We start from the raw sequence: 57671 nt of genomic DNA, 5'->3' as shown, positions 1-57671 counted from the left end.
CGACCCGGAAACAGGAATCAGCTTCTACCTCGAGTTCGGTCTCCTGCAGGAGCTCTTCGCCGACCCGCGCCTGATCAACCGGCGCCGCTACCGCGAAACCCTGACCTCTTACCTGCGGGGCGACGACATCTCCCCCGCGGCCATCCGGCTCCTGGCCGACCCCGCCCCGGACAATGCCGGCGTGGTCTTCGGCAAGCTTCTCAAGAAGAAGGGCTTCTCCTGGCCCGAGCACGGGGAGTCACTGCTGCGCCGGTACAAGTCCCGCTACTTCGACGAGCCCCAACTGCCCACCACTGTCCCGGTCAGCGAGACGATGGCCAAGCATCTGCGGAGCGCCTTGGCTGACGAGTCGTCGGAGCGGTGATCTATGCGCGTAGCCGTCAACCGCCGGCAGATCTTCCGGTCGCCCTCGGTCGTACGGCAGGCTCCTGGCCGCTGAGCTGCATAGACAACACCTCAGCTACCGGGAGCCCGCTCCTGCTTACGGGTCAACTACCCACTCATGACCACAGCACGGCGCGCTACTTACTCGAGCCCGGACACCAAATCCCTTTGTCAGCAGGCTCAGAGACCGTCACCGGCGAACGCCATTGCTCGAAGCGCCGCGACCTGGACAGGTCGGCCGATTCCTGCTCCTACAGAGCGTGCCAGCAGAAGTCGGCGTAGTCGTCGTCGCAGAACGCGGCGGCCGGCGACGTGCGCAGGCCCAGCCGGGACTGTCTAGATAACGGCTCTGGGCCCGTAATCGGTGGTGGCGCTGGGTGATCCCTGCCAGGCTGTGCCGTGCTGAAGATCGACGATCTTACGGGTGTCGTGTTCGCGGGGCTGTCTGCCCTGGTCATCGAGGGCGTAGAGGACGAGGCCAACCACATCCAGGTGATGGCCCGTACGCGCGACGAACCGATGCCGTGCCCGGCGTGTGGGTGCCGACCGGTCGAGTGCACAGCTACGCCGGTCGGACGGTCAGGGATGTGCCGGTCGACGGGCGGCCGGTGATGGTGTCGCTACAGGCTCGGCGTCTGGTCTGCCCAGCGCGGGGATGCCCTCGGCAGACGTTCCGTGAGCAGGTTCCTGGGCTGCTTGAGCGCTACCAGCGTCGGACGAACAGGCTCACCGGCCAGTTGGGTGCGGTAGTCCAGGAGCTGGCCGGCCGGGCCAGTGCTCGGCTGTCCTGGCGGTCACGATCTCCAGGTCCACCGGGCTGCGCCTGCTGATGCGGCTGCCGCTGCCACCGCTGCGGGTCCCGCGCGTGCTGGGTGTCGATGACTTCGCTCTCAAGCGACGGCATCGGTATGCCACCGTCCTCACTGACGCCGAGACCGGTGAGCGGATCGATGTCCTGCCCGGCCGCGGTGCCGATCTGCTGGAGGCATGGCTGCGATCGCACCCTGGCGTCGAGATCGTCTGCCGGGACGGTTCGGGTGCCTACGGGGAGGCGATTCGACGTGCTCTGCCGGATGCGGTGCAGGTCGGCGACCGGTGGCATCTGTGGGCGAATTTCTGCGACAAGACCCTCGCCGAGGTTCGCTCCCACAGCGCCTGCTGGGCCACGGTCAACCCGCCCCGCGCCGCTGGCGTCCACGAACGGACTACCCGCGAGCGCTGGGAGCAGATCCACCAGCTGCTGGGCAAGGGTGTCGGCCTGCTGGAATGCGCCCGCCGCCTGAACCTGTCGCTCAACACCGTCAAGCGCTACGCCCGCACCCACAAGCCCGAGGCTTTACGTCGCGCACCGCGCTACCGTCCCACGCTCGTCGACCCCTACCGCGATCACCTGCGCGACCGACGCGCCACCGACCCAGCCGTGCCCGTGCAGGAGTTGTTCCGGGAGATCAAGGAACTCGGCTACACCGGCAGCCTCAACCTGCTCTACCGCTACATCACCCAAAGCCGAGCCGAAGGGGAACGGCCCGTCACCACCCCGCGCCGCCTGGCACGTCTGCTGCTCACTCACCCCGACCGACTCCGCGATAGCGACACCCGGCTGGTGCAAGAGCTCACCGCTGCCTGTCCCGAGCTGACCGAACTCGCCTACCATGTCCGCGACTCACCCTCCCGCATCACAACGGCCGCACCGAGGGCGTCAACACCCGCACAAAGAGGATCATGCGCCAGATGCACGGCCGCGCCGGGTTCGATCTGTTGCGCCACCGCATCCTGCTGCCATGACGGTCACTTACCGCCACCACCGATTACGGGCCAGAGCCGTTGTTTTACAGTCCCTCTCAGGGTTCGCGTCACTCTGGTTGCCGCTCCTGTTCGAGGGTGACGGAGCGGTCGGTTGTGTGGGATACAGCTCGTTTCCGCCTGGGCTGGCCGCCTTGTGGTCTGATCTTGAGTGGATGTGGCTCGATCTCAGTCAGACTCTCCGTCTCATGGAGACCGGGCCGTTCTACGCCTGGAACCTGTGGCGGATGGGACGGCAAGGTCCCGTGGCTGCTCTGGCGGCTGCTTCCGATGCTCTGCTATGTGACAGCGGTGGGCTTGCTGATCGCGGCGGTTCGGGCGCAGCGGAGTACGGCCGGTCGGACTGATCCTCAGGAAACGATCGTTGGATGAAGGTTGTGCGGTGCCAACACTCGTCCATAGCATTTGGCCTGGCCTTCTATCCTCGGCACTCGTGTTTCTACGCCTGCTGTATCTGCTGATGGTCCGGTTGTTGGGCTGGTTGACGCTTCCCACACGGAGCGACACCTCCAGGACGTGGAGACCTTGGTGCTGCGCCATGAGGTCGCCGCCCCGCGTCGTCAGGTCTCCCGGCCACGACCAGACTGGGCCGGCCGAGCGCTGTTGACCGCACTGGCGCGACTAGCGCCCACGCAGTTACCGTCGAAGGACCATCACAGGATTGATCAACGAGTACCACAGAGCAGCCTGATCGTCCCACAAACGCCCAGCTCAGCAGCAGTGTCCGCGTCTTGGTGCCGCACCGGTAGATCGCTCCAGCAGCTTGTGGACGGCACGCTGGATCTTTCCCGGCCCACGGCTCATCAGCACAGCACAAGGGTGAGGCGTTTCGGCGCGCATCAACATTTACCGCCCTCGGCACACTTGCCTAACGTGCCTTAACGCTGACCGGGGCCGCTGACCTGGGTGGTCGCTTGAGAACCCAAGACAAGGATGGCCGTGAGACCGAACCTGCCTCGGAACCTGACCGGGTCACGGCCTGCTGGGGCTTGGACCAGAGCCCGGCCGGAAACGGCGGTCCGGGCCGTCAACCAGACGCCCCGGACCGGGCATCAGGCTCTGACAGCGCGCCCGGGCAGGGCGGTCGGCAACAGATGCTCGTCGCGGACCACGAACCGGCCGCCGACAAGGACGTGAACGAACCCGGAGGAATGCCTGACCGTATCGGTGTAGGTGGCACGGTCGCTGACGGTCTCGGGGGCGAAAACGGTCAGGTCGGCGTCGCAGCCCGCCTGGACACGGCCCTTGCGCCGCATCGCCGGAACACCCGAGCCCACCACGTCGGCGGGGATGAGCGTGCACCGGCGCACAGCCTCGGGCAGCGACAGGACACCGTTCTCCCGGACGAGCCTGCGCAGCGTCCGGCCGTAGGTGCCGGCCGTACGAGGATGGGTGACGGCGTCGGGCCCAAGCGGCCACGAGAGCGGGTCGGGCGCCCCCGAGCGCCACAGGAGGGGGACGGCGTCGGTGGCGACAGCGGCGTCGGTGAAGGTGAGGGCCCGCTGGATGTAGTCGAACTGGGCGGGGTCGTCCTCGTCGAGCAGGTGGACGAAAGCCGCCGAGCCGGGTTCACTCTCGCGGATTCGACGCAGGGTGTCGGCGTCGGGGATACGGCCCTCGGCGCCGAGCAGGCCGATGGAGTGCGGGGTCAGCCCGCGCCGGTGAAGGAGCTCCGGGGCGAGGAAGGCCGCGCCGACGCCGGTCATGCCCGCGCCGTAGGGGTAGGCCTCGGTGGTGACGCGCGAGCCTTCGGCGCGAACCTTCTCCACCAGGCCGAGCACGCGGTCGACATGGCGGATGGAGGTGCTGTTGACGTGGCAGTAGTGCATGTGCGCGCCGGTCTCGGCGGCGGCGCGGACGACCTCCTCGGCGCCGTCGACGGGAGTGGTGGGGTCCATCTCGACAAGTTCACGGGCGTGGGTGTAGGTGGGCAGCCCGGCGCGGGCGGCGATGGCGGCCACGGCGAGGTACTCGGCGGGATCGACGCGGGGCGCGTAGCCGACCAGGATGCCGATGCCGAGCGCGCCATCGCCGAGGTCGCGCTCCAGCATGCCGACGATACGGTCGACGACATTCCGCGGAGCGGCGCGCTGCCATTCCTCGCGGCCGATGTTGGCCAGGAAGTCGCCACTCAGGTCGCCGCTGGTGTCGAGGCCGAGGAGGACGGACATGCGGGCCACGGCCCAGGAGGTGGCGAAGCCGTAGTTGAGCGGCCTGCCCTCGATCTCGGCCCTGCGGTAGGCGGCGGCGACCGGGTAGGCGCCGGCTTCGAGTTCCAGGACGGTGGTGACGCCGTCGAGTGCCTGCAGGCGGTGGCCGGCGACGTCCGTGCTGTGGCTGTGCAGGTCGATGAAGCCTGGGCTGACGACCAGGCCGGTCGCGTCGACGGTGGTGACGCCGTCGAGCGGCTGGTCGGAGACGGCCTGGATGACCCCGCCGTTGACGCCGACGTCGCGTACGGCGTCCAGACCGGTCTCGGGGTCGATGACCCGGCCGCGGGTGAGGACCAGATCGTATGTCGTCACGCGAGCTCCTTCGTTCCTAGGCTGAACTGCTCAGGGCGCTGGGGCACGATCAACGCGATCAGCGCGCCAAGGACGGTGGTGGCGATGAGCAGGCCGAAAGCGGCGTTGTAGGAGAACTTGTCGACCAGGAAGCCCATGAGGACGGGGGCGAGGACGCCGGCGATCTGGCCGCCGACGTTGACGACGCCCATGCCGGATCCGATGATGGCGGGCGGCAGGGCGCGCACGGGCATGCCGAGGATGCCCATCGTGGAAAGGCCCGCCACGCCCATGGCGAGGGTCTGGTAGACGGTGAACCCGACAGCGGAGTCGGCCATCAGCATGAGCGCCAGGAGCACGGCGGTGACCAGGAGCAGGGGAATGACGTAGAGCCGGGCCCTGTCGTGGAAGAAGCGGTCGAACAGCCAGCCGCCGAGGAAGGCGGTCGCGCACGCGACCAGGCCGGGGATGGCGGACATGACACCGGTGTTGATGAGGGAGATGCCGCGCTCCTCCAGCAGGTAGCTGGGCACCCAGGTGATCAAGCCGTAGCCGAGCATGTTGGTGGTGCAGAAGAGGGCGGCGAACTTCCAGACCGATGGCGAGCGCATGACGGCGCCGAGGCTGGTCCCCTCGTCCTGAACGACGTCGGAGCCGTTGAGGTGGGCGGGCAACGCCTTGGGCAGCAGCTTCCAGAGCAGAACGCCGATGGCGACGCCGGCGGCGGCGGTGACCCAGAAGGTGTGGCGCCAGCCGAGGGCGAGGATGAGCGGCGCGACGAGGAGCGGGGCGACGCCGGCACCAAGCTGGTTGGAGGCGAGCATGGCGCCGGCGGCGGTGGCGCGGATGGCGGGGGTGGTGCGTTCCGCGATTGCCTTGAAGGACGCGCCGGGAAAGAGGCCCTGGCCGACGCCGAAGAGAGCACGGATGACGAGGAGGGAGGCCAGGCCCCAGGCAATACCGGTGAGGGCGGTGAAGACCGACCAGAGCAACAGAGAGACCATGAGTTGGCGGCGGGCGCCGAACTTGTCGGCGAGGATGCCACCCGGCACCTGGCACAGCAGATAGACCAGGGAGAAGGCGGTGATCAGCCAGCCTTGCTCGGTCTTGGTGAGCGCGAACTCCTGGCCGATGAACGGCAACGCGACGGCCATCATCACCCGATCGACATAGTCGATCACCCAGACGCCCATGAGCAGACCGACAGTGACGGTAGCCGTTTTACGTACTTGCGCGGGCGCCAAGGTGTGGGTGCCTTCGGCGAGTCCCATTCACAGGCCTCCGGAGCTAGATCAACGTTCCAGCAACCCTCCATCACCTCACCCGGGAGTGCTTCGTGCAGGAACATGAAGTCGGAGCCGTCGGCGGTGCGATTGCACCAAGATCTATCCACCGGTGGTGAACGCCCTCGATGGCGCTCCACCCGGGTCCAGGCGATGAGCCCCCAGACCGTCCCAGGAGCCTAGTGCCGGCTCGGCGCTCACGTCCGCGCCTTCGGCGCGTTCTGTTCATCGTGATCGCGCAGCATGCGCAAGACGGTGGCGGGTGAGGGGCGCGACCCTTATCGGAGAAGATTCCCATCCGCGCCACGAGGCGGCCCGAACTCGAGCGGGGCCATCGCCATCGTGGCCCGTACCGTCTGGGGGTCTGGGCGCGTGCTCGATGAGGACAAGCCCGGAAAGCGGCTGGGGAGTGCCGTCCTAATGGCCGATCATCTGCACGCGCTCGGGGTCAGCCGGATCGGTCATGGTGCTCGAAGCACAGTGAAGGGCCCACAGCGCGGCTCCCGGCGTCCGACCAACTCCCGGCCTCGACCGGACCATAGAGAAACGACGTCGGCGGGCAACCCCACCGATTTTCGGCCCGGAACGGTCCTCCCGTCAGGGGGTTCAGGGACTAACCCGTCTGTTCGTCGCCCTCGGTTGCCACCCGGGCGGTGACCAGCCCAGACTCGTAGGCCACGATGACCGCCTGGGCGCGGTCGCGGACGGAGAGCTTGTCGAAGATGCTGGTGATGTAGTTCTTGACGGTGGACAGGCTGAGGTCGAGGACGCGGGCGATCTCGGTGTTGTCCAGGCCGGTGGCCATCAGGCGCCATACCTCGACCTCGCGGGGCGTGAGTTCGCCGAGGCCCGTGGGGTTCGGCCGGGTGCCGTAGGGCGCCCGCACGTACGTGGAGATCAGCCGGGTGAGCAGGCGCGGCGCGACGGCGGCGTCGCCGGCGTGGACGGTGCGGATCGCCGCGCTCAGTTCCTCCGGGGAGCTGTCTTTGGGCAGGAACCCGTAGGCTCCGGCTCGCAGGGCGCCCACGAGGTACTCGTCCATGTCGAAGGTGCTGAGCGCCAGGACCCGGCTGCCGGGCACGGTGGCGGCGAGTTCCCTGGTCGCGGCGACGCCGTCGAGGACGGGCATCCGGATGTCCATCACCACGACGTCGGGGCGCAGTTGGCGGGCGAGGGTGACGGCCTGCGCGCCGTTCTCGGCCTCTCCCACCACCTCGAAGGACGGGTCGGGAGAGAGAATCAGCGACAGTCCACGACGTACCAGCGGCTGGTCGTCCACGATCAGCACTCTGATCCTCGGCGGCGTCGGCCCGGTCCCGGTCATCGGCGCGCCCCCTCGTGCTGGACGGCCGCCTCGGCGGCCTCGTCCGTGGTCAGCGGCAGGTCGGCCACCACAGCGAACCCACCGTCGGCCTGCGGGCCGACGGTGAGGGTGCCGTCGTGAAGGGCGACGCGCTCGCGCATGCCGATCAGGCCGTAACCGCCCGAGCCCACCGACGAGGGCCCCTCCCGCGGCAGTGTGCCCCCGCCGTCGTCTCGCACCTCGATGGTGACCCGGTTCTGACGGTACGTCAGCCGCACGGACGCGCGCGCCCGCCCCGCGTGCCTGCGGGCGTTGGTGAGAGCCTCCTGGGCGATCCTGAACACCGTGAGGCCGACGGTCGGCGGCAACGGCCGCCGCTGCCCGTGGACGCCGAAGTCCGTCGGCAGTCCGGCCAGGCGGGATTCCTCGACCAGGCGGCCGAGGTCGTCGGCGCCGGGCTGGGGCTGGGCTGGCGTGGTCTCCGGCTCGTCGCCGTCCCGCAGCACGTCGAGGAGCTGGCGCATCTCGCGCAGCGCGAGCCGTCCGGAGGACTCCAGGGTGACCAGGGCCTCACTGACCACCTCCGGTTCCGCGACGTTGGCGCGGGCGCCGCCGGCCATCAGCTGCATGGTGGTGATGTGGTGGGCCACGATGTCGTGCAACTCCCGTGCGATACGGCGCCGCTCGTCGGCCACCGCGCGGTCGGCGAGGAGTCTGCGGTTGGCCGCCACCTCTGCCTGCCAGCGGTTGACCGCCATGGCGGTGCCGACGACGATCAGGGTGGTGAGGGGCGGGACGACGGCGTCCTGCCAGGGCGGGACGTGGCCGATGTTCTGGCTCAGCAGGGTCAGCGATACGGTCGCGGCGGCGGCGATCGCCGTGACCACGCCGGGGCGGGCCCTGGCTACCGCGTACAGGGCGACCACCAGGACGGCGCCGAAATGCCTGGGCAGCGGCACGATCAGGGTGGCCGCGGTATCGAGCACCAGGACGACGGCGAGCGCCGCCACCGGATGGCGGCGCCGGGCGAGCAATGGCAGGGCCGCCAGCGCGACGAAGAGAAACCCCGCCACGCTCACGGCGTGCCGGCCGTCGGGGGCGTTGAAGAATGCGTAGCTGAGCAGGTTCATCACGCACGCCCCGCCGGCGACGAGCGCGTCGCTGTGGGCCCACGGCAGCTCCCGGGCGTTGCTCAACAATGCTGTTCCCCCGTATCCGGCCTTACGGCCCCCGGAACAGGGTTACACAGCGGCGGCGATGGCCAGGCCGGGACCAGGACCACGGTCCTGGTCCCCGAGAGGCGGAAGGACCCAGGGCCTCGGTGCGAATCATCCGCTACCAGGAGGTTTACCGCTTCTGCGGCTGATGGTCTGGATATCGGCCGGGAGCTCCCGGCAGACGCCGTCCGCCGGAGGAGATCGTGATCCGTGCCCTGACCGGGTACTCCACCAGACACCCATGGAAGGTCATCGCCCTCTGGGCGGTGCTGGGTGTCGTACTGAGCGCCTTGACCCCGATGCTGTTCGACCGTGTCACCCAGAACCAGGCCGGCGATTTCCTGCCCCGGAGCTACGACTCGGCCGCCGCGCTGCGCATCGCCGAGGAGCGGTTCGGGGTGAACCCCGACGCCACCACGGTGACGGTGCTGGTCGCCCGGTCCGACGGCAGGGCCCTCAGCGCCGCCGACCGCCAGCGCGTCGAGGCCGAGGCCGCAAAGCTGGCCAAGCGCCGGGTGATCATGCCCAGGGAGGACGACGGCCCCCAGCGGTTCCTGATCCCGGACCGCTCCCAGACGCCCCGGATCGCCCCGGCGATGACGGCGCCCGACCGGAGCTTCCAACTGCTCTCCGTCGAGCTGATCGGCAACCGCGGGGACAAGGGCGTCCAGGGCGTCTACCGGACCTTCCGGGACTCAGCCAGGACTCAGTTCTCCGAGGCGGGGATGCGTACCGGCTTCACCGGAGCGCTCGCCGAAGCCGTTGACACCGTCGACTCCCGCAAGACCGTCACGACGGTCGGGAGCGGGCTCATCGTGGGCCTCATCGTCCTGATCAACGTGCTGGTGTTCCGTAGCGTGCTGGCGGCCCTGCTGCCGCTGCTGGCGGTCGCCATGATCGGCTTCGTGGCGGCGGGAGCCGTAGCGGGCGCCGCGATGCTCACCGGGCTCAAGCTCGACGCGGGCACCCCGGGCCTCATCAACGTGGTCCTGCTCGGCATCGGCATCGACTACCTGTTGTTCCTGCTGTTCCGCTACCGCGAGCAGTTGCGTACCAGGCCCGAGCAGTCCGCCCGTGAGGTGGCCGCGCAGGTCTCCGGCCGGGTCGGCACCGCGATCACCTCGGCGGCGTTGACCATCGTGGCCGCGTTCGCCACCCTCGGTCTCGCGACCTTCGGGCAGTTCCGCTCGATGGGCCCCGCGATCGCCGTCGCGGTCGTGGTGATGATGATCGGCAGCCTCACGCTCCTGCCGGCGCTGCTCGCCGCTGCCGGGCGCAAGATGTTCTGGCCCTCCCGTACGGCTCTGCGCCCCGAGACCGGTGAGGGCTGGGCCGCCCGCCTGGGTGCGCTGGTCACGCGCCGGCCGCTGATGATGCTGACCGCCTCCATCGGCCTGCTCGCCGCACTGGCTGCCGGGCTGATCGGCATCCGCATGGACTATGGCCAGGGCGGCTCCGGTGCCCAGACCCCCGCGGCGGCCACCGCGGCCGAGATCTCCCGTACGCTGCCGGCCGGCGTGTCCGACCCGACGAGCGTCTTCATCACCGCCAAGGACGGCGGCACCCTCACTGCCGACCGGCTCGACGGCCTCTCCCGAGCGCTCACCCGGGTCAAGGGCGTAGGCCAGATCGCACCGACCGTCCTGAACAAGGACCACCGTGCCGCCCGCATCGACCTCTACCCGACCGCGGACCCGCGGAGCCGGCAGGCCCGCGACCTGGCCGTCGGACCGATTCGGGCCACGGTCGCCCAGCACACGCCTGCCGGGATCACGGCCCACGTGGGCGGGACGCCCGCCATCGTCGCCGACATCTCGACCGCGGTCGACCACGACCTGAAGATCGTGTTCCCGGTCGCGGCCGCGCTGATCGCGCTGATCCTCCTGCTGCTCCTGCGCAGCCTGCTCGCTCCGGTGATCCTGCTGCTCTCCGTCGGGCTCGGCTTCGCCGCGACTCTCGGCGCAACCGGGCTGCTGTTCCAGCACGTCATCGGCGAGCCTGGCGTCGGCTTCACGCTTCCGCTCGTGCTGTTCCTGTTCGTCGTGGCACTGGGGACCGACTACAACATCCTGATCGCCGACCGCATCCGGGAGGAGATGCGGCGATCGGGTACGGCTCGCGCCGCCGTGGCCCGCGCCGTACGGCACACCGCGCCTGCCATCGCCACGGCCGGCCTGGTGCTGGCCGCCTCCTTCGCCGGCCTCGTCACGTCCCCGGGCAACGAGCAGATCGCCTTCGCGATGACGCTGGGCATCCTGCTCTCCGCGCTCGTCGTGTCCCTGGTCCTGGTGCCCGCCCTGGCCGCGCTGCTCGGCCGGGCCATCTGGTGGCCGCTGAGCCCACGACCCGCCGCAGGCGGCCATCGCACCGGACCTTTCGGGTCCCACCCGACTGCTTTCGAGTCCCACCCGACTGCTTCGGCGGTCGCATCTGCCGGGAGGCAAGAATGATGAAGAGGAATCCGATCAACCACCGCATCCACGCGATCGGGGCGTCGGCGGTCACGGCCGCGACGGTCGTCACACTCGCGGCGGGTCCGGCCCACGCCACGTCCGGCTACGACCGGGCGGCCCTGCAGCGGGATCTGGCCGCGATCCGCGACGCCGGCACGCTGGGGGTGCAGGCACGGGTGGTCTCTCCCGCCGGTGACCTGTCCGCGGCAGCCGGTACGGCGGTGCGTGGCCGTACCGTGCCGATCCCGCTCGACGGGCACTTCCGGATGGGCAGCAACACGAAGACCTTCGTGGCCACCGTGATCTTGCAGCTGGAGGCGGAGGGCCGCCTGTCCCTCGGCGACAGCGTCGAACGGTGGCTGCCCGGACTGGTGCGCGGCAACGGCAACGACGGGCGCGCCATCACCGTCAGGCACCTGCTCCAGCACACCAGCGGCCTGCACGACTCCGTAGGCGACATCGAGATGAAGATGCGCACTGAGCAGGGATACCGCGCCTACCGGTTCCTCCGCATGTCCCCGCGCAAACTGGTCGCTCTCAGCGTGGGTCGGCGCCCGCTCTTCTCCCCCGGCACCCGCTGGAGCTACTCCAACATCAACTACCTCCTGGCCGGGATGATCGTCGAGAAGGCCACTGGTAACTCCTGGCGCGATGAGGTGACCCACCGGATCGTCACGCCGCTGCGGCTACGCGAGACGACGCTGCCCGGTGACGCCTCGCGGCTGCCCAAGCCGCACCCGCAGAGCTACACCGAGGACGCCGAGACCGGCCGGCCCTTCCGCGCCACGGTGCTCAGCCTCGGCTGGGCCGGCCCGGCGGGCGAGGCCGTCACCACCACCGGCGACCTGGGCAGGTTCTGGCGAGCGTTGCTGGGCGGCCGGCTCCTGACACCACGTCAGCTCAAGAAGATGACCACCACGGTCCCCGTCGGCGCGCCCGGCAGGGAATTCGGCCTGGGCATGGCCAAGCAGCGGCTGAGCTGCGGGATCACGGCATGGTCGCATCCCGGTGGCACACCCGGGTTCATCACCGACAACGCCGTCACCGAGGATGGCCGCACCAGCGTGATCGTCTCCCGCACCACCTACCCCGGTACCCCAGCCCAAGGCCAGGCCACGGCCCGCCTGATCGACAACGCGCTCTGCGCCAACCGCTGATCACTCCGGTGCGGCGGCCACGGGCGGCCGCCGCACCCGATGGGGCTCTCCGCCCGGGTCCGTGCGACGAGCCCCAAGGTGGAGCCTTGCCGTAGGTTACAGTGGGTGACGGCTGAGATGCCCGACCGCGAGTTTCGGTCCAGGCGTTGGGGGATGAGTCCGGCGCTCGCCACCGCGATAACGACGGCAGGGACGTTGCCGCAGGTCGCGTCGCTCGCAAACGGGCTTTATGTCAACAACGTCGCACGATCTCGATGACTCGGCGCTACCTTGCGGCTGGTGGCACCTCCCCGAGCAGAGGGGCCATCGCCTCCGCCAACGCGTGGGCTGCACACGTAACGGTCCCCACCTTTTGTGAGGGCCGTTCGCTACCCCCCAGCCGCGGCCATCTCTGCCGAGAGTGATTTCAGCGTCTACCTGCGGCTGAGGAGATCTTCGGGAGCGGAGGGCTGGGGTTTTCGGCAGCCGCAGAACCGATCATCTCGGCGGCCGACATGGGAGGGGGTGGCCGTGCGTCACCATGCTGCGGTCACGGTCGACCGCCATGGAGACCGTCACTGGCGAATGCCCTTGCCCGAAGCGCCGCGACCTGGACAGGTCGACCGCTTCCTGCTCCTCCAAAGTGTGCCGGTAGAAGTCGCCGTAGTCGTCGTCGCCGAACGTGGCGGCCGGCGACGTGCGCAGGCCCGGCCAGTTCGTCGCGGTGGTCGCCCGTCTGCGTAGCCGCCAGTGTTCGGGCACCTATCCTTGCTCACATGGGTGACGTACTGAAGGGGCGAGGTTGCGCGTGGGAGTTCGAGGACGGTGGGCTGCGCATTACGCCTGAGCCGGGTAAGGCGTCGAAACTGAGCATGGAGCTCGGAGAGCGGTTCGTGCCGTACGACGCGCTGGCCGATGTCATGCTGGAGCCTGGTGCACGCGGCAGGGTGGCGTTGCGGGCGGTTCCCCGAGAGGGAGCCGATCCGGTCATGTCCGCGGCAACGGGGCAGCTCCAGGAGTCGCTCGATCCGTACCGGCTGGTGCTGCCCGCCGCCACGAAGACGCTGGCCGACCAGTATGCCAACGAGGTGCGCGCGGCCCTGTCCCAGCGCGGTCCGGCTGAGCGGTTCCTGATCGCCGGTCCTTCGGTGCCGCGTAGTTTCAAGGCATGGGACGGTGAGGCCGCCTTCGACGGGCAGGCTGTCACCTTCACCTGGTTCGCGTCCGGAGCTTCCCCGGCCAAGTACACGGCAGGTGACCGGCGTTACCCGATCACCGAGATCGAGGGCGTCGAGTGGCGTGCACTGGAGGAGGCTCGCGGGTCATTGCGGCTGCGCATCCGTGGGCAACAGGCCCTCTCCAACCCCAACAACGATCCCGCCTCCGTGGTGTTCGGCATTGGCTGGGGAGCCACGCATCACTCCCTGCCCTTCGCCGCCGCCGTGCTGGCCGCCGTACAAGCTCCCATGATCGAACAGGTCACGGCGGAAGGCTGAACTGCTGTCCCGTATGTGAACCTGTGAGGTGCCAAAACCTCGTCCGTGGCATCTGATCTGGCCTTCTATCCTCGGCACTCGTGTTTCTACGCCTGCTGTATCTGCTGATGGTCCCGCTGTTCGGCTGGTTGACGCTACTCTCGCGGGGCGACACCTCCAAGGACGTGGAGATCTTGGTGCTATGTCATGAGGTCGCCGTCCTGCGTCGTCAGGTCTCCCGGCCACGACCAGACTGAGCCGACCAGGCGCTGCTGGCCGCACTGGCGCGACGGCTGCCCACGCGGCTTCGCCTTCATCGGATCGTGACGCCGGGCATCTTGTTGTCCTGGCACCGTCGCCTGGTCAGCCAACGCTGGACCTACCCGAACGCGTGTGCGGTGCCATAAACTCGTCCATGGCATCTGACCTGGCCTTCTATGCTCAGCGCTCGTGTTCCTACGCCTCCTGTATCTACTGATGGTCCGGTTGTTCGGCTGGCTGACGCTCCTCACGCGGGGCGACACCTCCAAGGAGGTGGAGATCCTGGTGCTGCGTCATGAGGTCGCCGTGCTGCGTCGTCAGGTCGCCCGGCCGCGACCGGACTGGGCCGACCGGGCGCTGCTGGCCGCACTGGCGCGACGGCTGCCCACGCGGCTTCGGCTCCATCGGATCGTGACGCCGGGCACTTTGCTGTCCTGGCACCGTCGGCTGGTCAATCAACGCTGGACTTACCGGAACCCAGTCGGGCGTCCGCCGGTCCCGGATGAGCTGCGGGATCTGGTGGTCCGGTTGGCCAGAGAGAATCCCCGATGGGGGCGCCGGCGGATCAGGGGTGAACTGCTCGGCCTCGGCCATCGCGTCGGGGAAGGCACCATCCGCCGGATCCTTGCCGCGGCCGGCCTGGGCCCAGCGCCACGGCGGGCGTCACCGACCTGGCGGCAGTTCCTGACCTCCCAAGCCGCCGGTATCTTGGCGTGCGACTTCGTGCACGTCGACACTGTCTTCCTCAAGCGCCTATACGTCTTGTTCGTCATGGAGATCGAGACACGCCGCGTGCACCTGCTGGGCGTCACCTCCCCCCAACGGGCGCATGGACTACCCAGCAAGCCCGGAACCTGCTGATGGACCTGGGTGAACGCGCCGGCGCCTTCAGGTTTCTCATCCGGGACCGTGACGGCAAGTTCTCCCGCTCGTTCGATGAGGTGTTCGCCACCGCCGGCGTGCGGGTCATCAAGACACCCGTCCGGTCACCACGAGCAAACGCGTTCGCCGAGCGGTTCGTGGGAACGCTACGCCGTGAATGCCTCGATCACCTGCTCATCCATGGCAAGCGGCACCTGCGTACAGTTCTGGCCGAGTACGAACACCATTTCAACCATCATCGCCCGCATCAGGGGCGTTCACTCCGCCCGCCGTTGCACGACCCCAGCAAGGCCATCGACATGGCCTCTAGGATCCACCGTCGAACGACCGTCACAGGCCTGATCAACGAGTACAGCAGAGCCGCGTAATCGCCCTGCAAACGCCCCAGCTCAGCAACAGTATCCACGTTTGGCACCGCACACCCGATGCTGATGCTCCTGATCAACGGCACCAAAGACCCGATCAACCCGTACAACGGCGGAAACGTCATGGTGGGCAGCGCCTCCTACGGCAAGATCCTGTCGGCACCCGACACCGCGGCCTACTTCGCCAAGCTCAACGACAACACCGCCGCGCCTCAGATCTCGAAGCTTCCGCACCAGGCAGACTCCGGATCTGACGTCGGTCAACGTCAGGAGCTATGAAGAGGCCGGAAAGCCGCCCGTCATCGAGTACACCGTCAACAACGGCGGTCACGTCGTGCCCAACAAGGTCTACAGTGCGCCGAGCATGCTGGGCGTCACGACACACGACCTCGACGCGCCGCCGGTCATCTGGGACTTCTTCATGAAGCACAGCAACTGACCACACGGCCCCGTCAGCGGCCTCCGCTCGCTCAGCTCAGTACGGCTGCGCAAGTGCCCCAGGCATGACCAACATGCCTTACTACCCCCAGATATCGGTCCGGCAAGTACGCCCAGCACTACATGCCGAACATGACTAACCGTTGAGCGCACCCAAAATCTTGGAGCCACGGTGGCCGACGTGCTCGGCTTCGACGGCGATACCGGATAGAGTTCCCGTTCCGCCGGGTCTTCCGCTCAGCAGCGGGGAGCTGCTGACCAGGCTCGATGCGATCGGATGTGTCCGGTAGCAGCTTCGTTGACGGCAGGCCGATTCAGCGGATCCGCCTGGCCGCCCTACCGCCCAGGTGCAGGAACGCGACCTCACCCGCGTCGTCTCGCAGGAAGCGGCCGACGGCACGCTGCGGGTCGGCGGCGATCGTCACGTCGTCACAGCCCTCGACCAGCGCGAGCGGCATGTCGGGCATGCCCTCCACACCCGCGGCCACCAGTTCGGGTCGCAGCACGAATCGCGCCGTCAGACCCTCGTCGACCTCGAAGGTCCACTGCCCCGCGTCGTAGCTGCCCGCGTACTCCGGCGCGGGTTCGCGCAGCGCCAGCCGTACGGCCTGCGGCTTGGCGTCGAGCAGATGCTCCAGGCACCAGTCGGTCACCAGCTTGCCCAGCACCTTGCCGGGCGCGGAGTTGGTGAGCGTGGTGACGGCGAAGCCGCGCTCGGGCACCAGCACGAACGTGGACAGCTGCAGGTTGCCGATGTTGCCGCCGTGCGTGACCAGTCGCACGCCCGCCTGCTCATCCAGCAGCCACGGCAGCCCGATGCCGGTCCACGGCACGCCGACCCGGACGTGCTCCGCCTGCATCAGCTCCCTGGTGGCGGCTCCGACCGGCTCCTCGCCGCTCGCCCCCAGGTGGAAGGCGGCGTAGCGGAGCTGGTCGCGCACCGACGACACCAGCCCGCCCTCGGGCATGCCTTCGCGGAACAGCCCCCACGTGTGCGCGACCTGCGGGCCGTCCTCTCCTACGGCGTGCCCGACGGCGTGCGACCGCGTCGCGGCCTCCCAGGGGAAGAAGAAGCTGGAGCTCATGCCCAGGGGTTCGAGCACGATCCGACGGACCGCGCTCTCGTACGGCTCGCCGCACACGACCTCGATGACCCTGCCGAGCAGCCTGAACCCGGCGTTGTTGTAGGAGGCGAGCGCGTCGGGCGGGAAGAGCTGGGGCAGCTGGTCGTAGGTGCCGATCGAGGCGGCCAGCGCGCCGGTGTCCCAGCTCTCGCCGTCGTCGATATCGCCGAGGAATCCGCCGGTGTGGGTGAGCAGGTGCCGGATGGTCAGCTCGTCGGCGGCCCGCTCGTCGGCGAGCCGGAAGCCGGGCAGATACTGGCGCACGCGCCCGTCCAGGTCGAGCCGACCTCGCTCGACGAGGTGCATGATCGCTGTCGCCGTGATCGTCTTGGTGGTCGACCCGATCTGGAACAGCGTGTCGCCCGTCACGGGGGCCGGCGCGTCGACGCTGGTGACGCCGGTGGTGAGGACGTGGTCTGCGCCATCGAAAAGCACGCCGACGGCGGCACCGGGGACATGGAGGGATTTCGCCTTGCTGTCGAGCAGGCTCTGCAGATGGTTAAGGTCGGCCATCCGTTCATCCTGCCGACAGCGAGAGCGGTGGGCTTCGTCCGCCCGCACCATTTCCGTCGCGCTGTTCGTCCAGGAGTCAGGGACGTCACCGCTGGCCCGCCGTCTCCGGTCATGCATCCTGGGGTGCCGTTAAGAACCGCGCCACCAACCCCAAGCGGCCGCATCTTCCCAGGCCGGGCGGGATGTCCTCCGGAGAGGCGTCGACTCGCCAGGGCCGCCGCAGCTCTCACGTGTAGGCCATTGACCTGCATATTCTCGCTCGTTTGGGCTGGTGGCGCGGTTCTTAACGGCGCCCCATCATGCATGGTGACTGCATTCCCAAAGGTGAGACCGGCACTCCACCGCGCCCGCTTTTGCCCTGGTCAGAGCCTTGATCACAAAAGGTCAGACACTACAATCAGAACTCTGTACGGTTACCAGCGGATACCCACGTGGGCGTTCAGGCGGCGGTGATGCCAGCGGCCGCGCTCACTCTGGCCATCGTCCGCTGCACGTCGGCCAGCGCGGCGGCCAGCCACTCGCGCTCGGCGTCGTCCAGGTCATGCTCGGCGAGCTGGTGGGCGAGCAGCTCCAGGTGCGTGGCGAAGCGTGCGCTGGCGTCGGTAACGACGTCGACCGGATCGGGCGACGGCTCGACGTCGGCGTGCGGGCGAGCGGACAGGCTGGTCACAGCCTTGACGGTACGCGCACGCGCACAGGCACGTGGGCGGCTCCCGGAACTCCCCGGACACCATTACCCGGCCTTCCGGCCTGGTGCGCGTGAAGGGTTTCAATACTCTGTTCACGGTCGTAAGCTGCGGGCTTGTCTCGGCTTCCTGGCCGAAGCAGTGGCCTGGGTCAGGCATGCTCGAGGCTCGTGACGCTCCGTCTCTTCTATCTGATCTTCTGCCGCATCATGGGCTGGCTGACGCTGCTGCCCCCGTAGCGACGCGTCCAAGGACATGGAGATCCTCGTCCTGCGGCACGAGGTCGCCGTGCTGCGCCGTCAGGTTCGCCGTCCAAGGCTGTCATGGGCGGATCGAGCGGTGCTGTCCGCGCTGGCCCAGAGACTGCCGAAGGCGCTGCGCGCCCACCGACTGGTGACACCAGGCACACTGCTGCGCTGGCACCGGCGTCTGGTCGCGCGTCACTGGACCTACCCACACCGAAGGATGGGACGGCCTGCGACCGATTCGGCGGTCGTGGCGTTGATCCAGCAATTGGCGCGGGAGAACCCTCGCTGGGGCTACGAGCGCATCCGTGGCGAACTCCGGCATTTGGGCCATCAGGTGAGCGGTGCGACGATCCGTCGGGTCCTGAAGCGGGGGCGCTTGGGTCCGGCGCCGCGACGGGCCGATGACCGCTGGTGTGATTTCGTCCGCGCCCACGCCACGAGCACGCCGGCGTGTGACTTCTTCACGGTGGATACCGTCACGCTGCGCCGGTTGTACGTCTTCTTCATGGTGGAGGTCGGTACCCGGTTCGTGCACGTGCTCGGCGTGACCGCGCACCCTGATGGCGCTTGGGCGGCCCAGCAAGCCCGTAATCTTCTCGCCGATCTGAAGGACCAGGCCAGGACGTTCCGGTTCCTGATTCGGGATCGGGACACGAAGTTCACCAGCAGCTTCGATGATGTCTTCGCTGGTGACGGCATTCAGGTGCTGAAGATCCCGCCGCGGTCGCCTCGCGCGAACGCATATGCCGAGCGATGGGTCCGCACCGCCCGCACGGAATGCACCGACCAGCTGCTGCTCTTCAGCGAACGGCACCTTCGCACGGTACTGGACGAATACGTCGATCATTACAATCGCCATCGGCCGCACCGCTCCCTGGCCCTCCGAGCTCCCACCGAAGATGACTCCGACGTGATCCCGCTGCCGCTGGGCCGGATCGAGCGTCGTCACGTTCTCGGCGGGCTGATCAACAAGTACCAGCGCGCTGGCTGACCAACGGATGCAGTCATGGAAAAGCAGGCCAGGGCCTTGGGCCGAGTTTTGACACCCTTCACGGTAACGGCGCTCTCAGAGCGGTGACAGTTACCTCACCACCACGGCGGACAGCCGGCCTCCCCTGCCAACAGCCAGCGCCAAGAGGAGGACCGGTTTCGAGGTTGCCCGTGTCGGACGTCAGCCGCCACGCTCTCGAGCGCCAGTGCCGAGCTGGCGGCTCCTTGTCCACCCTCGGCATTGTGTTCGAGTCCGGGGTTCCCGCGTGGGGAAGCGTCGCGAACCCCGACCTCGCGTCAGGCCGAACGCCACGCCAGCGACAGCCGCGCCGCCACGTCGAACCCTGGCCCGTCGACGGGCTTGACCACGACGTGATCAACGAGCAGGGACAACAGCTCCCGCTGCGTATCGGGGTCCACGCTGGCCCACCAGCTCTCCACGCTCGCTGTGTCCGGCGGCACGAGCTCGGCGCCGCGGCGACGTTGACGCTGTCGGCCAGTTCGCTCGCGCCGCTCCTTTCCGCGATTGGATATTCCCAAGGGCAGTACTGGCGACCCTCGCGCACGTCGAGTACACCGGCCTCAGGACGGCGATTGCAGGAGAAATGAACGCCTGAGGCGATGGCCTCGGTTGTAACCGTCAGTCTCCATCCTGGATGCTGTGCCAGAAGTGGAGGGCCTCGTTTGCGGGGGAGGAGGGCGGCGGCCCCGCGATAGCGGATGGAACTTCTGCGGAATTGGTCGGGTCGGTTACCGATGGGCGGATACTATCGTTCTCCGCCGATATGGCATCACTCTCTGATGAAGAGGCAAGGACTCCGAGGTGCAACAACTCGGTCCACGCAGGATCGACGGAAGCTCCTACCAGTGACTCGGCTGTTTCAAGAAAGGCAGTCGGCCAGTGTTTGTTCCATGCTGAACGCCCTGCCGTAGTCCCCAGGATCCATCGGTCTACCTCAGCGACGCTGGGGTAGACCAGATCGGCCACGGATTCGTCCCTCATTTTTGGGTCAAATCGAACAAGGATCTCGCCTTGATCGGCATAGCTAATCACGTCTGGCGAGAAGTCGCTCCAGTTTACACTCAGGCATTGCCCTAGTCGGGAAAGTGAACACAGGCGATCGGCGGGGTCAAAACGATAGCGATCGATCAGTAGAATCCCAGAGCCAATACGGCCAGCTAGAAGCGACACCGGGTAATCGATCGGATCACGAGCTGAAAGCTGTACCGATATGATGCCTTCCGGTGTGGTTCCATAGGCGACGAGGACGTCTCTTGGAGATGCTTCCGTGGCGCACCAGATGAGGGTTTGCGCGTCCTCAAACTCCTGGTTGAACCAATCTAGGTATTCGCTGGTGATCACGAGTCCTGCCTTTGGCTCATGGGGGAGCGCGGTGGAGCCCTGTGCGTGTATCTTCGCGCACAGGGCCCAGGTTACACCAAATGCCGCAGAGCTATCTGCTGCTAGTCATCCTCGCAGTGAGCGAAGTCGAATTCGCTCGGGTCCGCTTGAGCGACGTCGGGTGGCGGCTGGCTCCCCTTCTTTACTACGTCGACCCAAAAAGGGTCGCCTTCGAGAATTCGGTTCTTCTTATACCAGTCAAGAAGCTTTGCGCCGCCACTGCAGTTATCGGGGCCCTCTACCCATGCGACGGAGAAGTTGATCCCAGCTTTGTCAAGGCCCTCATGCGTAGAAGCAAAGGGATATTCATCACACGACGGGGCTGTGAGAGGGGGGTTCGTTGGCCGAGGAACCTTATTGCATGCCCGGTTCTTGGCGAGGTCGTTCTTATAGGGCACGGTGCCTACCACCTTCCGGTCGCCGGTCGCACGCGTAAGACATCCGGGATGGCCTTCACATCCGTGATTATAGGGCACGAGCCGTCCCGGGATCTTCTTGGTCTTTCCCGGGAATTGAGGGTCCGTGTTTTGTGAGTCGTAGAGCGCCTTCCAGATGTGAGCAGCTGTCGCTTCGGACTCTCGCTGATTCCCGTCGAGAACCCATGTAGGCCGCTGACTCCAGGCTACGCAGCCGCCAGTGTAGTTCTTCAGGGTTCCCGAACTGTCGCATCGGAACTGCATCACCTTGTCGGCGAGCGTCTTGGCGCGTTCCTCGACGGGGTCTGTGTCGATGTAAAAGACGGACGGCTGAATTCCGCACATCCCACGATATTCCGGTGCGGAGAATTTGCTTTTAAGGGAGGTCAAGGTGAAGCTCCGGTCACCTCCCTTGAGCCACCCATCCACTGTATCGGCGATACCGTTCGGTTGATCGTTGTCGCATGAGTTGCTGTTGTTAAGGTGCAGTGAAAAATTGCGGTAACGAGAAGTCGGCCAGCTGATCGTACCGATATCGGGCCGGAAGCTATCGATCCGAATCCAGACCTTGATCTGTCGACTATTGATGGACGTGAATTCTCTGGCCTTATCGCTATTTTTTAGGCCAGTGTACGTGTGGACGACCATGCTGAACCTGGCGAACCATTTACGTCCGGATGGTACTTCGTTGACAGTCTCTCTTTCGCCGAGAACCCCAACGTAGCAAGCGTTGTAAGAATTCTTAACCCAAAATTCAGGCGAGAGGCTTGTTTGGGAATGCGAATTGATGCATTCTTCCTGGGGCATGCGCTGGTACGGGAATTTTCTGGCGGCCGCCTGGGTGCGGGCAGCGAGGTCAGAGGGGCGTTTGCCGACAATAGTGCTCCAGCAGTACCCCCGCGATTCCCAGCCGCTGGTGTCTATCCCGGGCTCGCCCCGACTGCCTGGCCGGCTGATATTTAGGGCGGCCCAGACGTAGTCCTTATGGGTCACGTAGGTGCCAGTCGCATAGACGGTGCCCCGAACCCACGCTGGGCTACGCGCGCACAGCGGGTCATAGGTGGGTGTGGGTGTGGGTGTGGGTGTGGGTGTGGGTGTGGGTGTGGGTGTGGGCTCTGGGTTGTCGCCGCACGGGCCGAGGTCGGTCCATTCGTCGCTGGTTCCTGGCTCGGCGAAGGACCAGCTGACCTCCTCGTGCACTTGCCAGGTGTGCCCGTTGTGCGAGACCTTGGCTCCGCCCAGATACGGCGTCTGGTCTTGAGACCAGGCAGGCTCAGTACACGTTCCCGGTGAAGGGGTCGGTGTGGGTGTGGGTGTGGGCTCTGGGTTGTCGCCGCACGGGCCGAGGTCGGTCCATTCGTCGCTGGTTCCTGGCTCGGCGAAGGACCACCTGACCTCCTCGTTGACTTGCCAGGTGTGCCCGCTGTGCGAGACCTTGGCTCCGCCCAGATACGGCGTCTGGTCTTGAGACCAGGCAGGCTCAGTGCAAGCAGCGACTACTGCGACAGTGAACGTCCATGTATGCGGGGACGTCATGGCGTTGCCGTCCTCGTCGGTAGCGCCACTCGCACTGGCAGTGAATGTTATTCCTGCCGTGAGAGGTGCGCTCGGCGTAAACGTCGCAACTGCTCCTTCGCTGTTTAAGCTTCCCGCGACCAGAGTGCCAGATGCATCCTGTAGGGAAAGTTGAGCCCCCGTGATCGGTTCATCAAAAGTCACCTTAACGATGGCATTCTTCGGAGCATCGGTAGCGTTAGCGGCAGGTTCCGTCGCTATGACATTCGGCGGACTAGTATCCGGCTCTACGGTACCGGTTTCCCCCTCGAGGTCTAAGCCCGCCAGCCACTCTTCTAGTGTCTCGTCTTCCATGGGATAGAACCCAAAGCGAGAATCTTGCATGGATACGTTTGTGGCATTCTCGCGGAAGCTTCGAGCCTCGGCCTCTGTCAGGGATGGCGTTTGGGGGTTGTCCGGGAGATCGGTCAAATGCTCATTGATGACGTTGTCAGAAGGTGGCGTTACGCCATCCCAGGGTCCGGGGATAACGAAGCCCTGCGTTCCGATCTTAACCGGTTTGGGTTGGTACTCGACAAAAAGTACTGGTGCATGATTGGGCTGGTTACGATCCCACGGGCCGCCCTCTTTGGAGTAGAACTGGCGCCAGTTGAGGATGCCTTCGCGATATCCCATGACGACGAGTCCGTGGTCAGGTTCGCCGCCGGCCCAGGCCCGCACGATTGGCTCGATCGAGTACAGCAATTCGCCGCCGCCGGAGCAACCGGCGTCCGGGCTGTAGGCGCCTCCGTTGAGCACCTCATTACTGCTGGTGAAGGACGGCTGGTTGTTCCAGCTCAGGGCACTGTCCAGGAAACGGTGTGCACCGCCGACGCCGCGGCCCCCGCCCTGGGCTCCGTCACGGTCAAGGGCACTGAAGCAGCAGCCACCGCCACGCCGTCGAGTACACCCACCCCGACCCCCACTCCTACGGTCACGGTGACCGCAGAACCCACGGACACCGATCAGGGCGGCGCCATCGTCACCCCCGTGGGTGGCGCGCCGACCGGCGGCGGCGGCCTGGCCGCGCCGGATCCTCTCCCGTACGTGGCGGGCGGCGGCGTCGTGCTGCTACTGGCGATCGGCATCGGCTGGGAGTTGAGGCGCAGGCGCGTGCATGGACTCTGACCGGCACTCGGAGTACTCGTGGCTGGTCTTCCTCGCTGCCGCGAAGGCAAGCCGACCGGCAGCCTGTCCTCCGTCGCCCGCCTCGGGGACGCCAGGCAGGAAGCTGAACGCCTTCTCCTGGGTGATGATCATTGCCGGGGTGATCGTCCTGGTCGGCACCCCGCTGGCGATGACCTACCGGGTTCTGGCCGACGCCGCATCCGCGTCCCCACCTCCGCAGTACGTCGTCATACCCGTGCCTCCTCCGCCCACGGCGCAACCGTCCCCAGACGCGGCCGCCGAGGCCGTGGCCCCGCCCACCCGGCTGGACATCGAGGCGATCGGCGTGTCCGCGCCGATCGTCCAGGTCGGCCTGGACCCCAACGGGGTGATCGAGCCACCCCCTCTGGACAAGGAGAACCTGGTGGGCTGGTACGGCCTCGGCCCGTCACCGGGCGAGGTGGGCCCGGCCGTCCTGCTCGGCCATGTGGACACCCGGACCGCTCCGGCGGTCTTCGCGCGCCTGAAGGAATTGCGGCCACAGGACCGGATCACAGTGGCCCATACGGACGGCAGGCGTGACGTGTTCGTCGTCGACCGGGTCGAAAGGGTCGCCAAAACGGCGTTTCCGAGCGCCCAGGTCTACGGCTCGACGTCGGATCCGGCCCTGCGCATCATCACTTGCGGCGGCGCCTTCAATACCACGTCGCGCAGCTACGCGGACAACGTGATCGTGTTCGCCAGCTTCCTGCAGGCCAGCCCCCAACTGTGACATATCTGTGACAACCACGATCAAAAGCATGCCGGCCCCACGAAACGATCGGCGAGACAGGGCTTCCCACCTGTTTCTTGATCGATAACCGCGACGATTTCCGGCACGAGGACAGCCCTCTGAGCTGCTAATTTTATCGCCGCTTTACGTCCTCTTTGCTCTTGTTTGGAATGTAAGTGATCAATACGCGCGGTGTATCCGCTGCGCTGACGGGGGCGCTCACGCTCGCCCTCCTTCAGCTGCCTCTGGCGGCAGTCGCCCCCTCCGCGGCCCTTGCGGAGACCGACCCGACGCAGACCATGGTGGCCACCGAAGCCGCAGCGCTGAAGCTGGCCCGCAAGACCGGCAAGCCCGTCGAGATCGGCGCCTTCCGTGGCGAGTCCCGTGAGGTGTTCGCCAACAGCGACGGCACCTACACCGCCGTGGAACACCTGCGTCCGGTCCGTACGCGCCAGGCCGGCCGCTGGGTCAGGACCGACGCCCGTCTGGAGAAGAAGGCCGACGGCTCCATCGGCCCGGTGGCCTCCACCGTCGAACTACGCTTCTCCACCGGCGGCGACGCGCCGCTGGCGACGATGGGCCTGGCCGGCCGGGAACTGGCGCTCGGCTGGAACAGCACGCTGCCGGCGCCGACTCTGGACGGCGACACCGCCGTCTACGCCGACGTACTGCCCGGCGTGGACCTGCGAGCCCGCGCCGACGTGGACGGCTTCTCCCACGTCCTGGTCGTCAAGACCCGCGAGGCGGCCTCGAACCCCGCGCTGTCCCAGCTCAGCTACAGCCTGTCCGGCAAGGGGCTGACCACCAGGAAGGACGACACCGGCGCGGTGTCGGCGGTCGACACGGCCTCGGGAGCAGGTGTGTTCAGGGCGCCCACCCCGCTGATGTGGGACTCGGCGCCCGCCCAGGCCGCAGCGGCCCGTACGCTCAAGTCCGCTCCGGCGGCGGCACCCGGCCAGGTCAGCTCCGCCGAGGGCCCGGGCGAGGGCGCCAACGTGGCCGAGCTCGGCGTCCAGGTGACCCAGGACGAGCTGGCGCTGGTGCCCGACCAGAGCCTGCTGACCGGCGCGAACACCACCTTCCCCGTCTACATCGACCCGGTGTTCAAGACCGAGCAGGCCAACGAGTGGGCGATGACCACCAGCGCCTTCCCGTCCACGTCCTACTACAAGTTCAAGGGCAAGAACGACGAGGGCATGGGCTACTGCAGCACCAGCCTCGACTCGCGCTGCGGCAGCAACCACGTCAAGCGCCTGCACTACGAGATGCCGATCGGCGCGTACGCCGGCAAGACCGTCATCTCGGCCGAGTTCCAGGCCAAGGAGGTCTGGTCGGCCTCGTGCGAGGACCGGTCCGTCCAGCTGTGGTGGACCGACAACTTCGCCGACGCCCTGGACTGGGACAAGCAGAAGACGTCCGGATGGTGGCGTCAGCAGCTCGACTCCCGTGACGTGGCCTACGGCCACGACGCCAACTGCCCCGCCAAGAATGTCGAGTTCGACGCCAAGGCCGGTCTGACCAAGGCACTGTCGGCCGGGCAGTCGCGGATGGCTCTCGGCCTGCGCGCCGCCAACGAGAGCGACATGATCGGCTGGAAGCGGTTCGGCGACGACGCGTACCTGCGGGTCAACTACAACACCCCGCCGCAGCAGCCCAAGCCCGCCGACCTGAGCATGAACCCGGGTGGCGCCTGTGTGTCGCCGAACGGCCCGAAGCTGCAGAAGCTGCCGGTGCTGTATGCGACCCTGCGCGACGCCGACACCGAGGACGCCGCCAAGGTCCGCGGCCAGTTCCGGCTGTTCTGGGACGGCGCGCTGAAGTGGACCTCGCCGCTGACCGACGCCAAGGCGTCCGGCTCCCAGTTCCAGATGACTATCCCGGCCACGCTCAACCCGCCGCAGGGCAAGACGCTCTCCTGGGACGCCCGCTCCTACGACGGCACCACCTACAGCGCCTACAGCAGTGAGGGCACCGGCGCCGTCTTCTGCACCTTCCTGTACGACACCGCCGCCCCCACCGCCCCGACCATCACCTCGACCGCGTATCCGGAATCCGACCCGGACAACCCGGACGACCCCTGGCTCGACGGCGTCGGCAGGTACGGCGACTTCACCATCGACACCACCGCGACCGACGTGGTGAAGTACCAGATCGGGCTCAACACCGACCCGTCGTCGGCCTTCGAGCGCACCACCACCGGCGGCGGCCCGGTCACGGTCAGCATCATGCCGTCCACGGCGGGCGTGAACTTCCTGCGGGTCAAGGCCCTGGACGCGGCCGGCAACGCCAGCGCCGTGGCCCAGTACCTGTTCCGCGTCAAGGCGGGCACCCCGGCCAAGGCCGAGTGGAGCATGGACGACCCGGCCGGCTCCACCACCCTGTCCGGTCAGCTCCCGGCCACGCTCACGGGCAACGCCACCCTCGGCATCCCCGGCGCCGACGGCACCGCCCTCGACCTGGACGGCACCAGCGTCTACGCCAAGACCGCGGGCCCGGCCCTCGACACCGGCAAGAGCTTCTCGATCGCCGCCTGGGTGCGCCTGGCCACGTCCAAGCCCGGCAAGCAGATGAACGTGATGGCCCAGGCCGGCGCGGTGAAGTCCGGCTTCGACCTGTTCTACTCACCGGGCTACGACCGGTGGAGCTTCATGCGCACCACCACCGACACCACCACCGCCACGGGCGTCCGCGTCAACAGCGCCGCCGCCCCGCAGGGCGGCGAGTGGCAACACCTGGTCGGCGTCTACGACGCCACCGCCGGACAGCTCCGCCTGTACGTCAACGGCACGCTCACCGAGAGCACCGCCTTCACCTCCGGCTGGAACGCGACCGGCCCGGTGTTCATCGGCTCGGGCGCCTACAACGGCGGCCCCGGCACCCTGTTCGGCGGCTCGATCGACGACGTGCGCCTGTACGACCGCGTGGTCACCGGCACCGAAGCGCGTGACCTGTTCACCACGCACCCCACCGTGGCCGCCCGCTGGAAGCTGAACTCCGCCTCCGGCACCCCCGCCGTCAGCGGCGACGACAGCGGCAAGGCCCGCAACCTGACCCTGGGCGGCGGCGCCTCGATCAGCACGGCGAACGTCGCCGTCGGCACCGGCGCCCTGACGCTGAACGGGACCAGCGGGTACGCCGCCACCGCGGCCCCGGTCGTCAACACCGGCGAGAGCTTCACCGTCGCCACCTGGGCAAGCACGGCGGGACGCCCGCAGAAGCCGGTCGCCGTGCTGAGCGAGGAAGGCAACGTCAACAGCGCCTTCACCCTGCGTTACGTGCCCGACCCGGCCGATCCGGCCAACCAGGGCGCCTGGCAGATCGACGTACCGGACAAGGACGCCACCGGCGCGGTGTCCCAGACCGCGAGCCACCCCAGGTTCCAGACCAATTCCACCTGGGATCACCTCGCCGTGGTGTACGACGCGTTCGCCGACCAGCTGCGGCTGTACGTGAACGGCCAGCTCGAGGAGTCGGTGTCGGTCCGCGACAACACGGTGGCCTTCAGTGCCGCCAAGGGCCTGCATCTCGGCCGGACGAAGACCGGCGGCGTGTACGGCGAGTACTGGCCCGGCCAACTCGACGACACCTGGGCCTTCACCGGCATCGCGAGCGAGAGCCAGATCCAGACTCTCGCCAACAGCACCGAGATCACCACGTACCCGCCCACCGCGCCCGAGCTGCTGCTCACCTTCGACGAGTGCGACGGCACCACGGTTTACGACTACTCCGGCAAGGGCCACGACGCCACGCTCAACGGCACCGCGAGCTGGGTGGAGGACGTGCGCGGAAGCTGCGCTGCCCAGCTGACCGGCGGCGCCTACGCCAGCTCGACCTCACCGGTGCGGACCGACCGGGCCTTCTCGGTGACGGCCTGGGTCAAGCTGGACAGCGCGACCGCCAACCACGCCGCCGTCTCCCAGGACAGCGCCGGAGGCAGCGCGTTCTATCTGGGCTACGAACAGGCCACCCAGCGCTGGATCATGCGGATCAGGGCGAACGACACCTCGACCGCCGCCGCCCGCACCGCCCTCTCCACAGCCGCGCCGGCCATCGGCGCGTGGACCCACCTGGCCGGCGTCTACGACCCGACCAGCAAGAAGGTCAGCCTGTACGTCAACGGCACGTTGCAGGGCTCGGCCACCCACGACACCCCGTGGAACGGCAGCGGCGCGCTGCAGATCGGCCGCACCAAGTTCGTCAGCGGCAGCTACGGCAACGGCTTCCCCGGCGCGCTCGACGAGGTCCACGCCTACCAGGGCGCACTCACCGCCGAGGAGATCACGCTCCTCGCCGGTTCCTGACGCCGACTGGGCCCTCGGGGGCCCAGCCCGCGTTCTCCCTTTCCCGCCTGACACAGGCTTTCTGGAGGTAACCCGTGGGCAGCACGCTGCCACGCAGGCGAGACCGCTGGATCCGGGCACTGGCCGTGCTCGCGCTCAGCGGTGTCGGATTGACCACCCTGCATGCCCAACCGGTCAGCGCCGAGCCGCAGAAGAACGGCCGGCCGGACGTCACCAGTCACGATCGCGTCGCCAAGGGCGGCCAGGTGACCGTACGCGACCGCAGGCCGGATCCGGCCGCCAAGCACACCCCGATCCCCGCGGCCGTCGACTGGCCGCGCGCGGTGACGGTGGAAGCGGACCTGGGCGCTCCCCTCAGTGATTCCCCTCTCCAACTCAGCGTCCCCGCCACGCCGAAGAACAAGAGCACCCAGCCCGCCGCCGGCGGCAAGGTCAAGCTCCAGGTGCACGACCGGACCACCGCACAGCGGGTCGGCCTGGACGGCCCGCTCTTCAGCGTGTCCCAGAGCGAGGGTCAGCCCGGCCGAGCCGGCATCAAGCTGGACTACTCGTCGTTCAAGCACGCGTACGGCGGCTCGTACGGCAGTCGTCTCCGCCTGGTGAGCCTGCCTTCCTGCGCCCTGACCAGCCCGGACAAGCCGGAATGCCGTCAGGCCACGCCGATCGCGTCCGCCAACGACCCTGCGGCGAGCACGCTCACCGGCGAGATCACGCTCGCCGCGGACGCGCGTGCGCTGACTGCGAGCGGTCCGATGGTGCTGGCCGCCACCACCGGGCCGTCGGGCAGCCAGGGCGACTACCGGGCGACCTCGCTGTCGTCCTCGGCGACCTGGTCCGCGGGCGCCAACACGGGCGACTTCAGCTGGTCCTACCCGATGCGTGTGCCACCCGTGCCCGGCGACCTGACCCCGGACCTGGCCGTCTCCTACTCCTCGGCCAGCGTCGACGGCAAGACCGCCAACACCAACAGCCAGACCTCCTGGGTGGGTGAGGGCTTCCAGCTCTCCCCCGGCTTCATCGAGCGCAGCTACAAAGCCTGCCAGGACGACGGCGAGGGCACGGACCTGGAGAAGCCCGGCGACCTGTGCTGGGCCTACCCCAACGCCACCCTCACCTGGAACGGCAAGGGCGGCGACCTCGTCCAGACCGCGCCCGGCTCGGACGTCTGGAAGCTCAAGGACGACGACGGCACCCGCATCGAGCACCTGACCGGCACCACAAACGGTGACGACAACGGTGAGCACTGGCGGATCACCACCACCGACGGCACCCAGTACTTCTTCGGCCTCAACCGCCTGCCCGGCTGGAACGGCAGCGGCGCCACCAAATCGGCCCTGACCGTCCCGGTGTTCGGCAACAACTCCGGCGAGCCCTGCAACGGCGGCGGCTTCGCCGACTCCTGGTGCCAGCAGGCCTACCGCTGGAACCTCGACTACGTCGTGGACCCGTCCGGCAACGCCATGGCGTACTACTACGAGGTCGAGGGCAACCACTACGGCCGCAACCTGAAGAAGGCGGACGACACCCCCTACGACCGCGGCTCCTGGCTGGACCACATCGACTACGGCCTGCGCTCCGACGCCATCTACACCGGCAAGCCGCTGGGCCGGGTCGACTTCGAGGTCGCCGAACGCTGCATCCCCGAGTCCGGGTTCGACTGCGCGCCCGACAAGATCGACAACCAGCCGCAGCAGTGGCCGGACGTGCCCTGGGACCAGCAGTGCAAGAACGCCGACGGCGAGTGCGAGCAGGTCTTCGCGCCCGCCTTCTTCACCCGCAAGCGGCTGACCAAGGTCACCACCAGCGTTCTCAAGGCCGACGGCTCCTACCGTCCGGTCGACTCCTGGGCGCTGGACCACAGCTGGGGTGAGGCGGACGCCGACAAGGCATTGCTGCTGAAGTCCGTCCAGCACACCGGTCTGGCCACCGGCACCCCGGTCGGCCTGCCTCCGGTCACGTTCAACCACGTCCAGCTCATGAACCGGCTGGACCAGCAGGGCGACGACATCCCGCCGTTCGTCAAGTACCGCCTCGGCACGATCTACGACGAGTCCGGCGGCCAGCTGGACGTCAGCTACAGCGAGCCCGAGTGCACCCTGGACAGCCTCCCCGCGCCCTCGGACAACGCCAAGCGCTGTTTCCCGGTGTTCTGGGAGCCGGGTGGCACCGAGAACCCGGTCCGGGACTGGTTCCACAAGTACGTCGTCACCAAGGTGATCGCCTCCGACCGCACCGGGCTCGCGCCCGACATGGTCACCAGCTACGCCTATGAGGGCGGCGCGGCCTGGCACTTCGACGACGACGACGGCCTGGTCAAGGAGAAGTACAAGACGTGGGGCCAGTGGCGCGGCTACGGCAAGGTCACCACGCGCACCGGCGGCGGCCCCGAGGTCGGCATGAAGACCGAGCAGACCTCGCTGTACCTGCGCGGCATGAACGGCGACCGGGCCACCAAGGACGGCTCGGACACCAAGACCGTGACCGTCTCCGACGGCGAGGGCGGCACGCACACCGACCATGAGAGCCTGGACGGCTTCCTGCTCAAGACCACCACGTACGACAAGCCCGGCGGCGCGGTGGTGTCCAAGACGGTCAACGCCCCGTGGCGGCACCAGTCCGCCAGCCGCACCCGGCCCTGGGGCACCGTCAACGCGGCCCTGACCGGGATCGGCAGCACCCGCACCTGGACCGCGCTGGAGGCGGGCGGCTGGCGGGAGACGCGCGTCGACCACGCCTACGACACCACCTACGGCCTGCGCACCCAGTCCGACGACAAGGGCGACGTCGCCACCACGGCCGACGACCAGTGCGTCCGCATCACCTACGCCACGCCCAACACCCGTGACTGGCTGATCAACTACGTCTCCCGTGAGGAGACCGTCGCCGTGGCGTGCGCCACGGCCCCTGACCGCTCCAAGCAGGTCATCGCCGACGTACGCACCTACTTCGACAACGGCGCACTCGGCGCGGCCCCGTCCAAGGGCCAGTCGACCAAGGTCGAGAAGCTGGCCACGCACAACGGCACCACGGCCACGTACGCGACGGTCGGCACCACCACGTACGACGCCTACGGCCGCGAGCTGACCTCGACGGATGCGGCGGGACGCACCTCGACCACCGCCTACACGCCCGCGAAGGGCCTGGCCACCTCGATCGCCAGCACCACCCCTCCCGCCAAGGCCGGGGACGCGGCGACCGCGCTGACCACCACGACCGAACTCGACGCCGCCTGGAGCCTGCCCACCGCCAACATCGACGGGGCCGGGTCGCGCACCGACCTGACCTATGACGGGCTCGGCCGCCTCATCGGCGTGTGGCTGCCGAACAACCCCAAGTCGGCCGGGCTGAACGCCAACACCGAGTACAGCTACACGATCAAGAGCGGCGCCATCGTCGCGGTCGGCACCCGCTCGCTGAACAACACCGGCGGCTACCGCCCGTGGAGCTACACGCTCATGGACGGTCTGCTGCGCCCGCGTCAGACCCAGTCACCCGGCCCGAACGGCGGCCGCCTGCTGACCGACACCTTCTACAACGAGCGTGGCCTGGTCGACCGCAGCCACGCCGCCTATTACGCCACCGGCGCGCCGGAGCCGTCGCTGTTCAAGGTGACCGACGGTGTGGAGTCGCAGGCGGCCTACGAGTACGACGGCCTGGGTCGCGTCACCGTCGAGAAGCTGCTGGCCGGCAACGGAGTCGGCCAGGAGAAGTGGCGTACCACCACCAGCTACGGCGGTGACCGCGTGCACGTGGATCCGCCGGTCGGCGGCACGCCCATCACGACGATCAGCGACGCGCGCGGCCAGGTGAGCGAGAAGCGCCAGTACAAGGGCGACGGCCCCACCGGCGCCTACGACTCGACCACCTACGGCTACACGCCGTCCGGGCGAGTCGGCAAGGTCACCGACGGATCGGGCAACGTCTGGACGTACACCTACGACCAGCGCGGCCGCCTCATCGAGAGCTCCGACCCGGACAAGGGGGTCACCAAGACCGCCTACGACGACCTCGACCGTGTCACGTCCAGCACGGACGCCCGCGGCAAGACCGTCTGGACCGGCTACGACGACCTCGACCGCGTCACCCAGACCCGCGACGGCTCGGCCACCGGCACGCTGCTGACCGAGTTCGTATACGACACCCTCCGCAAGGGCGCGATCACCTCCTCCAGCCGCTGGTCGGCCGGCCAGGCCTACACGAGCGCGGTCACCGCCTACGACACGATGGGCCGGGCCACCCAGACCAAGGTCACCGTCCCGTCGGCCGAAGGCACGCTCGCCGGCAGCTACCAGTTCGGCACCAGCTACAACCTGGACGGCACCGTCCAGTCCATCGGCTATCCGCAGGCCGGCGGCATGAACGCCGAGAACGCCGTCTACGGCTATGACGAGCTGGCCCGGCCCACCACCCTCACCTCCAACCTGAACACCTACGTGACGGCCACCACCTACGGCCTGACCGGCAAGGTGGGCCAGTACGAGGTCGGCACCACGGCGGGCAAGCGCTCCTGGTTCACCTACTCCTACGAGTTCGGCACCCAGCGCCTGGCCAACTCCCGGGTGGAACGCGAGAACCAGACCGGCGTGGACCGCTCGGCCAGCTACCGCTACGACCCGGCCGGCAACATCACCTCCGTCGCGGACGTGTCCAAGTCAGGCACCGACACACAGTGTTTCGGCTACGACTACCTCCGCCGCCTGACCGAGGCCTGGACCGAGGGCGACACCGACTGCTCCGCCGCCCCCGCCTCCAGCGTGATCGGCGGCATCCAGCCGTACTGGCAGTCCTACGCCTACGACGCCACCGGCAACCGAACGAAGGAGACCCAGCACGGCGTGAGCGGTGCGGCCGACACCGTCCGCACCTACACCTATCCCGCTGCCGGCCAAGGGCAGCACCGGCTCTCGTCGGTCACCCAGACCGGCGCGGCGGGCGCGCGTACCGACAGCTTCGGCTACGACCAGGTCGGCAACACCACCACCCGCAAGATCGGCGCGACCAGCCAGACACTCACCTGGGACACCGAGGGCCGTCTGGAGAAGGTCACCGACGGCACCAAGACCAGCACCTACCTCTACGACGCCGACGGCAACCGGCTGATCCGCCGCGACGGCACCACCGTCACCCTGTACCTGCCCTACGGCATGGAGCTGAAGAAGACCACCGTCGTCTCCGGCACCCGGTACTACAACCTGGACGGCCAGACCGTCGCCGTCCGCGTCGGTGCCAGCGCGGTCACCTTCCTCGCCCCTGACCACCAGGGCACCGGGCAGGTGGCCGTCCAAGGCGCCACCCAGATCGTGTCGCTGCGCCGCACCCTGCCCTTCGGCGCACTACGCGGCTCTACCGGCGTCTGGCCCGGCGACCACGGCTTCCTGGGCACCGGCATCAACGACAGCACCGGCCTGACCCATCTCGGCGCCCGCGAGTACGACCCGCTCCTCGGACGGTTCGTCAGCGTGGACCCGGTCATGGACCTGGCCGACCCCCAGCAGATCCACGGCTACGCCTACGCCGGCAACAACCCGCTCACCTGGAGCGACCCCACCGGCCTGCTGACGGCGTGCGCCTCCTTCTGCGAATCGGGCGACACCACCTACACGCCGAAACCGAAGCCCAAGCCCGCGGCCAAGCCGTCCACCTCCACGCCCACGTCCACCGCCAGCGGAAGCCGTGCCGCCGGCACCGCCGCCGCCCAGCAGGCGGTGGCCGCCGCCCAGACCAAGGTCGAGGCGGAGAAGCAGAAGATCATCCAGACCGTGGTGGCGCTGGCGAAGATCGCGGCCGACGAGGTCGGCCTCACCGCCGGCATCGACTGCTTCACCACCGGTGACCTGGCCGCCTGCGGTGAGACCGCGGTCAACGTCCTCACCTCGGTGGCCGGGGGCGTCCTCGGCAAGGCCGCGGTCAAGTACGGCCTGCCCTGGAAGTGGGGCAAGGCCATCGAACTCGGCAAGAAGGTCGGCGGCCTGCTGGTCAAGGCCAAGGACTCCTTCGTCGGCTGGCTGAAGGCCAAGGACGAACTCGCCGTCGCCGAACGAACATTGGCCAACTGCCTGACCAACAGCTTCGTCCCCGGCACGACCGTCCTGATGGCCGACGGCAGCACCAAGCCCATCGAGAAGGTCGAACTCGGCGACAAGGTCAAGGCGACCGATCCGAAGACGGGCAAGACAACCTCACGCCCCGTCGTCAACGTCATCACCGGCGAAGGCAAGAAGAACCTCGTCCAGATCACCGTCGACACCGACGGCGACAAGGGCCAGGCCACCGGCGTGGTGATCGCCACCGACGGCCACCCGTTCTGGAGCAGGGACAGCAAGAGCTGGGTCGCGGCGGGCGATCTTATGCCGGGCGCGTGGCTCCGGACGTCATCCGGCACCTGGGTCGAGGTCACCGCGGTCGAGAAGCAGAGCGCGGTACGACGCGTCCACAACCTCACCGTGGCAGGCGTTCACACCTACCATGTCGGGGTCGGGGGGCAAAATGTCCTTGTCCACAACTGCGGCACGCCGGACTTCGTGGCGAGCGCGGATGGCGTGATCGTGCCGACCAGTGCGAGCCGATTGGAAGCAGGTCTCCAGGCGGCAGAGAATGCCGGACATGTGACTTCGAAGCCGACGCAATCAGCAGGACGGGAATACCTTCTCCCCGATGGGTCCAGCCTGAGGGTCATGGAACCATCCGGCACGGCCGGACTTCGCGCGTCGTTCGAGGACGGAAAGGGAGGACCGGTTAATCCGTTCACCGGGAGGAAACCGCAGAAGCCGAAGAACTTTCAGGGAAACTGGAAGCTCGAATTTCGTTCGCGGACTCACGTAGAGTTGATGCCATGACCGCCACCAACCTTGAGCGCCTCCGCGGCTGCCTGCCGTTGCGGATCGAGGAGCTCAGCTATGACGAGCCCAGCCTCGTACTGGGAGGTGCTGGATGGTCTCTCAGCGTGCTGTCGTCGTGGCGGCTACTTGACGAACACGGGGCAGTCACCCTGGGAGGGCAGAGCAAGGAGAACGACATTCGCGAACATCTCCAAGCGCTTGCCGATGTCGACGTGGTGAATGTGGGCATCCAGTCGGAGTCTCTGCCCATCGACCCTCGACTACAGCTCTCCAACGGATTCGTTCTGGAAATATTCAGCGACTATCCCTTCGACACCTGGGTCTGGAAAGTTCGAAACTGTGACCTCATCTACGTTGGCCCGCTACTGCTGAAATGACCAGATAGGTGACGTTCCAGTAAGTCGCATGCCCACAGAGTACCCATCTGTTAGGGGTAACAATGCTGGATCGGTTCTTGCATGCCTATGAGCTGACGGCAAATGCAGGTACCGATGGTGGCGTCCCTCACCCCAAGGGACGCCACCGATTTACCTGTCAACCCGACGGCGCATGGACGACCCAGCAAGCGCGGAACCTTCTGATGGACCTGGGTGAACGCGCCGACGCCTTCAGGTTTCTCATCCGAGACCGTGACGGCAAGTTCCCCCGCATCTTCGATGAGACGTTCGCCGCCGCTAGAGCCTGTACGGAGTTCGGATCTCTAGGCTGGTCGGAGGCCTCGGATCCATAAGACGGCCCCGCGTAGGTGCAAGCCAGCCAGATAGCTGTCGGGCGTCTTGTCGAACCGGAAAGCCAGCCCACGCCACTGTTTGATCCTGTCCTGCTCGAAAATACGGTCTCGTGCTGTGAACTGCGGTTTTGCTGCGCGTCCAGGGCAGCGACTGCGACCATCGCCAAGTGTTGTTGTCGCTGGTCTATCAATTGCTGAGGAACCTCTTCGGCCTGCTGACGATCCTGGTTCGCGCTGATCTGTCCAAGGACGTTGAGCTGCTGGTTCTTCGTCACGAAAACCAGGTGCTCCGCCGCCAACTCGACGGCCGGCCGCAGTGGGACCACGCCGACCGGCTCTGGCTTGCAGCGCTATCGCGGCTGGTCTGCCGCCACCAGTGGACGAAAATCTTCCCGGTCACTCCAGCGACGATCCTGCGTTGGCATCGTCACCTGGTAGCCCGTACGTGGACCTTCACCGACAGGCGGTGCCCGGGACGGCCCCGCACCCGTCAACCCGTCAAGAGACTGATCGTTCGGATGGCGCGGGAGAACCCGACCTGGGGGCACCGGAGAATCCAAGGCGAGTTGGCGCGCATGGGCCATCCGATCGCGGCCTCCACGGTGTGGGAGATCCTGCACACAGCCGGTATCGATCCGGCACCCCGCCGGGCCGGGCCGACCTGGCGACAGTTCCTGACCGCACAAGCCCACGCGATCGTTGCCTGCGACTTCCTCGTGGTCGAGACGATGATGCTCAAACGCCTGTACGTGCTGGTCTTCATCGAGCATGGCACCCGGAGACTGCACCTGGCCGGAGTAGCCGCGAGCCCAACCGGGGCATGGACAGTGCAGCAGGCCCGCAATCTCATGATGGATCTTGGTGATCGCATCTCAGGGCTGCGGTTCGTGATCCACGATCGAGACCCGCTCTTCACCTCCGCCCTCCGGGAGGTCTTCACATCTGAAGGGCTGCGGGACATCACCACGCTGCCGCGGACGCCGAGAATGAACGCCATCTGCGAGCGCGTCATCGGCACCTACGCCGCGAACTCCTCGACCGGATCCTGATCCTCAACGAACGCCACCTAATGGGAGCTACCGTGGCTGCTGATCGGGCAGACTCGGTGCCTGGTAGCCGCTGGTGAGTGAGCACTCTCGCCGCCTGGATCTTGAATCCTAGGGTCAGATCGTGCCCTCACTGGTGGTCAGGGGTCTTTGATCGCTGATGGGATGTCGTGCCCTCCGATGGTTGGGTGAGCACTGGTCCATTAGGTCGCCGACCGGCTCCTGCGGGCTTCCGTGTCCTGTTGTCGATCGTGGAGGTCGTTGTGCTGTTCGTTGGGGATGACTGGGCTGAAGATCACCACGACGTCGAGGTCCAGAACGAGGCTGGGAAGGTGTTGAAGCGAGTTCGGCTGCCCGAGGGGATGGCCGGGGTCACCCGGTTCCACGACCTGGTGGGCCGGTTCGTCGCCGAGGATGCCGATCCCCGCGAGGTGCTGGTGTGTATCGAGACCGATCGAGGGCCCTGGGTGCGGGCGCTGGTCGCGGCCGGGTACCAGGTGTTCGGGGTCGACCCCAAGCAAGCGGCTCGGCACCGGGAGATCCTCAGTTCCTCTGGCGCCAAGAGCGACAAGGGTGACGCCCATGCGCTCGCGGATATGATCCGCACCCGCCGTCACCAGCTCCGCGAGGTGGCCGGGGACTCCGAGATCGCCGAGGCGGTCAAGGTCGTCACGCGGGCGCATCAGACGCTGCTGTGGGAGCGCACGAGACACATGCTCCGGCTGCGGGTCGCGTTGCGGGACTACTTCCCAGCCGCTCTGGAGGCATACAAGCCCCTCGGCCTCACCAGCCAGGCCGTGCTGAAGCTGCTGGCCAAGGCCCCCGCCCCCGAAGCCGCGGCCAAGCTGACGATCAGCCAGATCAGTGCCTGCCTGAAGGGCCGCCGCGATATCCCTGGCAAAGCCGTCGCGATCCAGGACGTGCTGCGCGCGCAACACCTGGGCCAGGCGCCACTCGTCACGACCGCCTACGCCTCGACCGTGAAATCACTAGCCGCGATCATCGCCGTCCTCAACACCGAGATCAAGACCCTCCAGGGCGAGGTCGAGGCCCATTTTGGCCGGCACCCGGACGCTGAGGTCATCCTCAGCCAGCCCGGCATCGGCGTCGTCCTCGGCGCCCGGGTGCTCGCCGAATTCGGAGACGCCAAGAACCGGTACGCCTCCGCCAAAGCCCGCAAGAACTACGCCGGCACCAGCCCGATCACTCGCCAGTCCGGCAAGACACGGGTCGTCCAGGCCCGGTTTGTTCACAACGACCGGCTCGTCGACGCCCTCCATCTCCAGGCGTCCTGCGCCATCCTCCACGACCGTGCAGTCCGCGCCTACTACGACCAGCTCAAAGCCCGCGACATCAGCCATAACGCCGCCCTGCGCCAAGTCGGCAACCGCCTGGTCGGCATCTTCCACGGCTGCCTCAAAACCCACAGCCACTACGACCAAGCAACCGCCTGGTCACACCACGACTACGACCTCACCGCTTGACACTCAACGTCCAGGGATGTCTGACCCTTGTGCTTCAGGAGTACCTGATCCACTACAACGGGCACCGGCCGCACGTCCAGGCACCAACGTCCCCCGGACATCGCAACCCAACCCGCCCGCGACGTAACCGACCCCAACGACCAGGGGATCGTCCGCCGAAAACCCGTCGTCCACGGGCACGATCAACGAATACCACCACGCCGCTTAACCGCAGCTCAGACCACGTAACTCAATATTCGAGCGGCACACCATCCTGTTGGTAGCGCACGTTTCCGACCTCGAATTCGGCCGTCGTCGCCACCTTCCAGGGCTGCTCCGGCCAAGATATAGAGCAAGCTCGATGTCGCGGAGGACAAGTTCTGATGGGGTTTCAGACACCGCTCTACAAGCTGGCCGACTACCTGAAGTGGACCACAAGCGGGGAAATCCAGCTGCCCGACTTCCAGCGCGGCTACAAGTGGGAGGAGGAGCGGATCCGCCAACTGCTCGTCACGGTCCTGCAACGCCACCCCATGGGAGTGGTGATGCTGCTCAAGACCGGCAACGATCAGATTAGGTTCAAGCCGCGTGCGATCGAAGGTGTGGTGCTTGCCGACGGCACCGAGCCGGCTTCCTTGCTCCTGGACGGGCAACAGCGGCTGACGTCGCTGACCCAAGCGCTGACCGGGAACGGTGTCGTGTCGACCAAGGACAGCCGCGGCAAGCTCATGGACCGTCGATACTACGTCGACATCAAGCTTGCTCTCCAGGGCGCGGACCGCATGGACGAGGCTGTCCTCTCGGTTCCTGGTGACGGCGTGATCCGCACCAACTTCGGCAAGGACATCGTGCTCGATCTCTCCGACGAGGAAAGGGAGAGGGCAGCGGGCTACTTCCCGTTCCGCCTGCTGTACAACCCGCTGGAGGCCGCGACCTGGCTCACTAAGCTGCCCGACATCTCGCTGATGCCGGAATTCATGGCAAAGGTCTTAAGTCCAGCTACGACATACGACATCCCGGCGATCGAGCTGGACAAGGATACAAGCAAGTCGGCTGTCGCCACCGTCTTCGAGAAGGTCAACACCGGTGGCCTTACCCTCAACGTGTTCGAACTCCTCACCGCAACCTTCGCTGGCGACAAGGACTACTACGACCAGCACGGCGAGGACTTCCGCCTCAACGAAGACTGGCTGAAGACCCAGGAGGTCTTCGCCGCACACCCGGTGTTGCACGCCGTCGAGAACACGGACTTCCTGCAAGCGGTCACTATGCTTGCCACGCTCAAGCGCAACCAGGCCGACACCTCGGAGCGCCCCCCAGCCGTCTCCGCCAAGCGCGAGGACGTCCTCAAGCTCCAGCTGAGCGAGTACCTCGAATGGGTACAGCCTCTACGCGTGGGCTTTTTGTGGGCAGCCACCTTCCTCGCGAACCTGCACATTTTCGACCAACGCTCCGTGCCCTACGCCAAGCAACTCGTGCCGATGGCGACGCTGCGGGTAGTGCTGGGCAACGACATCGATCTCTACGGAGTCCGCGAACGGATCACCCAGTGGTACTGGTGCGGCGTCCTGGGCGAGCTCTACGGCAGCGCCAACGAAACCCGATTCGTCCGGGATCTTGAGCAGGTGCCCCACTGGGCACGGGGCGAGGACGGTGCCACGGCGCCACGAACCATCCAGGACGCGGCATTCGTGGAGTCCCGGCTGCACTCGCTGCGGACACGTGGAGCAGCGGCTTATAAGGGAATTCACGCACTCGTCATCGCGGACGACGCAGCGGACTGGATGTACGACAAGACCTTCAACAAGATTCAATACATCGACATGAACGTCGATATCCACCACATCTTCCCCTACAAATGGTGCCTCGACCACGATATCGACGACGAGCGCCGCGAGAGCATCGTGAACAAGACGCCACTGTCCGCAGCCACCAATCGCAAGATCGGAGGCGTCGCACCGTCGAGGTACATGGCCGCTATCGAGAAGGCCGCACACATCCCTCCCGAACGGCTGGACGCCCTAGTTTCATCACACCGGTGTGATCCGAGTGCGATGCGTGTCGACAACTTCGACGCCTTCTTCGTGGCACGGCGTGAGGCCCTGGTCAAGCTGGTAGAGAAGGCCATGGGCAAGACCGTGCAACGCGACGCTTCTGAAGGCGAGATGCAGGAGTCCGCTGACCAGTTCGATGCCTCCGATGACGCCGTCATCCCGGACGAGGAGGAGCCTTATAGCGACGAGCAATCGTGATCGCATCGGGGAAATTCCGAGGTCTGCAGTTCCCCGCCGCCGCAAACGCATGTCCACGCCGCACCCTTGCCGCTAAGTGACGGTGGCCCCGTGCAGCGTCACGCCCTCCTGGATCTCGACGCCTGCCGAGGTTCGGGTCGGGTGGATGGGGGCCAGCGATGCGCGTGGTCAGCGCGGCCAGTTCCGTATCCCAGGACACGACAAGATCGTAGGTCAGAGTGTCCGTGGCCAGACCATCACCTTGAACGGGCAACACCAGTACATTCTGGCCGTCATCGAACAGTCCACCAGGCGCGTCCGCGTGCTGGGCACCACCGCAACCCGAGCGCGAGCTGGGTCATCCAAGCGATCAGGAATGTGGTGATGGATCTGGACGACGCGGGCTGCCGGGCGCGCTTTCTGCATTCGAGATCGGGATGGGAAGTTCCCGATCCTCATGGATGCGATTCTCGCCGAGGCCGGCATCATGACGGTGCTCACCGGTATCCGGATGCCGCGGATGAACTTGATCATGGAGCGGTGGGTGCAGTCTGCCGCCTCGAGCTTCTCGACCGCTGCCTCATCTGTAACGAGCGCCACCTTCGGCATGCCCTGCGCGAGTACGAACGGTTCTCCAACAAGCATCGAGCACATCAAGCCCTGAACCAAGCGGCTCCGCTGCGTCCCATCCCGGTCCGGATCACTGCGGCTTTCCAACCTGATCGGGCTGATCAGCAGGAGAGAGCCGGGACGGGTTGGCATGAGGCTCTCGGCAGCTCGTACGCACAGGTCTGACCCTATGAAGACCAATAGGCTCCTGTTTGCCGGATGTGCCGGTTGAGTGGTCTTTTGACGGCTCGGATCTTGTGTGGAGGGATCTCGGTGATGATGATCACCCAGCTCGTGATCGCCGGGCTGTTGTTACCGAACCTGTCCGTACAGGCACAGCCACCTCTCCTCCACGTGATGACGTGGAACGTCTGTGCGGGCACCAACGCCGGGTGCGCGCTCTTCCGCCGCTCGACCGCCGAACTGGCCTGGCACGTGGCAGTGCTGGCGACCGAGGCGGACGTGGTGTTCCTCCAGGAGTTCTGCACGGGCGCCGACGCCGACCTGGAACACGAGCTCGAACGCCGTACCGGCCGGAATTGGAGCGTCCGGTCGGCGGGGCTGATGTATTCGGACGGTTCTCCGTACCAGTGCCTGCCCGACAGAAACGGCAGGCCGCGTGGGGTGCTGAGCGTCACCCTGGCCGTGGCCGGAGCGGACACCGGCCTCGTCGTGCACGCGCTGACCTCGCCGCCGTGGGGAGCCCGCAGGTACGCCGTCTGCACGGCCGACCGGGCGTTCTGCACCGCGCACTTCTCGTCGGGATCGAGCTACGACGACAGGCAGAAGGGCAGGCCCTACCGGCACATCCAGTTGCGCGAGCTGTTCAAGCTCGGCCGGGGTGTGATCGGTGGCGACCTCAACCTGGTGCCGCGCGACGCCGCCGCGGCCTACAAGGGTCGCGACGAATGCGACCCGCGCCGGCGCTGGACCTACGTGACCCGCAAGCGGAAGATTGATTACGTGTTCGCTGGCGAGGGCCGCGTACGGAAATGCTTCGTCGATTACGCCCGGAGCAGGTGGTCTGATCACGTCCCGCTGCACGCCTGGGTGAGAGCAGGCTCAACGCCGCCTGCACCACGTTGAGCCGGCCCAGCACCAGGTTGTTCGTCATGCCCTACCAGCGAAACGCGGATTTTGCGCATCCACCGTACCGGCCAGGGACGAATTGGAATGCGCCCTCGCTGAGGCCTTTCATCCGTGGGCGAGCTCGTAGTTTTGCAGGACGGCGATCGCCTTGCATAGCTGTCCTGCCTTGTGCGGGCAGCAGCGAAGCTTGCGGAGGATGCGCCAGCCTTTGAGCTGGGCGTTAGCGCGTTCCCCGGGCCCGCGGAGCCGGGCGTGGGAGCGATTGGCCGCCTTTTGTGACAGGGGCTTGTTGCGGCCCTTGTACGGTGTGGCCACCTGGTCTTCGGCGCCTTGGTAGCCCTTGTCGGCCAGGGTCAGCATGCGCCTGCCGAAAACCTCGTCCATGCAGTTCAAGCGGCATGTGAGTACTCGTGGAGGACTCCTCCGAGTCGGTCTCTTCGGCGTACGTTCAGGTCCATGATTCGCTCTGGATCGGTGATCGGATCAGGGACGGCGCGCAGCGGAGCCGCCTGGACCAGGGCTTGGTGGGCCCGGTGCTGGTTGTAGAAGTGTTCGTACTCGCGTAGGGCGTGCCGCAGATGGTGTTCGTTCCAGAGCAGGCAGCGGTCCAGGAGTTCGCGTCGGCAGGACTGCATCCATCGCTCCATGACTGGGTTCATGCGGGGCATGCGGACGCCGGTGAGCACCGTGCCGGCCCGGGATGGCGGATGATCATGGTGTGTGCAGGGTTGGTGCAACTGAGCACGCACGGAGCACGCAACCGCTAGACGAAAGTTCTAGAACGCGTCCGATCCCGCATCACCGCCGGTCAGGCCATGATCAAAGCGCGCCCTGCAGGATTCGAACCTGCGACCGTCGGATTAGAAGTCTGTTGTAAAACGTATCGGCGAATGTCGCGCCGTGTCACCGAATCACGTTATGGCTGGTAGACGGCAGGATGCGGAGCTAGATCGTGTCGGGATCTCCGCACTGAACCGGGGTCGTCCAAGACTGCCGGTCTCCCTACGGTCTCCCCCGGTCTCCCCTCCCCAGATTCTTGTCGAGCGACGCTCGGTAGCTCCATGTGACCGATCGGAGACGTGGCGGCTCCACGCTGGCCTGCTTCCGTAGAGGACGTGTGGATCAGACTCGCCGTCGCCATCACCGTCATCTACACCGCCTCGCCTGCCGGGTGCGGCGCGCCCGCTTCTACGACGCATCCGTCCGGCAAGCACGGGTGCGCGAGCTCTTGGGCGCCGATCGTTGCCGTCCAACTCGGCCACGCGGAGCCGAAGGTGCGGGCGAGCCTCCGCATCAAGTGCGACCAGGCAGTCCTGTCGAGCTTCTACGCGCGCATCTCCATCGACCATAAGGACGGCCTGTTCGACGAGTGGTTCGAGGTGTCCCGCGACTTCTACACGCAGCCGCCCGGCCTGGCCCACTCCTACCCGCTGCTGTCCGCGCCGTGCCGGGCCGGCAGCTACCGGGCGCGGGCGTCCATCACCGGGACGTTCGTCAATGGCGACCCGTACAAGGTGACCGATGAAACGAGCAACGACCGCGTGAATTGCGACAAGCCGAAGCCGGTCACATAGGCGCGGTCGGGTCTCCCCCATGCGCACATGTGATCACCGTGTTGGGGTGTGGAGGGACGACTCCAAGCGCCCACCCTTGGGCGGCCTCGTCCATGAAACGCGGGATACCGGCGGTGCTGTAGGCAGGCGGCGCGGTGAGGTCGGGGTAGCGACCGGCCCATACGCCCCAGCCGTCGCCCCACCACGCGATCCGCCACACCTGCTGCCCCTCATCGGAGACCGCCAGCTCATGCTCTGGAGTGGCGGTTCGGCGGAGCCAGCGGCGTCGGCTCGGCCGGAAGTAGAAGCCGGCGTGGCGGCTGGAGTCGCGGCGCGTGTACACCCATTCAGCGTGTCACAGGCTCACGGCCAGCGCCTCAAGCTGAGCCGCAATGACCTGTCATTTCAGTGGTCAGGGCTCCCCTGCTTCGGGCTGCGCCGTCTGCCGATACAGCACCTCGAACAGGTGGCCACCCTTTACGAGGATGGATGCCTCGACGGGCGCGCCGCCGTCGCTGTAGATCACTCGGAACTGTCGGATCACGGGCACCTCGATGGGGAGGTCAAGCGCCTCTACTTCTTCGGTTCTTGGCTGTCGCACTGAGATTCGGTCCTGGAATTCCCGCTCAGGGAAGCCGAGCTCGGCCAGGACTCTCGGTGCCCCACCTTTGATCTTGCCACGTCCCGCCAACGGTGTTCCCGCCGCGATCCTGGATGGGTAATACGACCACGACATCTCGATTGGGATGTCCGCATGCAGGAGAAGGCGATGCCGCTCGATAGCCTGCTCGCCGTCTTCGAGCTGCAGCGCTTGCGCAACATCGGCCGGGGGCGTCACCTCGCGGACGTGGAGCAGCTCGTACTTGTAGCCACCCGGCGTCGGAGTCTTGTAGGCGGTGGCTGTGACAACGAACGGCTGCCTCTGCCTAACGAACACGCCCTTGCCGGGCGCCCCCTGCAGCAAGCCTTCGTCCTTCAGAAGTTTGATGGCTCCCTGAATTGTGGCCGTGGCACACGTGTACTGGTCAGCCAGTTGCAGCGTCGAAGGAAGCTGTGCTCCCGCGGCCAGCTCTCCCGACATTATCTGTGTGCGCAGGTCCGCGGCGACTTGCTGCTGTCGAGGTCGGCTGTCTGTCCGCCTTGCCAACGTGTTCAGCCTTCCTCTTGCAGTTCGTAACGCAGTTCACGGTCGTGGGCCACCATAGTCATCTCGGAGGTCTCGAACGGAACACCTCTGTGATCTTTGATGACGCGACGCAGCACGAGAACCCAGTCAGCCGGCTGCAGGTTCAGCAAGCGCGCCTCTTCTACCGTGGCGGGCCGGGCACGAATCGTCTCGATTGTGCTGTGAGCTGTGTAGCCGAGCTCTGCGAGCAGAGTGACAGCGCCGCCGCGAATCTTGCCGGTCTGCGCGAGGGGGGTGCCTTGCGCGATGGAGACCGGGTAGTACGAGTCAGCTAGTTCGACCGCCTTGTCGTTCAAGAGCACCAGCCGGCGCCGGACCACGACCGACTGCCCCGGGTCGAGCCCGAGGTCGGCGGCGACATCCGGCGAGGCTTCGAGCTGCGCGACCTCGCGCAGCTGGGTGGAGCCGACACCGCCCTGCTGTGCCGCCTCTTCGGTCCAGGCATCCGACCGCCCTTCGGCCTGGGGCCGGAGGTAGGGAGTTGATGCGTGGATCCAGCGCGATGGCATGGCGTCCCCTGTCTAGTCGACTCGTCCCCCTTCATCACCTTACTCGTAAGGCAGTAAGGCTGTCGATCAACGATAGGGCACCTCACCCTCATAGCAGGCTTGTCGCCATATTAATTTGGCAGTACGGTTGTGAAACGACGATCTCCGTTAAGACAGTCAAATGCCTGACGAGATGTCCGTTTCACTGGCGTCTGCAGAGAAAGGCGATCATCCCGTGCGCAGTGACTCCGCAAGGCGCCGTCAGCGACGGGAGCCCCTGCTGAAGCCGGACGACGTGGCCACCGTGTTCAACGTGGCGACACGCACCGTGATCATCTGGGCCAAGTCAGGGCGGCTGCCGTTCGTCCCCACGCCCGGCGGCCAGTACCGGTTTCGCCCTGCCGACGTCGACGCGATGGTCAACGCACCCGTCGAGGTGGCCTGAGATGACCGCCACCTCACCAGACACGCGAAAGGCGACCCCCATCCTCCAAGACCGAGGCCGCCCGCGTGTCCTCCTGACCGGTCAAGTGAAGAGGACGCACTCCATGATGCCATCCCCCACCAACACCCGCAGCGGCAGATCGGCGGTCCTCGTGCCCGCCCAGCGTGTCCCCTGCCAGTCCTGGTGCGTCGCCCACGACCACGCCGAGGGCGTGTGCACCGCGCCCACCGTCGCCACCCCCGGCGGCCGTTGGGGCATGCCCGGCCACATCTCCATGACGCACGGGCCCGCCGGCGGCACCCTCCACACCCTCAACCACGACCCCGACGCCGAGCTGACCACCGACGAGTTCGAGCAGCTCTGCCTGATCGGGCTCGCCCAGGTTGCGCTCGCCCGCGGCGCCGCCGCCTCCCCGGCCACGGCGGTGGCCCGGTGAAGACCATCCTGCGCCGCCCGCTCGTCCTGTGGGACGTCTCCAACCACGACACCACGTCGTTCGCCGCCTCCATCATCTACCGGCCGAACGACCCGTTCGCGGTCACCATCATGGTCTCGGCCCATGGCGCGGGCGACGCCCAGGAGTTCGTGTTCTCGCGGGCGCTCCTCATCGACGGGCTGGAGCAGCCGACCGGCGACGGAACCGTCCGCGTCGAGCCGCACGCCGCCGCCTCAAACTACGTCATCGTGACGCTCACCGTCGGCGGCACCCGCCGTGAGTTCTTCGCGGAGCGGGCGCCGCTTGAGTCCTTCATCGACAACAGCTTGCGCCGGGTTCCGCTCGGTGGAGAGCTCGCCCCGGCCAGCCGTGAGCTGGACCGGTGGCTGGCGGAGGTGACCGCATGATGCTCGCGGTCCCCGAGGTCCCGGTCGACGTTCAGGTCGTGCTCGCTCCGCTGCTGGCCGCCGGTGTCACCACCACGGCCGCCGCCGACCACCTGCACATGTCCCCGACCGACGCCTGGCACATCCTCGACAACCTGCGTCTCGCCGGCGCCGCCACCCTGCGCGACCGCGGGTGCGGCGTCGAGTGGTGCTGTCCCACCCCCACGATCCACGGAGGCCGTCGATGACCGCCGACCAGTTCACCACCCCGGCCGAGGCCGAGCGTGAGGCCCGCGTCATGCAGGCGAACGACCTGCTCGCGAGCGCGGCGGGCGTCCAGCACGTCGCCAGGAGCACCTACAACCGCAATGGCGGCTACACCCACGACTACGAGGACGGCGTCGAGGCGATCCGCGACGCCCTGGTCGGCCAGGGGCACGCCCTGCTGGCTGTTCGCGACGAGCTCGCCGGGTTGCGTGCCGAACTGCGCCAGACGGCCGCCGCTCCCCGCCAGGACCTGGCCCATCTCGCTGCTGTCGTGCGCGACCTAGCGACCGTCGTGGCCACGTCGGCTGCGGAGGACGCCAGCGTCGCCTGTGCTGTCCGCGACCTGGCTCGCACGCTCGAGCAGGGCGTCGGGTTCGCCGACACCGCCGCAGCCGCCACGGCGTCCATCGCGACGTCGATGCACGACCTCCTCGACATAGTCGACCGGCCGCGCTGGTGGCAATGGCGGCGCCGGTGGCAGCTGCGCAACCTCGCCAAGAGCTTGCCCTTCCCGCAGGTCTCCGACGTGTACGAGTTCCGGCTGGAGCTGCTGCGCCCGCTCGAGGTCGACGAGATCTCCGACGGCGAGCCGCTGGCCTGCACCACCTTCAACGCCACGTACGGGAACGCCGCCGACATCGCCCACCTGCTGCTGCCCAGCCTGTGCGACGAGGCGGGCGTTCCCGCCGACCCGGAGCAGGTGTACGGCCGCGTCGCCGGGCGGGACCGGGGCGGCGACTATCTGTTCCACACCGTGGTGTTCCTGCCCGGCACCGACGTCATCGAGGCGCCGGAGGAGGGGTTCTGATGCGTCCCACCGCCTTCAACGTGATCGCGTTCGCGGTCGTCTGGACCCTCGCCGTGATCGGCCTCATCGCGATCGGCCACGCCCTGCTCACCTGACCGCTGCCGCTCTGTCCGGCCGTCCGGCACCGATCCGGACGGCTCACAGAACGACAGAACCCCGCCCCTTACGACAACGGAGACGGAGACCATACCGATGAACACGACGCTCCCGGCGGAGGCGCCGCACACGCCCGCCGACCACCCGGCCGAGGGTGTCCCCGCGCCCGGTTGGTGGGCACGCCTCACGGCCGGCCGCCGCCACGCTGACGCCCCGCCGGAGCCGCCCACGCCCGACGCGGAGGAGCCCCTCGAGCCGCCGGAGACGGACGGCGGGGACACCCCTGCGGCGGTGTCCCAAGGTTCGATCGCCCGCCGGATCGCGCTCGTCCTGGCCGCCCTCCTGGCCGCCGTCATCGCGGTCGCGTTCCGCGGCTCCTGGACCTCCCAGTCCGACGCCGCCAGCGCAGCGCACTTCGATCCGACCGGTGCCTTTCTGTACCCGTTCGCCCCCGATGGTCTGATTGTGCTGGCGCTCGTCGGCGCGGTCGTGCTTCGACACAAATTCGGGCCGCGCCTGTACTGCCTCGTGGTCGTCATCCTCTTCACGATCACCTCGTACGTGATCAACCACCTGCACGGCATGGGCACGTTCGTCATGGTCAACACGGGTGGCGGCAAGGTGTTGGCCAAGGAGCTGCCCAGCGAGGTCGTCGGCCTCATCGCTGGCCAGCTCGTCGGATCCATCGCATTCGGGTCGCACATTTTGATGCACGTCTTCCGGCACCTATTCCCTGCGGCGCTCGGCGACGCGGCGCGCACCATCTCCACCCCAGCGAAGGCCGCAGAGGGACCACAGACCGCCCCGGAACACCCCGTCGAGGGTGTCCCGGCCGACCCCGAGGCCGAGCGCGAGGAGCGCAAGCAGTGGGCGGCGATCACCGTCCGGATGCTCCTCGACAACGGGATCAAGCCCCGCCGCAAGATGCTCGCGGATCAGTACGGGATCAGCGAGCGACAGGTGTCCTACGTGATCGCCGACGTCGAGCGAGAGCGCGACACCGAGGACACCGAAGGCCCGTCGGCCGCGGCGCACGGGCAGCCCGTCGAGCGCGTGCCGTCGCCCGCGCTGGCCGCCGTCGGATCGGTGAACGGACATGGCAAAGGAGGCGAAGCCGCATGAATGATTCGACAGCCCGGCCCGCATGGTCGGGGGACATGCTGGACCGGCCTGAGATGGTCGAGGCGTGGTCCGGCCAGCTCCGGGTGGCGCTGGCCGAGTACGTCGACTACGTGGCCCGCATCCGCCGGGACGCGGAGGCGATGTGGAAGGCCAACCCGCCCGAGGGCTACAGCAGCTTCGAGGCGTGGTGGCACCACCACAAGGTGACCGCGCCGTTCGCCAAACTCCAGGAGCACCTGGAAGCCGCAGTCAAGCTGACTTTCGAGGCCGCGGCCCAGCACCGGCGGCGGCGGCACGAGCTGCCCGCCGCCCGCCAGGCCGCCGCCGAGGCCAGACAGGAAGCAGCTGCGCTCGGCCGCGGATCGTCCTCCGCCCCCCGCCGTGTGAGCGGCGGGGGGCAGCCCTACCCCAGGCCCCGCCCGGCGACCCAATCCGACCAGGACGGCAGCTTCCTGGACATGGTCCGCCGCGACCGGTCGGCATGACCGCACCCGCCGCCCTGGCCGGGCCAGGGCGGCATCCAACCACCAGCCCACGACGGGAGGCACTGTGAACCGGCCGATGACCAAGGAAGAGCGCCGCGCCTACAACCAGCGCCGTCACGCAGAAGAGCGCCAGGCGTGGCTGGCCAGTCGTGGCCCTCAGGGGACCGCCGACCTGTGGTGGGACGCGGCGCGGAAGGTGGCCCGGGAGCGGACCGCCGCCGGCGACGAACTGGTGTGGGCCGACCTCGCCCGCACCCTCCAGAACTTCTGCGACCGCTACAGCCAGTGACGAGGCGAGAGCTCATGTTCATCTTCATCTTCACCCCGAGCGCCCCGCGGCGAGTCCCCAATACGGACGCGTGGACGCGCGGACGCGCGGGCGCGCGAGAGTACGCCCCTCCGTCACCGTCCGTCAACGCCTGAGAGGAGCGACATCGTGGCCGACGACACCACCACCGACACCGCCAATGCCGGTAAGGGGGGGCAAGGTTGTGTCCTTCCGGCCGCGGTCGGAAGGGCCGGTCGCGCCGCCGCCGTTGCCGCCGTTGCCTGCCGCGCCCCCGGCACCGGTCCGGACGGTCGCCCCCTCCAAGCCCGCCGCCACGGCCGCCGCCGATGTCCCGGCCGCGTTCTGGTCCGATGCCCTGCCGCGCGCTGGGACGATGGGCCCGCCGGCTGCCCTGATGATGCCGCCGCCCCCGCCCCTGCCCGCTCTACCTGACGCCGGCAGCAGCGAGGGCCAGAGCGAGGACGGCGAGTTCGCGCCGCCGGCCCCGGCCGACCCGGACAACCCCACCGGCCGGGAGGTCCTGCAGACGTGCATGACGCTGGTGACCGCGCTCGGCGTGGCCGCTGCCAAGGGCATGTGGGGGCGAGCCCGGCACCGTCATGCTTTGGCCGATGAGGCCCGCGCCATCGCAGACAAGGCCAAGGCCAAGGCGGCGGCCCACGGCGGCCAGCACGGCAGCCACGGGGCCGGGCAGAGCGGCGGCAAGGGGGGTGGCAAGGGCGGCTCTCGCGCCAGCGGTGGTCTGCTGAGTGGTCTCGGCCAGGAGGGCGCGCACCGTAAGCGCCGCGGCGGCCACGGGGGCGGCCACGGCGGAGGATCCGGCGGCGGCACGGGCCCGAAGGGCAACCGCAAGGGCCCCAAGAGCCCCAAGAACCGCCCCGACAAGGACGGCCACGGCCGCTGGCCTAAGGCGCCCAAGACCAAGAACAAGAACAAGAACCGCAAGGACCGTGACGGGTTCGGCACGGAGCCCTGCCTGAAGAACCGCAAGCCGCGCAAGGCGATCGACGCCCCGAAGACCAAGAGGGCCAAGGACTCTCCGTCGCCCAAGGCCACCAAGGACGGCAAGAAGAAGCAGCGCCAAGAGACGCCGAAGGGGCCAGCTCCGCTGCGCTGGAAGGCGCCGAAGAACCGCCCGGACGCAGGCCCTGGAGGGGGCAAGGCGCTGCCGCCCGGCCGTAAGCGCTGGGCCCGTCCCCGTCCGGCGGGCAAGAAGCGCTTCGCGAAGCCGATCAGCACGCGCGGCCGTACGTCGTGGGCGCGGTGGAGGCGGCGGACCCCGGCGTGGTTGGCGGACTGGTGGGCTCCCGCATCGAGGGTGCGCCCAGCGAAGGCCCGCCGTACGCGCAGCCGCCGGTCCTGGATCTGGCGGGCGAAGTCGCCGGCGGGGGCCCGCCGCCCGTCCGGCGGGGAGTGGGGACGCATTCGTCCGCCCGGCTGGCAGCACCAGCAGCAACGGACGCCGCCTCCGCCGCCTCCGCGTGGCGCGCAGTGGATGCGCCCGCCGCCCGCCGCAGACCGCACGGTCCGGGTGGAGCACGCCGAGCTGGTCGACGTGCGACCCCAGCCGCAGTACGAGCCCGACCGGCCGACATCGAAGGCGGTGACGGGAGCCGGTCGGCCCGCGCTGGGTCCCGCCCCCTCGACGCCCCCGACTCCGGGCCCGGCCGCGTCGCCAGCGCGCGACGAAAGCCTGACCGCCCAGCCCCCGTCCAGCCCGCTGGAGGCCAGATGACTCGACCTGTGATCCCGGCCGGGGCCGTGCCCAGTCCGCGCCCGGCCTCTGTGGCGGTCCGGGTGGCGGCCGTGCCGCTGCATGGCGTGCAGTACGACGACGACGCCGAGCTGACCATCCGCGACGTGATCGAGGCCGCTCAGGACGCAGCGGAGGAGATCACGCAAGGGGTGGAGGCGGCCCGCGCCACCGCGGTCGGCGCCGAACGCATGGCGGGCCGCCTGGAAGCCCTGCACGCCGAGCTCGTCGATCTGAAGGTGCCTGGCTGGCTGGCGGCCATCTGGGTCCACCTGGTCGACAAGGCCCTGCACGTCTCGGCGTGCGCCACGGGGCTGGCAGAAGCGCTGCCCGCAGCCTCCGAGGCGATCACCGTCGCAGCCGGCAACGCCGCCGCACGGGACCTGGGCGTGGCCGACACCACCCGCGACCACGGCCACATCCGGCCTGCCGAGCGCGAATACCACGACGAGTAGGGAGAACCGCGCGATGAGCGAACTGGCCACCACCGCGACCGGTGAGGCGCTGGAGCAGGGCGGCAGCATCATGCCCCGGATCGTCCGTTACGGCGTACTCCTGGTGCAGCTCGGCTACGCCGCGGTGCGGCTGCGCGGCCTGGGCGAGCAGATCCGCGCCACCTACGACTACGTGGAGGGGTGCGCAGCCAGCGTCGACCAGACGGCCGACCAGATGGCCGGCCTGGAGGTCGACGACGACACGGTCGGCGAGTTCCGCGACGCCGCGGCGGTCATGCGCGGCGCGCTGGACGACGCCGCCGCCATGGCCGAGGCGACGGAGGAGATGTCGCTGCTGTTCGAGGAGGTCCGCGACGCCCACCAGAACGACTACGGCGACGTGGTCGAGGCCATCCGCACCAAGCCGGGCCGGATGGCCAGGTCCGAGTTCTACAGCAACCGCTGAACCGCTGATCAGTGAGAGGAGCACCGGCCATGGCCACCACCACCCGGGCTGCCAGCCGAGCCGCCAACGCACCCGCCGCCCTGCCGCCCCTCGACGTCGAGCTGCCGCGCTGGCCCATCGTGGACTGGGCACGCCGCCGCCTGCAGGCGGTCCAGAGCGTGACCGGCCGGGCGGCCACCCTGGCCGGGGCGTGCGCCGCGAGCGCCGGCCTGTTCACCGGCAGCCTGACCGGGGTGTCCCTGCTGGCCGACGCGGCGCTGACGCTGACCGGGCTGGCCACGCTGCGGCTGTGGAAGCCCGACGGGCACCAGCGCGCGACCGCCACGGCGCTCTACCTGACGCCCGGTGCCAGCCTGGCCGGCCTGCTGTTCGCCGAGCGGCTGACCTCCGGCATCCACCCAATCGCCACCACCATCGAGGCCGCCGCGCTGATGACCTGGACCGTCGGGGTGTGGGTGGCGCGCCCGGCAGAGGTCGGCCGTCGGATGCTCACCCCGCCGCTGCCCGCCCCGGCCGCCGAGCTCGTCCCGGCCGGGCTGGTGAGCGACCACCCGGCCGCCCGGTGGTGGGCGGCCAAGGCCGCCATCGAAGGCGGCGTCGCCCCTGGCACCGTCCTCGACGACGTCCAGCCGACCGGCAGCACGTCCATGCGGGCCATCATCCGGGCCGCCACAGCGGGCGAGCCGGTCCCCGACATCTCCATCCGCCGCCTGAGCGCGCTCATGGACGTCCCCGAGGACGAGATCGCCATCGGCCCGGTGCCCGGCCGCGGCGCCGGGGTGCGGCAGCTGAAGGTCGGCGACCCCGACGAGACCGACGACCTAGCGACCCGATGGGCCAAGCACGTGGCCCCCAAGGGCATGCCCGGCACGGTGCTGACGGAGATCCAGATCGGCACCCCGGGCGGCGCGCCCCGCACCATCCCCGTCACCAGCACCGGCACCACGAGCACCGGCACCGCGAAGAGCATCACCAGGGAGGACGCGTGACCAGCACCATGACCCACCCCGCCGCCCGCCCCACGGCCCATGCCACCGCCGTGGCGGGCGAGGAGCTGACCGTGTTCAAGGTCGAGCACCCCGAGGGCGCGGAGATCACCTACGACCTGAAGGCGCTGTGCAAGAAGCTCGGCATCGACGACCCGGGCCGCCTGGTCGTGGAGACCCAGGGTCACCTCGGACTGGTCATGATCTACCCGCGCAACCCGCTCGCCGAGGTGCGCGCGGTGACCCGTGAGGACCTGGTCATGGACCACGCCGGCCGGTACGTGACCGGGTTCTACCACAACGGGCAGCCGGTCAAGAAGCGGCTGTTCGACCGGTCGACCGGATCGGCCCAGCGGTTCGTGCTGTTCGGCACGACCGGCGCGGGCAAGTCCAAGACCCTCCAGCTCCAGCTGATCGCCGAAAAGATCAACGGCATCTGCACCTGGCTGGCCGATCTCAAGGAAGGCCAGAGCGTTCCGGAGGCGGCCGGCAACGTGGACTGGCGGGTCACCAGTCCGGAGGGCGCCATCCTCATGCTGATGGCGGCGGTGAAGGTCGCCAAGGCCCGCATGCGTCGCTACAGCGCGATGGGCCGCAACTCGTTCGTGCTCGGCGAGGACCCGCTGCTGCACGTGTGGATTGACGAGGCCAACAGATTGCTGGAGCGCGGGGCCCCCTATCGAGCGCTGGCCACGCTTTTGCTGAAGGAGCTGTCCAGGACCGGCCGGTCCGTGGGCGTGGGCGTCGGCTTGGCCGCCCAGGCATCCCACCTGGAGGAGCTGGGCGGCTCAGACACCCTGCGGGCGATGATGAAGACCGGCGAGGTGACCTTGCTGCGCTGGACGTCGTCCATGATGCGCCAGCTGGTCGCCGACGGCATCCTGCCTGGCGGCACGCAGCTTGCGCCCATCCCCGAGTCGCTGGCCCCGACCGTGCTGCGCTCGCCGTTCGACGTCGCCGACGACGCCGACGCCCCGGGCACGCAGGGCATGGCCTACTACCCGTCCGGACCGCGCCCGACGTCCCTCATGCGCCACCTGCGGCTGGGTTCCATCGCCCCCTTGAAGGGCAAGGACCCCGAGATCCTGGCCCTGTACGGCGATGAGGAGCCCCGCCACCTGGAGCACACGTCGGTGCGCGCGCTCGGTGGCGGCATCGAGCACACCGCCTACTCCGCCCGGGACGACGGCCCCGCCATGGAGGCCCTGTGCGCCCAGTTCGCCGCCGAGGCGAGCAAGAAGGCGGGCAAGGGCGGACGCTCGGCGTTCCCGGCCGGCGACGCCGACGACGTTGACGACGTCGAGTACGGGGAGGACGGCGAGGGCGAGGACGGGAGCGAGGACGTCACTCTGCCGCCCGCTTCCCTGAAGGACCGGATCCTGGCTGTCCTGGCGGACGCGGACAGTCCCATGCCGGCCGCCGCCATCCGGGAGGCCGTCAATGCCGACGGTGGCCGCGAGGTCAGCGGCGGCGGCCTGAGCAACACCCTCAGCGCGCTGGCCAAGTCTGGCGGCGTTGTGCGCACCGAGCGTGGCCTGTACGCCAAGGCCCGCTGACACCTCGAGCGAAGGGAGCCCACATGCTCACCCGGATCGTCGCCGCGGCGCTCGCTACCACCGCCTGCGCCACCCCCACGCCGCCGCCCGCGGCCCACACCGACCCGGCCGGGATCGTCATGGGCGTCAAACAGCCCGCCGTCGGCAGCCCCGTGCTGATGGTCGGTGTGCTCAACCGGATGGCCGCCTACGAGCGGACCGTCACCACCACCCAAGCCGCCGCTTGCACCCGCCGGGCGGCCATGCCCTACCCGACCTGCCTGCCGAGGAGAGTCCCGTGAAAGCCATTGCCTTGCTCGTCGTCCTGGCCGCCGGCGGCCACGCCCTGGCCATCACCCCCACGATGGCCGTACTGCTGGTCATCGGTGGCCTCCTGCTCGCCGGATTCGCGTGCGCCGGCATCGTCGGGCTCGTCCGCCTGGCCGGCGCCCGGCCCGCGCACCTACTCGTCCGGACTGGCAGCGGCCCCGGCCCGCACCACTCCGGCCAGGGAGAAACCACAGCCTCATGAAGACGGGCGCGCACCAGGCCGTGGACCTATCCGCCAAGACGAGCCACGACGGCGCGCGCCCGCGCCCTCAACCCCTGTTGCAGAGATCGAAAGGCATCTCCATGGTGACATCCGCCCGCTGCCCGCGCTGCAGCACGGCCCTCGATGGGGGCCCTGTCGTCTATCGGTGCGCCCAGTGCGAGCACACGGTCTACGCCGCCGACCTCGACAACGAATTCCACCCGCCCGTCCCGGTCGCTACAGCTGCCTGAGACGAGCTGCCCCGGTCACGCCCTCGCCGCGCGGCCGGGGCTTCTCTATGTCGCCCCGACGTTATGCCGCGTGCGGCTGCCCGTCACCCCGAACCGCATCTCGAAGCGCAGCGACTGCATGCGGAATGGGTAACACGTCCCGAGTGATCCGCTTATCCTCCTGTCCTCGTCTGCATCAGACCCGAGGGGCACGGATGACACCCACCTTTCCCACCGCGGCATTCGCCGAAGCTACCGAGTATGAGCGATACATACTCGACACGCAGGCACCCGCCATCCCCGAACCAACCGGCAAACACATCCTCGATCTACGTACAGGCAAACTGCACCAGCACGCCCACGTGACGCCGGGCGTGATCACCGCGCGAGCATACATAGGCGGTGAGCCCACGAAGCTTGATCTCACGCCACTCGTGTTCGGTGCTGCGTGGAAGGTTGTCGATGTGCTGGTGGAGACCCAGCTCGTCGCCTACGAAGGCGGCGGCCCTCACTCCATCAAGAAGAAGGTGAGCCGAGCCAAGACCGGCAACGGCGTCCGACTCGAGCCGCCCTTCACCGAAGATGTGTGGCGGCGGATCTTACGAACCTACGCCAACACATTCGACCTACGGCATTCGGTGACTCACCGACAGTTCACCGCCCACTCGAACGGCACCCTCGAGGCATCTCCTGAGCCCGGACAGTCCACGCCACCCACGGCGATGACCGAGGCCGAGCTCAGCTACTTCTTCCGCGCGATCCAGGAGACGTACACCGCGCTCATCACGCAATCGCTCCCCGGAAGCCGCGCCAGCAATCTACGGTTCCTGCTGGACCAGCTACGGTCTCACCACCGCATGCCACCCCTCGCTGGACGCGAAATCACTGGCTACACCGTCGTCCAGGTGCGCGGCGAACAGGACGCTGATGGGATCGCGACCTTCGACATGGATCGCGTGCTGGCAGAGACCAGCGTGAGGCATCCGAACGCACGCTGCGACCTAGAGATCCACGTGGACGACGGGAGAATCATCCGCGGCGACCTCGAGGACTGGCCGACGGGACGAAACAGCATCGATCCCGACCGTCCTCACTCGTCCTTCACCCTGATCTGAACAGCGAGAACGCCCCGCCCGCCTCACGAAGGAGACGAGCGGGGCGTTCGTATACCGACAGGCTGTCGACAGCAGGTGGCGCAGAACCCGCTGGCTACCTACGCGCTGGTCACGCTCCGGTCGCGGTGCGCGCCACGCTCCGGCTTCGGCGACGACGTCTGCCTGATGAACGCCGCACTGGCCATCGTCAGGAACAGCATGATGGCGGCCGTCTGCTTGTCGCTCACATTCCAGCCGAACACCAGGCCCACACTGATCAGCGCCTGGCCCAGGCCGAGAATCGCGGCCTTGATGCTGCCGCCGTTGTCGGCCGCGCGGGTGGAGACCGCCACCCACAGGCCGAAGCCCGCGGCGAGCGCCGCGTTGATGATGGCGACCGTCTCATCTGACCACGGCAGGAAGAACGCCGCGGCGAGCTGGACCGCGCCCGAGGCG

The 57671-nt window shown here is 67.8% G+C and carries 49 protein-coding genes and 2 pseudogenes (2 of these 51 running past the window's edge); 36 read left to right on the top strand and 15 right to left on the bottom strand.

From position 1 onward, the window contains the following. Window positions 1-364 carry the 3' end of a DUF7986 domain-containing protein gene (locus tag ACNF49_RS14460; RefSeq protein ID WP_482944004.1) on the top strand. Its footprint begins 773 nt before the window's first position, so only the last 364 of its 1137 coding nucleotides appear in the window; its start codon lies off the left edge, out of view; its stop codon occupies window positions 362-364. 404 nt (window positions 365-768) lie between these two features. After that, a pseudogene (locus ACNF49_RS14455) lies at window positions 769-2169 on the top strand (ISL3 family transposase). Between the two features lie 1070 nt (window positions 2170-3239). Here ACNF49_RS14455 and ACNF49_RS14450 read toward each other — a convergent pair. The 4 genes from ACNF49_RS14450 to ACNF49_RS14435 all read right to left on the bottom strand — a co-directional run bounded on the left by ACNF49_RS14450 (window position 3240) and on the right by ACNF49_RS14435 (window position 8473). Further along, a complete protein-coding gene (locus ACNF49_RS14450) occupies window positions 3240-4712 on the bottom strand; it encodes an amidohydrolase family protein (RefSeq protein ID WP_482944003.1) in 1473 nt (490 codons plus the stop codon). Beyond that, the gene (locus ACNF49_RS14445) at window positions 4709-5962 is read right to left on the bottom strand and encodes an MFS transporter (RefSeq protein ID WP_482944002.1); all 1254 of its coding nucleotides are present in this window, start codon (window positions 5960-5962) and stop codon (window positions 4709-4711) included. Before ACNF49_RS14445 ends, ACNF49_RS14450 begins: the two co-directional genes overlap by 4 nt. Window positions 5963-6587: 625 nt before the next feature. Continuing rightward, window positions 6588-7298 carry a response regulator gene (locus ACNF49_RS14440; RefSeq protein WP_357972791.1) on the bottom strand — a complete coding sequence of 237 codons (711 nt, stop codon included), beginning with the start codon at window positions 7296-7298 and terminating at the stop codon, window positions 6588-6590. After that, window positions 7295-8473, bottom strand: a complete 1179-nt coding sequence (locus tag ACNF49_RS14435; RefSeq protein WP_482944001.1) for a sensor histidine kinase — start codon at window positions 8471-8473, stop codon at window positions 7295-7297. The genes ACNF49_RS14440 and ACNF49_RS14435 overlap by 4 nt, the downstream gene beginning before the upstream one ends. A gap of 224 nt (window positions 8474-8697) precedes the next feature. On the opposite strand from ACNF49_RS14435, the gene ACNF49_RS14430 reads away from it, so the two are divergent. Beyond that, window positions 8698-10944, top strand: coding sequence for an MMPL family transporter (locus tag ACNF49_RS14430; protein ID WP_482944000.1), 2247 nt, complete (start codon window positions 8698-8700; stop codon window positions 10942-10944). Next, window positions 10941-12104: a serine hydrolase domain-containing protein gene (locus tag ACNF49_RS14425; RefSeq protein WP_482943999.1), complete on the top strand. Its 1164-nt coding sequence runs from the start codon at window positions 10941-10943 to the stop codon at window positions 12102-12104. Before ACNF49_RS14430 ends, ACNF49_RS14425 begins: the two co-directional genes overlap by 4 nt. Before the next feature lie 477 nt (window positions 12105-12581). On the opposite strand, the gene ACNF49_RS14420 is transcribed toward ACNF49_RS14425, so the two are convergent. Further along, entirely contained in the window at window positions 12582-12845 is a 264-nt protein-coding gene (locus tag ACNF49_RS14420) for a carbohydrate kinase family protein (RefSeq protein WP_357972803.1), read from the bottom strand. Window positions 12846-12859: 14 nt separating this feature from the next. Here ACNF49_RS14420 and ACNF49_RS14415 point away from each other — a divergent pair, with 14 nt between their 5' ends. From ACNF49_RS14415 to ACNF49_RS14400, 4 genes are all read left to right on the top strand, one after another. Continuing rightward, window positions 12860-13579: a DUF4429 domain-containing protein gene (locus tag ACNF49_RS14415; RefSeq protein WP_482943998.1), complete on the top strand. Its 720-nt coding sequence runs from the start codon at window positions 12860-12862 to the stop codon at window positions 13577-13579. 429 nt (window positions 13580-14008) lie between these two features. After that, window positions 14009-14680 (top strand): helix-turn-helix domain-containing protein, encoded by a 672-nt coding sequence (locus ACNF49_RS14410; RefSeq protein WP_482943997.1) that lies wholly within the window; start codon window positions 14009-14011, stop codon window positions 14678-14680. Beyond that, entirely contained in the window at window positions 14680-15069 is a 390-nt protein-coding gene (locus ACNF49_RS14405; RefSeq protein ID WP_482943996.1) for an integrase core domain-containing protein, read from the top strand. The genes ACNF49_RS14410 and ACNF49_RS14405 overlap by 1 nt, the downstream gene beginning before the upstream one ends. Window positions 15070-15126: 57 nt before the next feature. Next, window positions 15127-15345: a hypothetical protein gene (locus ACNF49_RS14400; protein WP_482943995.1), complete on the top strand. Its 219-nt coding sequence runs from the start codon at window positions 15127-15129 to the stop codon at window positions 15343-15345. A 473-nt stretch (window positions 15346-15818) separates the two neighbouring features. Here the strand turns inward: ACNF49_RS14400 and ACNF49_RS14395 are convergent, their stop codons facing one another. Both ACNF49_RS14395 and ACNF49_RS14390 read right to left on the bottom strand, forming a co-directional pair. Beyond that, the gene (locus tag ACNF49_RS14395) at window positions 15819-17141 is read right to left on the bottom strand and encodes a serine hydrolase domain-containing protein (protein WP_482943994.1); all 1323 of its coding nucleotides are present in this window, start codon (window positions 17139-17141) and stop codon (window positions 15819-15821) included. A gap of 439 nt (window positions 17142-17580) precedes the next feature. Next, window positions 17581-17811 (bottom strand): hypothetical protein, encoded by a 231-nt coding sequence (locus tag ACNF49_RS14390; RefSeq protein WP_482943993.1) that lies wholly within the window; start codon window positions 17809-17811, stop codon window positions 17581-17583. 271 nt (window positions 17812-18082) lie between these two features. Between ACNF49_RS14390 and ACNF49_RS14385 the strand changes: the two genes are divergently transcribed. Continuing rightward, window positions 18083-19066: an integrase core domain-containing protein gene (locus ACNF49_RS14385; RefSeq protein ID WP_482943992.1), complete on the top strand. Its 984-nt coding sequence runs from the start codon at window positions 18083-18085 to the stop codon at window positions 19064-19066. A gap of 296 nt (window positions 19067-19362) precedes the next feature. On the opposite strand, the gene ACNF49_RS14380 is transcribed toward ACNF49_RS14385, so the two are convergent. The 3 genes from ACNF49_RS14380 to ACNF49_RS14370 form a co-directional block, all read right to left on the bottom strand. Then, the gene (locus ACNF49_RS14380) at window positions 19363-19485 is read right to left on the bottom strand and encodes a hypothetical protein (protein WP_482943991.1); all 123 of its coding nucleotides are present in this window, start codon (window positions 19483-19485) and stop codon (window positions 19363-19365) included. Window positions 19486-19705: 220 nt separating this feature from the next. Next, complete coding sequence (locus ACNF49_RS14375) at window positions 19706-20428, bottom strand: hypothetical protein (RefSeq protein WP_482943990.1); 723 nt, start codon at window positions 20426-20428, stop codon at window positions 19706-19708. 101 nt (window positions 20429-20529) lie between these two features. After that, complete coding sequence (locus ACNF49_RS14370; RefSeq protein WP_482943989.1) at window positions 20530-23196, bottom strand: Ig-like domain-containing protein; 2667 nt, start codon at window positions 23194-23196, stop codon at window positions 20530-20532. Window positions 23197-23256: 60 nt separating this feature from the next. On the opposite strand from ACNF49_RS14370, the gene ACNF49_RS14365 reads away from it, so the two are divergent. The 10 genes from ACNF49_RS14365 (at window position 23257) to ACNF49_RS14320 (ending at window position 42621) form a co-directional block, all read left to right on the top strand. Beyond that, complete coding sequence (locus tag ACNF49_RS14365) at window positions 23257-23565, top strand: GVDTG sorting domain-containing protein (protein WP_498702436.1); 309 nt, start codon at window positions 23257-23259, stop codon at window positions 23563-23565. A gap of 139 nt (window positions 23566-23704) precedes the next feature. Next, window positions 23705-24316, top strand: a complete 612-nt coding sequence (locus ACNF49_RS14360; RefSeq protein WP_482943987.1) for a class F sortase — start codon at window positions 23705-23707, stop codon at window positions 24314-24316. A gap of 299 nt (window positions 24317-24615) precedes the next feature. Then, the gene (locus ACNF49_RS14355) at window positions 24616-28617 is read left to right on the top strand and encodes a LamG domain-containing protein (protein WP_482943986.1); all 4002 of its coding nucleotides are present in this window, start codon (window positions 24616-24618) and stop codon (window positions 28615-28617) included. Window positions 28618-28691: 74 nt separating this feature from the next. Further along, complete coding sequence (locus ACNF49_RS14350) at window positions 28692-35453, top strand: polymorphic toxin-type HINT domain-containing protein (RefSeq protein WP_482943985.1); 6762 nt, start codon at window positions 28692-28694, stop codon at window positions 35451-35453. After that, window positions 35450-35833 (top strand): hypothetical protein, encoded by a 384-nt coding sequence (locus ACNF49_RS14345; protein WP_482943984.1) that lies wholly within the window; start codon window positions 35450-35452, stop codon window positions 35831-35833. Before ACNF49_RS14350 ends, ACNF49_RS14345 begins: the two co-directional genes overlap by 4 nt. 520 nt (window positions 35834-36353) lie before the next feature. Further along, window positions 36354-37235, top strand: a complete 882-nt coding sequence (locus ACNF49_RS14340) for a transposase family protein (protein WP_482943983.1) — start codon at window positions 36354-36356, stop codon at window positions 37233-37235. Window positions 37236-37495: 260 nt separating this feature from the next. Beyond that, complete coding sequence (locus ACNF49_RS14335) at window positions 37496-38716, top strand: IS110 family RNA-guided transposase (protein ID WP_357989098.1); 1221 nt, start codon at window positions 37496-37498, stop codon at window positions 38714-38716. 362 nt (window positions 38717-39078) lie between these two features. Then, on the top strand, window positions 39079-40947 hold the full coding sequence (locus ACNF49_RS14330; protein ID WP_482943982.1) for a GmrSD restriction endonuclease domain-containing protein: 1869 nt from the start codon (window positions 39079-39081) through the stop codon (window positions 40945-40947). Between the two features lie 436 nt (window positions 40948-41383). Then, window positions 41384-41590 carry a hypothetical protein gene (locus tag ACNF49_RS14325; protein WP_482943981.1) on the top strand — a complete coding sequence of 69 codons (207 nt, stop codon included), beginning with the start codon at window positions 41384-41386 and terminating at the stop codon, window positions 41588-41590. Window positions 41591-41811: 221 nt separating this feature from the next. Then, on the top strand, window positions 41812-42621 hold the full coding sequence (locus ACNF49_RS14320; protein ID WP_482943980.1) for an endonuclease/exonuclease/phosphatase family protein: 810 nt from the start codon (window positions 41812-41814) through the stop codon (window positions 42619-42621). 108 nt (window positions 42622-42729) lie between these two features. Here the strand turns inward: ACNF49_RS14320 and ACNF49_RS14315 are convergent. Further along, window positions 42730-42984: pseudogene (locus ACNF49_RS14315) on the bottom strand (transposase family protein); the annotation flags it as partial. Window positions 42985-43013: 29 nt separating this feature from the next. Next, window positions 43014-43310 (bottom strand): integrase core domain-containing protein, encoded by a 297-nt coding sequence (locus ACNF49_RS14310; protein WP_498702432.1) that lies wholly within the window; start codon window positions 43308-43310, stop codon window positions 43014-43016. 429 nt (window positions 43311-43739) lie between these two features. Here ACNF49_RS14310 and ACNF49_RS14305 point away from each other — a divergent pair, with 429 nt between their 5' ends. Further along, a complete protein-coding gene (locus ACNF49_RS14305; protein ID WP_482943978.1) occupies window positions 43740-44198 on the top strand; it encodes a hypothetical protein in 459 nt (152 codons plus the stop codon). Between the two features lie 391 nt (window positions 44199-44589). On the opposite strand, the gene ACNF49_RS14300 is transcribed toward ACNF49_RS14305, so the two are convergent. Together ACNF49_RS14300 and ACNF49_RS14295 are read right to left on the bottom strand one after the other, a co-directional pair. Further along, window positions 44590-45324: a GntR family transcriptional regulator gene (locus ACNF49_RS14300; RefSeq protein WP_498702430.1), complete on the bottom strand. Its 735-nt coding sequence runs from the start codon at window positions 45322-45324 to the stop codon at window positions 44590-44592. 5 nt (window positions 45325-45329) lie between these two features. Beyond that, the gene (locus tag ACNF49_RS14295; RefSeq protein ID WP_482943976.1) at window positions 45330-45872 is read right to left on the bottom strand and encodes a UTRA domain-containing protein; all 543 of its coding nucleotides are present in this window, start codon (window positions 45870-45872) and stop codon (window positions 45330-45332) included. Window positions 45873-46032: 160 nt separating this feature from the next. On the opposite strand from ACNF49_RS14295, the gene ACNF49_RS14290 reads away from it, so the two are divergent. From ACNF49_RS14290 to ACNF49_RS14215, 16 genes are all read left to right on the top strand, one after another. Then, entirely contained in the window at window positions 46033-46296 is a 264-nt protein-coding gene (locus ACNF49_RS14290; RefSeq protein WP_482943975.1) for a helix-turn-helix domain-containing protein, read from the top strand. Between the two features lie 103 nt (window positions 46297-46399). Then, window positions 46400-46732 carry a hypothetical protein gene (locus tag ACNF49_RS14285; protein WP_482943974.1) on the top strand — a complete coding sequence of 111 codons (333 nt, stop codon included), beginning with the start codon at window positions 46400-46402 and terminating at the stop codon, window positions 46730-46732. Continuing rightward, window positions 46729-47139, top strand: a complete 411-nt coding sequence (locus ACNF49_RS14280) for an SsgA family sporulation/cell division regulator (protein ID WP_482943973.1) — start codon at window positions 46729-46731, stop codon at window positions 47137-47139. Before ACNF49_RS14285 ends, ACNF49_RS14280 begins: the two co-directional genes overlap by 4 nt. Continuing rightward, complete coding sequence (locus tag ACNF49_RS14275) at window positions 47136-47366, top strand: hypothetical protein (RefSeq protein ID WP_482943972.1); 231 nt, start codon at window positions 47136-47138, stop codon at window positions 47364-47366. Before ACNF49_RS14280 ends, ACNF49_RS14275 begins: the two co-directional genes overlap by 4 nt. Beyond that, entirely contained in the window at window positions 47363-48193 is an 831-nt protein-coding gene (locus ACNF49_RS14270) for a hypothetical protein (RefSeq protein ID WP_482943971.1), read from the top strand. Before ACNF49_RS14275 ends, ACNF49_RS14270 begins: the two co-directional genes overlap by 4 nt. Window positions 48194-48385: 192 nt before the next feature. Then, window positions 48386-49411 (top strand): DUF2637 domain-containing protein, encoded by a 1026-nt coding sequence (locus tag ACNF49_RS14265; protein ID WP_482943970.1) that lies wholly within the window; start codon window positions 48386-48388, stop codon window positions 49409-49411. After that, complete coding sequence (locus ACNF49_RS14260; protein ID WP_482943969.1) at window positions 49408-49896, top strand: hypothetical protein; 489 nt, start codon at window positions 49408-49410, stop codon at window positions 49894-49896. The genes ACNF49_RS14265 and ACNF49_RS14260 overlap by 4 nt, the downstream gene beginning before the upstream one ends. 76 nt (window positions 49897-49972) lie before the next feature. Next, window positions 49973-50185 (top strand): hypothetical protein, encoded by a 213-nt coding sequence (locus tag ACNF49_RS14255; protein WP_482943968.1) that lies wholly within the window; start codon window positions 49973-49975, stop codon window positions 50183-50185. Between the two features lie 202 nt (window positions 50186-50387). Next, a complete protein-coding gene (locus ACNF49_RS14250; RefSeq protein WP_482943967.1) occupies window positions 50388-51920 on the top strand; it encodes a hypothetical protein in 1533 nt (510 codons plus the stop codon). Beyond that, on the top strand, window positions 51917-52393 hold the full coding sequence (locus ACNF49_RS14245; protein ID WP_482943966.1) for a hypothetical protein: 477 nt from the start codon (window positions 51917-51919) through the stop codon (window positions 52391-52393). Before ACNF49_RS14250 ends, ACNF49_RS14245 begins: the two co-directional genes overlap by 4 nt. 13 nt (window positions 52394-52406) lie before the next feature. Then, complete coding sequence (locus ACNF49_RS14240; RefSeq protein ID WP_482943965.1) at window positions 52407-52838, top strand: hypothetical protein; 432 nt, start codon at window positions 52407-52409, stop codon at window positions 52836-52838. Window positions 52839-52867: 29 nt separating this feature from the next. Continuing rightward, entirely contained in the window at window positions 52868-53827 is a 960-nt protein-coding gene (locus ACNF49_RS14235; protein WP_482943964.1) for a hypothetical protein, read from the top strand. After that, window positions 53824-55380 carry a hypothetical protein gene (locus tag ACNF49_RS14230; RefSeq protein WP_482943963.1) on the top strand — a complete coding sequence of 519 codons (1557 nt, stop codon included), beginning with the start codon at window positions 53824-53826 and terminating at the stop codon, window positions 55378-55380. The genes ACNF49_RS14235 and ACNF49_RS14230 overlap by 4 nt, the downstream gene beginning before the upstream one ends. 23 nt (window positions 55381-55403) lie before the next feature. Continuing rightward, window positions 55404-55661, top strand: a complete 258-nt coding sequence (locus tag ACNF49_RS14225) for a hypothetical protein (RefSeq protein ID WP_482943962.1) — start codon at window positions 55404-55406, stop codon at window positions 55659-55661. Continuing rightward, complete coding sequence (locus ACNF49_RS14220; protein WP_482943961.1) at window positions 55658-55891, top strand: hypothetical protein; 234 nt, start codon at window positions 55658-55660, stop codon at window positions 55889-55891. The genes ACNF49_RS14225 and ACNF49_RS14220 overlap by 4 nt, the downstream gene beginning before the upstream one ends. Window positions 55892-56336: 445 nt before the next feature. Next, on the top strand, window positions 56337-57236 hold the full coding sequence (locus ACNF49_RS14215) for a hypothetical protein (protein ID WP_482943960.1): 900 nt from the start codon (window positions 56337-56339) through the stop codon (window positions 57234-57236). A 98-nt stretch (window positions 57237-57334) separates the two neighbouring features. Here the strand turns inward: ACNF49_RS14215 and ACNF49_RS14210 are convergent, their stop codons facing one another. Then, window positions 57335-57671 carry the 3' portion of a hypothetical protein gene (locus ACNF49_RS14210; RefSeq protein WP_482943959.1) on the bottom strand. The gene runs 68 nt beyond the window's last position, so only the last 337 of its 405 coding nucleotides appear in the window; its start codon lies beyond the right edge, outside the window — the gene reads right to left on this strand; the stop codon is at window positions 57335-57337.

Source organism: Actinomadura sp. ATCC 39365 (assembly GCF_054392275.1).
This window is presented reverse-complemented; position numbering and strand designations above follow the sequence as displayed.

What these genes read in the sequence shown, in the direction of transcription:
- ACNF49_RS14445 (WP_482944002.1), bottom strand. Translation starts at nt 5,962, where the DNA reads ATGGGACTCGCCGAAGGCACCCACACCTTGGCGCCCGCGCAAGTACGT.
- ACNF49_RS14440 (WP_357972791.1), bottom strand. Translation starts at nt 7,298, where the DNA reads ATGACCGGGACCGGGCCGACGCCGCCGAGGATCAGAGTGCTGATCGTG.
- ACNF49_RS14425 (WP_482943999.1), top strand. Translation starts at nt 10,941, where the DNA reads ATGATGAAGAGGAATCCGATCAACCACCGCATCCACGCGATCGGGGCG.
- ACNF49_RS14415 (WP_482943998.1), top strand. Translation starts at nt 12,860, where the DNA reads ATGGGTGACGTACTGAAGGGGCGAGGTTGCGCGTGGGAGTTCGAGGAC.
- ACNF49_RS14405 (WP_482943996.1), top strand. Translation starts at nt 14,680, where the DNA reads ATGGACCTGGGTGAACGCGCCGGCGCCTTCAGGTTTCTCATCCGGGAC.
- ACNF49_RS14400 (WP_482943995.1), top strand. Translation starts at nt 15,127, where the DNA reads ATGCTGATGCTCCTGATCAACGGCACCAAAGACCCGATCAACCCGTAC.
- ACNF49_RS14395 (WP_482943994.1), bottom strand. Translation starts at nt 17,141, where the DNA reads ATGGCCGACCTTAACCATCTGCAGAGCCTGCTCGACAGCAAGGCGAAA.
- ACNF49_RS14385 (WP_482943992.1), top strand. Translation starts at nt 18,083, where the DNA reads ATGGAGATCCTCGTCCTGCGGCACGAGGTCGCCGTGCTGCGCCGTCAG.
- ACNF49_RS14355 (WP_482943986.1), top strand. Translation starts at nt 24,616, where the DNA reads ATGGTGGCCACCGAAGCCGCAGCGCTGAAGCTGGCCCGCAAGACCGGC.
- ACNF49_RS14345 (WP_482943984.1), top strand. Translation starts at nt 35,450, where the DNA reads ATGACCGCCACCAACCTTGAGCGCCTCCGCGGCTGCCTGCCGTTGCGG.
- ACNF49_RS14330 (WP_482943982.1), top strand. Translation starts at nt 39,079, where the DNA reads ATGGGGTTTCAGACACCGCTCTACAAGCTGGCCGACTACCTGAAGTGG.
- ACNF49_RS14325 (WP_482943981.1), top strand. Translation starts at nt 41,384, where the DNA reads ATGGATGCGATTCTCGCCGAGGCCGGCATCATGACGGTGCTCACCGGT.
- ACNF49_RS14320 (WP_482943980.1), top strand. Translation starts at nt 41,812, where the DNA reads ATGATGATCACCCAGCTCGTGATCGCCGGGCTGTTGTTACCGAACCTG.
- ACNF49_RS14295 (WP_482943976.1), bottom strand. Translation starts at nt 45,872, where the DNA reads ATGCCATCGCGCTGGATCCACGCATCAACTCCCTACCTCCGGCCCCAG.
- ACNF49_RS14290 (WP_482943975.1), top strand. Translation starts at nt 46,033, where the DNA reads ATGCCTGACGAGATGTCCGTTTCACTGGCGTCTGCAGAGAAAGGCGAT.
- ACNF49_RS14285 (WP_482943974.1), top strand. Translation starts at nt 46,400, where the DNA reads ATGATGCCATCCCCCACCAACACCCGCAGCGGCAGATCGGCGGTCCTC.
- ACNF49_RS14275 (WP_482943972.1), top strand. Translation starts at nt 47,136, where the DNA reads ATGATGCTCGCGGTCCCCGAGGTCCCGGTCGACGTTCAGGTCGTGCTC.
- ACNF49_RS14270 (WP_482943971.1), top strand. Translation starts at nt 47,363, where the DNA reads ATGACCGCCGACCAGTTCACCACCCCGGCCGAGGCCGAGCGTGAGGCC.
- ACNF49_RS14265 (WP_482943970.1), top strand. Translation starts at nt 48,386, where the DNA reads ATGAACACGACGCTCCCGGCGGAGGCGCCGCACACGCCCGCCGACCAC.
- ACNF49_RS14260 (WP_482943969.1), top strand. Translation starts at nt 49,408, where the DNA reads ATGAATGATTCGACAGCCCGGCCCGCATGGTCGGGGGACATGCTGGAC.
- ACNF49_RS14255 (WP_482943968.1), top strand. Translation starts at nt 49,973, where the DNA reads ATGACCAAGGAAGAGCGCCGCGCCTACAACCAGCGCCGTCACGCAGAA.
- ACNF49_RS14245 (WP_482943966.1), top strand. Translation starts at nt 51,917, where the DNA reads ATGACTCGACCTGTGATCCCGGCCGGGGCCGTGCCCAGTCCGCGCCCG.
- ACNF49_RS14240 (WP_482943965.1), top strand. Translation starts at nt 52,407, where the DNA reads ATGAGCGAACTGGCCACCACCGCGACCGGTGAGGCGCTGGAGCAGGGC.
- ACNF49_RS14235 (WP_482943964.1), top strand. Translation starts at nt 52,868, where the DNA reads ATGGCCACCACCACCCGGGCTGCCAGCCGAGCCGCCAACGCACCCGCC.
- ACNF49_RS14225 (WP_482943962.1), top strand. Translation starts at nt 55,404, where the DNA reads ATGCTCACCCGGATCGTCGCCGCGGCGCTCGCTACCACCGCCTGCGCC.
- ACNF49_RS14215 (WP_482943960.1), top strand. Translation starts at nt 56,337, where the DNA reads ATGACACCCACCTTTCCCACCGCGGCATTCGCCGAAGCTACCGAGTAT.